The following is a 57,671-nucleotide window of genomic DNA, read 5'->3' on the forward strand; positions in this document are numbered from 1 at the left end:
TGATCTTTTGCTGTGTGAGTTGGTGGACTTATACAATGGACAGACTCCAGCGCCGGTACCCCTGCATTACAAGGATTATGCTTGCTGGGAACAGCTTTTCCATGAAACAGCCGTATTTAGGAAACAGGAGAGATACTGGGTAAGCCAGTTTTCTTCACCCGTTACCCCGGTGTCGCTGCCTCTTGATTATGAGCGCCCTATATCCCCAAGTTATGCTGGCGGCAAGCTTCAAAGTCAGCCTTCTACGGTAATGAGCGGGCAGATAACTGGCCTGGCTGAAGCGTGCGGCGTTACACCGTTTGTCATTGGGCTTAGCGCCTATCTGGTCCTGCTCTACAAATATACGGCATGCGAAGATTTAGTAGTGGGCACTCCCGTATTGGGAAGAGTGGGGACAGGCGCGGACAGAATGCTTGGAATGTTCGCTAATACACTAGCCTTACGCAATCGTATAAATGGTTCCATGACGGTCAGAGATATCATACAGTCTGTTAAATTCAGCAGTTATGCTGCCTTTGCCAACCAAAACTACCCGCTCCATGAGCTGTTGGATCAAATCAGTTGGAAACGTGAGCCCAATCGTCATCCCTTGTTCGATACCTGCTTTGCCTGGATGAATAAAGAGCATAGCATCTATTCTTTTCATGGGGTGGAGTTAAGCTGGATGGATATTCCTCAAAGAAGTACACTCTTCGACCTAAGCTTCAACTTGTACGATAGAGCCGAAGGGCTGGTAATCGAAACGGTGTATGCAGCAGAGCTGTTCAAGGCTGAGACGATGGAGCTTATGCTGAGTCATTATGCAGCCATCGTACAACAGATGGCCGATAAACTTGATACTGCAATGGAACAAGTGATGCTGCCGGTGAATTTCAAGAAGGTTGAACTGCTTGATGAAGAGGGAAGCTTTGAATTTTATTAAGTAGGTGATGTCATGGATCTGAATTCAAGCCTGTGGTTACACGATCCGCGGCTGCGGGAGGAAAGGCAGTATTGGGAGAATTTATGGAGTGAGCTCCCTGAACGCAGTTTACTGCTTTCCGCCAGTGTGAAGAAGTCAGCGGTCGGGCAATGGTCTGAGCGTATCCTGTCTTTACCGGAGCAGGCGACAGCCTGGCTGTTTCGGGTCAGCAACCATTCGGACCGCAGATTATTTGCAGCACTTGCGGCGCTTACGGAAGTCATGCTGGCGAAATTTACAGGGGATTCCCGTTTTCTTTTTGCGGTACCGCTTGAGCGCATGCCCGCTTCGGACGGCCTGTTAAATACATTTATCCTAATGAATATGTCAGCCATGAGTGAACAGACGTATCAGTCGCTCACTCAAGCAGCCCACACCGCCTATCAAGAAGGAATAAAGCATTGCAATTTTCCGTTAGAAGCCTTTTTGGCGCACCAGTATGGTGAAGATGCCCTAGCATTTATCAAGTCTTGCTCCATCGGGATTGCCCTGAATAATATACATGACATTAATAATTTAACATGTAAACCTTTGCTGCAATTCCTGTTCGAACGCTCGGGAGATCGTATACAAGTTAAAGTGATGCATCATGAGAGTCTTGCGTCATCCGTTGTTGAATCCCTGTCACAGTGGCTGATTCAAGCCTCGTTATGGATCTCTGAATGTCCGGGAATGCCGATTGAAGCAGCGCGGCTTATGCAAGAGAACGAGCGCAGGCGCCTGCTGGAGACGGGTCAGGGTACAACACTTGCCTGGGATAACACCCTGACCCTGGATGCAAGTTTCCGCAGGGCGGCTGCCCGGTACGGCCCGCAGACAGCAGCCGTCTGCAGCGGCACCTCCATGACTTATGAACAGCTCGATCATTTGTCAGAGCAATTGGCGCACCAGTTGATCCGTCAGGGTCTTCAGCCTGGCGAAGCGGCGGCGATCGCGGCAGACCGCTCCTGCGAGACTCTTGTAGCGATGCTTGCTGTGCTGAAAGCCGGAGCAGCATACGTTCCGCTGGATCTGGAGCTGCCTGGGGAGCGCCTGCATTATATTTTACAAGACAGTCATGCCCGATTTGTAATTGCAGCCAGCAGAACTCAGGACCTTAATAATCTCGGATTACCGGTTATCCGGGCGGAGCATCCCCCGTTCGATTGTTCCAGCCCCGCCCCTGTGCAGAGTGAGCATGATGGCAGAAGTCTGGCTTATATTCTGTACACTTCAGGCTCCACAGGCCATCCCAAAGGAGTAATGATCGAGCACCGCAATGTGTTGCATTTGGTTCAAGCGTTGCAGACAGATGTCTTTCAAGAAGAGCTCCAGGAGAGAAAATTAGCACTTGTTGCTCCTTTCTTCTTCGATGCCTCTGTACAGCAGATCTATCCTGCACTACTCTCGGGTGCAACGCTGTACATAACACCAGACGAGGTGCGGGTAGATGGCCGCAAGCTCCATGCGTTCTACCGTAAGCATGCTATCGAATATACGGACGGGACTCCCATGCACTTAAAGATGCTGTCGCTGGTTGAGGATGATTATAACGTATTGGCTCTGAAGCAGCTGGTGATTGGAGGGGAAGCGCTGTGTTTCGAGGATGTTCGTGCATTCAGGTCCAAATTCAGCCGCGTTCCTCCGACGGTTACAAATGTGTACGGGCCAACAGAATGCTGCGTCGATTGCTCTTTCTTCCATATCGGTACGGAGGATTCCTCTTCAGGCATCGTCCCCATCGGCCGCCCCCTTGGCGAAGGGAATCTGTACATTCTGCGCAATGAATCGGAACTGGTCCCTTCAGGCTGTACCGGAGAGCTGTGGATATCGGGCCCAGGCGTTGGCAGAGGTTATATGCATCCCGCTGCGAAAGGTGTAGGTTCCTTTCTAGAAGATCCTTTTAGAGCAGGGGCGAGAATGTACCGGTCAGGAGATTTATGCCGCTGGGATGAACATGGAATTCTGCATTTTGTAGAACGTATGGATTATCAGGTCAAAATCAAAGGCTACCGGATCGAACTTGGTGAGATTGAGAAGGCGATGATACAGCTTCGGGGGCTCAAGGAAGCCGTAGCTGTTGTATCGCCGGATGCTTATGGAATCGCGCGCTTAATTGCCTTTTATACGGAGGAGGCTGGTAAGAATCTCAGGAAAGATCCTGAAACAGATCTCTGGAACCAATTGAAGGAACACCTTCCCGGATACATGATCCCCGCTTCCTTCATTCGTTTGGAAGAGCTGCCTTTGCTGTCGAATGGAAAGATTAACCGGAGAAGGTTATCTGAGCCGGAATTCACTGACTTGGTGCAGCAGGGTGATCATAAGCTCCCGCAGACCCCGGTGGAGAAGGGAGTCCATGAGATATGGTGCGAAACTCTGGGAGTCGCACAGGCATCTGTGCGAAGCAACTTTTTCGCTTCAGGCGGCCATTCAATTAATGCGGTTTCTATGGCTTCGGCACTACAGCGGCGCTTTGCCTTGCCTGTGTCGGTAAGCACGATCTTTAATCATCCGTCCATTGAACAATTGGCCGGATATATAGAGAGCTCGCAGGCCACTGTAATCCCTATTGCACGTTATGGCGAAAGGGAGAGCTATCCCTTGTCCTTTCAACAGCGGCCGATCTTCATACAGCAAATGTTATATCCTGCATCATATCAATACAATATGCCAAGCGTGTTCAGTGTAAATGGAAAGCTGGACCGGCAGCGCCTGTACAATGCATTCTCCGGTCTGGTTCAGCGGCATGACCTTCTGCGTGCAAGCTTCCACTATGTACAAGGTGAGCCCAGAATGCTAATTTCCTCCACCCCCGCAGTCCCAGACCTGGAAGATGTAGGCCAAGGCGAAATAAGTGAGCTGCTTGCAAGGTTTGTGCGTCCGTTTGATCTGACCAAGGCGGTACAGATGCGAATGGGCATCGCTTCGGATGAGAACGAAAATGTGCTGCTGCTGCTGGATCTTCATCACTTGGTATGTGACGGTGAGAGTATGGCGTATCTACTACGGGACTTATTCTCATTATATGCAGTGGCAGAGCTTCCTGATCTGCCCGGACACCGGTTTGCCGATTATTGCTTATGGCAGGAAGATTATGAGGAGACGGCTTCATATCAGCAGCATGAGAAACATTGGCGTGAGCAATTCACCGGGATCGGTGGTACGAAGATGAAGTATAGCGGGCTGGACGGGGACAACAATCAGCCTACAGGCGCCAGAGTTGAGACTATGCTTGATGACCATATGTTGGTGCAAATTCAGGACGCTGCACAGACACTAAGGCTGTCTGTTCATGTATTCATGCTGAATGCTTACGCTATTCTGCTTAGCAAGTACCTCAGCATGAGTGATTTCGGGTTAGGCACTGCAGTCAATGCAAGGCCGGCAGAATTAAGTAACGTGGCAGGGATGTTTGTATATACATTGCCATTACGCATCCAGATTCCTTCCGGACAGGATTTCACCGGTTTCTCGGAACAGATGATGAACCAGGTGGCCCGTTCGCTTGAGCATAAGGAATACCGGCTGGAGGAATATACACGCCTCATCCATACCATGTTTGTCTATTCAGAGAACGGATTACCGGAAGATACGACATTGCCGGACCAAGTGACGCTTCATCCGGTGCCTCTTGCAGAGAGGGCGGCTAAGTTTGACTATACGCTTGAATGTCTGGGTGGTACTGACGGGATGTGCATAGGATTGGACTATCAGGCAGACCAGATAGAACAGCCGGAAGCTTCTCTGCTGCTTAAACGGTACATATTTATTCTGGAACAGGTATGTGCCAACCCAGCACTTAGTCTGGACGAGATTCGCATCCGATTCCCGGAGGAGCAGGCTGAACTGAAGCGGACCATTGAACGCCAGTCGATGATCGTCAGCATACCGATTGATTTATAGGACAAGGAGGATGCGCAAGCAACCCGAATGGGTTATTATGGAATAGGAGGACTTATATGGGCTTGAAGCCAAAATACCATGATGAGCCGCTTATGGTGGAAGCGAGAAATTATTGGGCCGGTGAATTACAGGACCACACTTTTCAAATGGCGCTTGGAAAGGGAGGCTCCCGGCCGGTTACAGCCGGAGAGCTGTGTGAGCTTGCGATCAGCCTCGACGGCGGGACGAGAGACTTATTGAAGCGCAAGGTACAGAGTGAGCTGGCGGTCTTTTCTCTGGTGCTATCCGCCGTACAAGCCGTTCTGTACGGTTATGCCGAGGAAGACAGAGTGGTGACGGCTATCCCCGCGATCGATCGCCCGGAGACAGAAACGAATAGTAATCTGTTATATATTGGCAGTACGATCAAGGATTCGAGCGAGTTCAGGCAGGTCGTCTTGCACGTAAAAGAAAAGCTGGAGCTGGCTTTGCAGTATCAATATTATCCGGCTGCTGCACTTCTGGGAGAGCAGGAGCAGCACATGCTGTCAGCTGTTACACTTTGCTCTCCTTCTTTGCATCGTCACTTTGAACCTGCTGGTCATATAAGGGAGAATCCGTCATCCTTAGTTATCGAGTGGAGATGGGAGGAACATACGGCTGCTCTTCATTTATTCTACATAGAGGATTATTACGACAGAGCAATCCTGAACCGTATGCTGAAAAGTATTCTTTCTGTGTTAGGAGTCGGACTTAGCGACCCTTCAAGGCAGATCGGCGGCATCCGCATCCATCCGGATGAGCAAGCTTGGTTAGTGAAGGCGGGCAGTCCCGGCAATGCCGGACAAGAGCAGCGGACTATCTTCGAACTATTTGAAGATGCAGCACGAGTCTACCGAGATCACACAGCAGTTATTTTTGACAATGTGTCCGTTACGTACGGAGAGCTCTACGATGAGGTTCAAGAGATTGCCGGAGGATTGCGCCAACAGGGAATCGGCAAAGGTAGCCTGGTTGCCGTACCCGCTGAACGCTCGCTTCAGTCGATCACGGCAATACTGGGTGTAATGGCTTCAGGCGCCGCCTTTCTTCCGCTGGATGCTGAGATTCCTTCCCAGAGATTCTTGTACATTGTTGAGGAATGCAAGCCGGATATGCTGATTGCCGCCAATCTATGGTACCAGAAGCGCGAAGATCTGGTATCGGCCTGGACAATCGGCCTGGAATCAGTCAGCAGATGGGGATTACGGCTTGCAGCCTTCAATGTCAAGGACGAAGCCCCGGACCGGCTGGAGCATCTGGCGTACATTATTTATACCTCTGGAACTACAGGGAAGCCCAAAGGCGTCATGATTACGCAGGAAGCCTTCGCTGACCGGATCATTTGGAGGTCTGAGGAATACGGCTTGTCAGAGACAGACTGCATCCTGCAATGGTTTCCCTTATATTTTGACGGATTCCTGACCAGTTTCTTTACTCCCCTGATCACCGGCGCAGCCATTGTACAATGCGGGGACGCCGAAGCAAGGAATCCGCAAGCGATTGTCCGGCTGCTCCAAAAGCATCAGGTGACCCATTTCATCTGCATTCCATCGATGTTCATTCACCTTCTTGAACAAGCACAAGGGCATTTGGCCAATTCGCTTCGTATGGTTACCTTAGCCGGTGAACGGATGACCCAATCCATTCTGGACCAGTGCTCGCAGCTCTCCTTTGAGCTGGTTAACGAATACGGTCCGACCGAATGCACAGTGGTTGCTACCTGTCTGCGTTCGGTTAGCAGCCATACTTCGATAGGCAAGCCGGTGCGGAATACGGATATTTATATCTTGGGGAAGGATGGAAAGCCCGTCCCGGCAGGAGTCACCGGAGAGATATGCATCGGCGGCATCGGTGTATCACCGGGATATGTAAATAATGAACAGCTGACGCAGGAACGCTTCATTCCGAACCCCTGCCATCCGGCAACCCGGTTATATTGTACCGGAGACTTAGGATGCTGGACCGAAGCGGGTGAGATTGAATATTGGGGCAGAAGAGACAGGCAGGTCAAAATAAACGGCTACCGGATTGAGCTGGACGAAATTGAGCGAAGCCTTTCCGGGTCCTCCAGAGTCGCCAATGCAGCCGTGGTCGTCTCTGGAGGACCCGAGGGTGCGGGGCAAAGATTAATTGCTTATGTTGAAGGCGATTGTAAGGGAAAAGAGCAGGAACTACAGGAATTCTTAAAGAGGCTGCTCCCGGAATATATGATTCCCGAGCGCATCATTGTTCTGGAGCAGCTTCCCGTTACCGTTCAGGGCAAGGTAGATTATAAAATTCTGGAATCATATCCCCCAGAAGAGAAAGAGCATCAGGCAGATTCCCCTCTGACTCCGCTGCAACAGAGACTGGCAAATCTGTATTCTGTGGTGCTGAAGCTCCCGCGGGTGGATCCCTCCATTTCTTTTTTTGAGCATGGGGGTAATTCCATTACAGCTTCGATCCTGCTCCAGCAGCTGCAGGACCAGGGCTTTGCGGTGCCTGCCTTCCGGGAGTTCTATTCAAATTCCACTGTCTTCAAGCTGTCTGCACTTCTCGAATCTGCGGGACAAACAGTTCTGGAACCCATTCCGCACCTTGGGTTTCAGGAATATTACGAGACCTCATCTACACAAAAGCAAATGTTTTTGCTGGAGAATTTTATGAATGTGCAGACTGCCTATAATATGCCTGGAGCTGTAGAAATCACAGGAACACTGGATGTGGGCCGTTTGCAGCACGCTCTGCAGAAGGTTACTGACGCGAATGAAATACTCCGCACCTCTTTTCATTTAATTGAGGGTCTACCGGTGCAGAAGGTGCATAGTGCCGTCAATCCTGACTTTATTTTTGAGGAGGACCCTTATTCTGAACTTGACGGGTCGTTCCGCCAGTTCATCCGGCCGTTCCGGCTCAACCAGCCCTCTCAGCTTCGCTTGAAGCTGATCCGCAGAGATGCAGAACTTCATTGGCTGTTTATTGATATGCACCATATGATCGGCGATGCAGTAACGATTGAACGGCTGCTTCAGCAGATCGTGGCTGCATACGGGGAGGAGAGCGGGGAACCTGCTTGTGCACCATTACAATATAAAGATTATGCCGCCTGGTCCAATGAGCAATTGCGCATAGGAAGGTATGATAACCAGTTAGAATACTGGAAATCCCTGTTTGACGATGAAGTTCCCGTGCTTGAATATCCGTGCGCCGATCCTTTGCAGCCGGTCTTCAGCAATAAGGGACGGAGAATGATATGGCACCTGGAAGACAGGCTATTTGCACAAGTGTCGGATTATGCAGCGAAGTCAGAGGTTACATTGTTTATGCTGCTTGCTGCTGTCTATCATCTAACTCTTGCAAAAATGACCGGCCACACTGACATTGTTACAGGGACACCTGTAAGCCTGCGCAGTAAGAAAGCTCTACAGGACGTTATGGGGGTGTTCGTAAATACGCTGCCTCTGCGTTCCCGGCCTGCCTATCATAAAACCATTCAAGAGTACCTGGAAGAAATCAGGGAGCTGTCGCTTCAGATGTATGAGAATATGGATGTTCCGCTGGAGGATATTACATCCCATGTATTAAGAGAAGCTTCACCTGGGAATGGTGCATCCCGCTCTCTTTTCCAGACAGTGTTTGCATTTCAGGATTATTCTCTACAGCCGTCTGCTCTTGGAGCTTTGTCCCTGACGCCGCTCTCACCTGATTATGCCGCTACGAAATTCGATTTCATGATGGAGGCTTTTTATACCGGCAGCGGCTTACGTTTACAGCTGGATTACAACCCGTCAAGAATGGACGAACGCTACGCTGAGGAACTGGCTGCACGATACCGGATGCTGCTGGAGTATATCGTGAAGCATTCGGGGGACGGGCTTATCCAGGACTTGCCCAATCTGCTTGAAGAAGAATACAGACAATATGTTATAACGTACAATGAGACCTCCAAAGACTATCCGCTGGGCCTTTCGGTACACCAATTGTTTGAACGGCAGGTACACCTTACGCCAGACCGGATTGCATTGACACATCGCGGAACACATCTTACTTATAAGGAATTGAACGGGCAGGCCAATCAAATCGCAGTCTTTTTACGTAAACAGGGCATTCAGCCGAATGAACTTGTTGGCATATGCGCAGATCATGGCTTTGAGCTCCTGATTGCCATATTAGGAGTGTTGAAATCAGGCGCAGCCTTTCTCCCCATCGACCCAGACCAAACACAACGGGCGGAATATATGCTTGCCGATAGCGGGGCACGTATTCTGCTGACGGATCATGCGGAACATTTTGCGGCTTTTGCGGAGCAGCTCAAGATCGTGAAATTAAGCGGGGCCGGGTATGAGCAGGAATGCACTGATAATCTTCCGTCTCTTCAGCGTCCAGACGACTTGGCTTATGTAATCTATACTTCAGGAACGTCCGGGCAGCCTAAAGGCACCATGATCCATCACCGGGGACTGACCAACTATATATGCTGGGCGAATGAAGTTTACGCCGGAGAAGAGCCTGTTGATTTTGCATGCTATTCCTCCATTGCTTTTGACTTAACCATCACCTCCTTATTTACACCCTTAATCGCAGGCAACCGGATATGGCTATACAGCGGAGCGAATAAATCCTTGCTGATCCGCGATATTATTCAGGATAATCAGCACTGCATCGTTAAGCTGACACCCAGTCACCTGAAGCTGATCGAGGAGATGGACCTGAGTCATACGAGAATACAGAAGCTGATCGTGGGTGGAGAGGATCTTAAGAATGCGCTCGCAGCAAGCATTGTTCGTCAATCGGGCGGAAAGATCCGCATCTTTAACGAGTACGGCCCTACCGAGACGGTTGTCGGATGTATGATTTATGAATATGTGCAGGGAGAAGAGGAAGGGTCCGTTCCAATCGGCGTACCGGCAGGGAACATGCAGATTTATGTACTGGATGCAGGCCTGCAACCCGTACCGCCGCGCACAGCCGGTGAAATCTATATCGCTGGGGTCGGAGTTGCCAAGGGATATCTTCACCAAGAAGCAATGACTCAAGAGAAATTCATACCGAATCCATTCGATCCCGGCAAGAGGATGTACAAGACCGGCGATCTCGCCCGCCGCAATGCATCGGGAGAACTGGTATATCTCGGCCGTGCTGATGATCAGATCAAAATCCGCGGACACCGCATCGAGCCTGGGGAAATCGAACAAGTGCTGATGCAGCTTCCAGAGGTCGGTCAGGTCGTCATAGTTGACGGTAAGCATTCTAACGGGGAACGGTTCCTGGCAGCTTATTACACTTCGGCTCAGACGGAGCTTGCCGCAGAGCTCCACACTCTCGCAAAGAGGAATCTGCCGGAATATATGGTACCCAGATTTTTTTCGCGTATGGAGAGGCTTCCCGTTACGGCTAACGGCAAGCTGGACCGCAGCCTATTGCGGAATCTTCCTTTGCAGCAGGAGGAAGCCCGGGCGCAGCCTGTATTTGCCACCGAAACCGAAAGCATGGTTGCTTCGATATGGAAGGAAGTGCTTCACACGGGCAGTGTCGGACCGCAGGATAACTTCTTTGATGCCGGAGGCAGTTCGATTCTGGCGATGAAGCTGTTTGACCGGCTGGATAAGCAGCTTCCCGGTGAAATAGAAATGACTGATATCTTTGCTTACCCGACGATCAGACTCCAGGCTGAGCTCCTTGATAAGAAGGCTCATGCCAAAATGGATAAACCGGTCCTTGCTCCTTCTTTTGAGCTTCCCGAAGCCTATTATACCGGCAGATTGCTCGGATGGATGGAGAAAACATGGATAATGAAGCTCTCAAGCAAAGATTGGATGGAGTTCCACGCTTGCTGTACCAGATACGGAGTAACAGCCGGTAAACTTTTAGCCGGGGTGTATATTTATTCCTTGGCCGAAATATCCGGGAAGACCCGGATTCCTCTGGTGGTAAGTATTGGACGCCAATTACAGCTTATTGAGCTAAGCATGGCCGGAATTTCTGATTTTCCGCAGTTACTGGGCGCGCTAAACAAGGAGCTAGAGCTTCATAAAAACCAACCCGGATTACAAGATACCCTGTTCTCTGAATCAGCAATCGGCCATATTTATCCATTAATAGAGATGGAATCTGGAGGGCTGCCGGCAGCTTCACTGAAGGAGCGTTATGATCTGAGGCTCTCTTACCGGCAACACCCCGATTCAATGACCATTGAGCTGCAATACAACGCAATGAAGTTATCGAACCGCACAGCGGATTTATTTCAGGGGTTCGCGCATTATTTGGGGGCTGTCATCCATCTGAAATGATGTAGCACACAGGAGGTATGCAAGTGCAAACCGGCTTAGTCACTCGTTTGTTATTGGGAAAGTATGTGTGGCTGCTTGGAATCGGCGCAATGGTTGCCTTTATTCTGGTAGGTGTTGAAATGGGGCTGGCTCTGTTGATCCAGCAGTCCATGCAGTTTGCTTTCAGAGGGCAGCGGGAGCTGCTCCTGCATTCACTCAGTCTCTTGTTCACGCTCGTCCTGGTGGGTGCATTGCTTAAATATGGGGAGAAGTACCTGCTTGGGCGGTATGGGGCAATGACGATGCACCAGGTGCGGACTTCACTGGCTGAGAAAACCCAGTACATTACTGTTAAGCAGTTGGAGTCACGGCACTCCGGCGACTGGTTATCGCGGTTGTCCAACGACGGTTTTGCGCTGCAGAATTTCATCGTCGGTGATCTGTACAACTATGTTTACCAGCCTCTGATTTTTGTTGCAGCCTTCAGCTACCTGCTTAGCATTGATTGGCAGCTTGTCCTTATCTGCAGCGTAATCATTCCCCTCACGGTACTGCTGTCTATCAACATCAGCAGGCCGCTGCGGGGACTAAACCTAGAGGTGCAGACCAACCTGTCGCAATACAACTCCCTTATTCAGGAGACCATTGACGGCTCAGTAACCGTTAAAAGCAACAATATGCAGCCTTATCTCATGGGAAAGACAGGCAGCATCCTTCAGCAATGGCTCCGCAGCGTAATCCGGATGGAGAAGAGAAGGAGATGGATTATTCCGCTGGATATTATCCTGAGGGTCCTGCCGTTTGTGTTGTGTATACTGGTGGGCGGGTACCGTGCATTAAACCAGCATATCACATCTGACGAGCTATTGATTTTTATCTATTTAATTAATTACATTGTACAGCCAAGTGTCCAGATTCCGTATTTAATTGCGAGATTCAGACAGACCGGAGCCTCGGTTGAGCGGATCAATGAGCTGTTTATGGAGGGCGAGGAGCGCAAGGATGGCGGCGGACTGGAACCCGGTGATCAGCTCCCGCTGGTGCTGAGCCATGTCGGGTTTGCCTATGAAGCGGATACGCCTGTGCTGGAAGAGGTCAGCCAAAGCTTCGAACGCGGTAAAATCTATGCCATTGTGGGAGAGAGCGGCAGCGGGAAGTCTACTCTGTTCAAACTGCTGACCGGTATGTATGAATATGGAAAAGGTGAGATATTGTTGTATGGTCAACCGCTCAGCAGCCTGTCTCTTGCTGACATCCGCAAGCAATACTCCGTTGTCGAGCAGGAGCCGTATCTGTTTCCGCTGAGCATCGAGGATAATATTCTTCTGGCCCGGGCCGACACTGAAGCGATCGATGTCCGGCGGGCCGCACATCAGGCCAATGCGCATGATTTCATTATGCAGCTCCCCGAAGGTTATCAGACGATGCTTAGCGATGGTGGAACCACACTATCCGGCGGGCAGCGGCAACGGATTGCCCTGGCCCGAGCCATACTGAAGAATGCGCCAGTGCTTCTCTTGGATGAGGCTGGATCAGCTCTCGATGCAGAATCTGAGCAGAAACTATACGAAGCCTTGCTAACATTAGCCTCCGGGGGCACAACCATTCTTATTATTGCACATCGTCTCAAGGTCTGCGAAATCGCGGATGAGGTCATCGTCATGAAAGAAGGCAAGAAGCTGGCCGGCGGGGCTCATTCAGATTTGCTGGTCTCTTGCAGCGAATATGCCCGCATGTACCGTTTACAGGAGAGTGGAGCCGGTCCGGTCCGCTCAGCTTCAGGGGAGGGAGAAGCATGAGCGGGCGCAGACATAGTAAAAGGGAGTACAAAAATCTGTATACCTTGCTGAAAGAGAAGCGGGGCACATACCTGGTAGGCGTACTTGGCAGCAGTCTTGGGAATGCGCTTATGTCAATCGTCATGGCGTTTACGCTGATGGGCATGATTGAAGCCGTCATGAATAATGATTTGCATTCACTCTATGGTGCATTAGGAGGAATAGGTATCCTAGCGCTGCTTGTAAGCGTCTTCTCTCCAATGTTCAGCTACGGATACCAAACCAGTGTCAAAAAGAACATGGAGCGGCTCCGGCGGGAAGGCTACAACAAGCTGCTTCATCTGCCGATGAGCAAGATGGATTCCGTGTCCAAGGGAGATATCAGCTCCACGTTAAACAATGACATTAACCGGGTGGAGCTGGCTTTTACCGAGCATACCACATCGGCTTGCTATACCATATTTCTCGGCCTGGGCTCGGTCCTGTCGATGTTCGTACTGAACTGGAGATTTGCTGCTGTCCTGTTAATCTTAAGCATTGTCTCCTATGTGGTGAATACCACGCTCTCCAAGCGCATCCGGAAGGATAGCGATGAACTGCAGCAGCAGCTGGGGACGGCAAGCCAGTCCTTCAGTGAATTGCTGTCGGGCGCCTTCGTCTTAAGATTATTTCCGGGAGCAGCCAGATTCCGGCAGAGGTTCGGGCAGGACAGCCTGAAAGTGGCGCGGTTATCAACATCTCTGGCCAAGAAGAGCGGGTGGCTGGAGGCCATCAATTATCTGGTGAACTTCTTAAGCTTTGGCGGTGTTATTGCCATTGGAGCGATGCTTGTCCTGGAGAAAAGTGTAACCATCGAGAAGGTTGTAGCTATCGTTCAATTGCAGACCAATATTAACTTCGCCTTTAATCAGTGGAGCCGATTCATTGCCGGACTACAGGGAGCCTTGTCCAGCCAAGCCAGAATCAGCGGACTCATGACCAGTGAAACAGAGATTCTGTCCGGGGATTCTCTGAAGCTGGAGATGAAGCCGGAGATTCAGCTTACCAATCTTAGCTTTTCATATAACCGGCAGAATAGGGCGCTAAATGAGCTGAACCTAACCATACCTGCGGGAAGTACGGTTGCTTTTGTCGGCTTAAGCGGGTCAGGGAAAAGCACTCTGGCCAAGTTGATTATGGGTCTGTACATGGATTATTCAGGTAGTCTCACCATTGGCGGAATGGAAGTAAAAGATTGGCCGGTACATCAGTTAAGAGAGCATGTCGCATTTGTTCCGCAGCATTCTTATATCTTTGAAGGAACTGTTGAGGATAATATAAGGGCGGGTAATGAATCGGCATCCATTGACGATGTAGTTCAGACAGCCAAGAAAGCGCAAATCCATGACTATATCATGCAGCTGCCTGAAGGATATCAGACTAGGTTGAACGAGAACGGCCAACTGCTGTCTGGAGGACAAAAGCAGCGGATTGCGCTTGCCCGCATGTTTCTGAAGGATGCTCCGGTCATTGTGCTCGATGAACCAACCTCCGCGCTGGATAACAACACAGAGGGCTTGCTGCAGGAGGCTATTCAGGCCATGCCCGAGGGCAAGACAATTATTGTAATTGCTCACCGGCTGACTACCATCCAGCATGCGGACCAGATCTTTGTCATGAATCAAGGAGCTATAGCCGAATGTGGGACACACGCTGAACTGCTTCGATTAGAAGGATATTATAACAGGCTCTATACCGGGGGAATACAGAAGGGAGTGTCGTGAATCTATGGTTACACCACAAGCGGTGAAGCTTCCATTAGGAGAAGCTCCGATTAACGGATACCAGCACCTGGCGTACAGGTTGTCCGTTATGGCCCTGCATCCGGATTTCTATAATTGGTTCTACTGCAACTATATTCAGTTAGCACTTGTAAGGGGATCTTTACCTATCCCCAGACTGGACTTCTATGAATTCCAAAAAATTAGCCCGTTAATGAGAGAAATATATGTTCCCAAATCCATAATCACAGGTTATACCTCCTTGATTCCATTTCTTCAGGACCGGATGGAGGAAGAGAAATATATCATTACCTTTGTGAATGAATATTATATCCCGGATCGGGTGTGTTATGAGAAGCGCCATAATGCACATGATCTATTCCTGTACGGCTATGATGCGCAGCAGGATAAATTCTACACTGCAGGTTACAACGAGCGATTTGCTTACAGCACCGGCGAAGTTAGCGGGGGCTTGCTGGAACAGGCACTTCTCCAATTCGGCCAGTCCAGGGGCAGCTTAACACAATGGGTAGATGGAATGCATTTGCTGGATGTAAGAGCTTCGGCTGAATTTGAATTTGACCTAAACATTGTGATAGAGCAATTAGAAGAGTATGTATACTGCCGGGATTCGTCCAAGCGCTTCCGGATGTTCGACAACCCCAAGCAGTATTATTCATTCGGGCTGGCCGTTTACGACGGGATTGTTGAATACTTACGCAATATACGCAAGCATGGGATAGACGTGAGAATATTCCACATCCTGTATGAGCATAAAAAAGTTATGCATGACCGGTTGCTCTTCCTGGTCGAGAAACAGGGCATTCCACTATCCAAATATGATATTGCAGATTACGAGCAGTTGGTCCAGCAGTCCTTGTCGCTGCGGAATCTCTGTCTGCGGCTGGAAATGGAGAACGAACAGGAAATCTTGAATCGCATGATCATGATGGTCGAGACCCTCAAGGAGAAAGAGAAGCCGCTGCTCCAAGGGATTCTGAACGATTTGCATGTAGTACAACATAATTAAAAAAATTCTCTACAACCCCTCCACCAAAAGCCGGTGTTATCCTTAACTAAAACTACAAGAAGGTGTGTGTTAAAGATCACAACGGAAAATCAAAGGATAGAATCTGGCAGAATGGAGTTACTTGTAGAGAACTTAGAAAAAAGCTTCGGCGATAAGCAGGTATTGACGGGTGCGGATTTGGTATTTGAGCAGGGGAAGATTTACGGACTGCTTGGCCGCAACGGAGCCGGAAAAACGACATTGTTCAATTGCTTAAGCGGGGAAATACAAGCGGATCGCGGAGGGTTCAAGCTGGTACAGGGCAATACCTGCCGCGAATTGCAGCCGGAGGATGTGGGTTATGTGTATTCACTGCCCATTTTGCCGGAATTTCTGACCGGATATGAATTTATCCGTTTTTATATTGATGTGAATCAGGCGGCGGTGGCAGACCGGGGCGGAGATATAGACGCACTATTCGACTTGATGTCTATTGAACAGAGTGACCGCCACAAGCTGATTAAGCACTATTCACATGGAATGAAAAACAAACTGCAAATGCTGCTCGTTCTGCTCATGCGGCCTCCTGTCATTCTCCTGGATGAACCGCTGACTTCGCTTGATGTTGTCGTTGCCTTAGAGATGAAGCAGCTATTACGGAAAATGAAAGAGGATCATGTGCTGATTTTCTCCACGCATATCCTGCAACTGGCCGCCGATTTATGCGATGAGCTGGCCCTGCTTCATCGAGGCAAGCTGACGCGCGTATCAGCCGGGTTGCTGAAACAGCCGGATTTTGAGCAGCAGGTGATTGAGTTATTGAGTGAAGATGACGCCAATGAACCCGGAAAAGGGGAGGTGGATGCCCATGACGGAGATGCTTAATACCATTGTCCGCATGTGGCAGCTGCAGCTGGCGATCTTGGTGAACAAGCTGATCTTTTATACCCTGCGGTTGCCTGTAATCGGGGGGATGGTTCCAGAGCAGGCGTATGGGGCTGTGCGGGCCAAGCGGCGGGCTGGCGGAATCGCCATCATTCTGATCCTGTTGGGCGGTTTAGCTGAGAGCTTGCTCTATTTCGGAGTGCTGCTTGCATTGCCAATAGCTCTGTGGGCAGACGATTGGACAGCGGAGGAACGGCAAGCTTTGTTTATTCATATGTATTTCTGCATGAGCGTCGTACTGGCAGGAGTATCAAGTGCAAAGGTGCTGGAATCGAGTAAAATGAAATACACGGCTGTCCGGCTGATGCGGATTGCGCCTACAAGGTATATGCGGGCCGTCCTGGCTAACCGCTATGTGACTTTTCTGGTGTATCAAGGGATAGCCATGATGGTGATTGCCGGCAGCTTAGGCATTTCGGTGGGGCAGACTCTTATGCTGGTTGGCGCTGTGACCCTGTGGAGGGTATTATGTGAACTGCTGCATTTGCAGCTCTTCCGGAATTCCCAGATCATACTGGTGAAAAAGACAGGGCTCATCTCACTGGTCATGCTGATCACTCTTGCTGCGGCTTATCTGCCACTCACAGGATTGGATATCCCATTGTTTGGTGCCGCTGTCCTCAGTCAACCGCTGCTTCTGGCAGTGCTGCTGCTCAGCGGCATGACCGCCGGGTATGTACTGCTGCAAAGAACGAATTATACGGATGCGGTAAGAGCGGTGACAAGCTATGATGATCCGCTGTTAAACATGGAACGGTTGATGATGGAGATTCAGCACAAAAGTGCCCAGGTTCAGGCGGATCACACCAGCGATAGTAATGGGCCTCTTCCTGTTGCGGGTAAGAGGGGTTACGCTTACCTGCACTCCGTATTTGTTAAACGACATAAGGGACTTGTAACCACGCCTTTCCATAAAAGGTTAGTGATTATTAGTGTGATCGGTGTCCTTTTAGCGCTTTCCGCACTGATCTTTGCCGATCACCTGAATGTTACACAGCTTGAACGGTATGTAGCTTGTATCATTCTGGCGATGTTTCAATTGACGATGGGCAATCAGCTGTGCCGGATGCTGTTTCATCACTGTGATCTGCCGCTGCTGCGCTATTCCTTCTACCGGAGGGATGCAGTGCAGCATTTCCGCTTGCGCCTGCGGTGGCTGCTGGGGCGGAATATGCTGATCGGCGCAGGCCTGGCGGCTGTACTAAGTGTGTTTATCCTGAACATCACAGACGGGAAGTTCCATTCAATCCTTCTTCCGGTATGGCTGCTAACGCTGGCGTTGTCGGTGTTTTTCTCGGTGTATCATTTACTGCTGTATTATCTGCTCCAGCCTTACACCTCAGACATGACGACGGGTAACCCCTGGTTCACTCTGCTGAATAGCCTCGGATCAATAGGATTCCTTATAGCCTTCCTGCTGCGCCCGGACCCATGGAGTTTAGCGGTTACCATTGCACTGCTCGCTGTCATTTATTTCATTAGCGCATTTCCGCTGATCGCAAGGCATGGAGCAGGGCGGTTTAGCCTGAAATAATATACGATCCCACCCAAGCAAGATGCGAAGTAACTACATATGTTATTTTGAATTTATTTGCAGAGGAGGGTTAATTTATGAGTGAAAATGTTGGGGGTGTCGGCCATCACCCTGTTGGGTTTACATCTACAGCTGCGATTCTAGTTCTTTATATCTTACTGGTTATTATTCTTAGTGCATGCTTTGTCTAAATTCATATCATTTGGGCCAATGAAAAGCCCGTCAACCTGAACAGGTCGGCGGGCTCTTTTTGTATTAATAACGAACATCGTTCTTGACGAACACTGTTCGTTATGTTATAAATGTATCAACTTTACTAATTCATACGCTTATTTAGGGAAAGGAGGAGAGCGTGTATGTCAGATACAAATAATAGCCACAGTATGCAGGCAGCCTTTTCCTTAAAGCAGATATTGCCCATCCTTCTCGCAGTGGCATCAGGGATGTTCCTGGTGATCTTAGACAGCACCATCATGAATGTGGCTGTACCGAAATTAGTGAATGCCTTCGATACCAATCTTAGTACGATTCAGTGGGTCATAACGGCGTATACCTTGTCTTTATCGGCAGTCATTCCGCTCGCTGGCTGGTTCTCTGACCGTTTCTCGCCCAAACGGATGTTTATGATCAGCATTGTGTTATTTGTGCTCGCTTCTGTGTTGTGTGCAATGGCAACCACTCCTGGTCAGCTTATCGTTTTCCGCATTATTCAAGGTTTGGGCGGGGGCATGGTGGCTCCCATCGGAATTGCTACGGTATTCATGGTCGCTCCACCTGACAAAAGAGGATCTGTGATGGGCATTCTCGGTATCCCGATGCTGCTTGCTCCCATTCTGGGACCTTTATTGTCGGGCTGGCTGATCGAGTACATCAATTGGCACTGGATTTTTTTCATCAACGTGCCGGTTGGCATTTTGGCTTTACTGATGGCTTGGAGGTACTTACCTGCATCGGGTGCAAAAGCCAACAACAAGCTGGATGTAATCGGGGCACTTTTGGCTCCGGTTGCCTTTACTTCCATTGTGTTTGCTGTACATCAAGCAGGAGAGAAGGGGTGGTCTAATCTATGGACGTTAGCTCCTCTGGCAGGGGGCCTGGTTATACTGGCCATCTTTATCTGGAATGAGCTTAGGCAAAAGCATCCACTGCTGGAGCTGCGGGTATTCCGCTCGCCTACCTTTGTACATGGTATTTCTGTCGCCTGGCTGAATCAGATCGCTTTATTCGGAAGTATTCTTTTATTCCCCCTGTATCTCCAGCAAGTGAGGGGGCTAACGCCTCTTGAGGCTGGATTATATGTGATCCCGCAAGCCCTGTTATCCACAGTCGGGATTAATGCCGGCGGCCGGTTGTTTGACCGTTTCGGTGTCCGCCCGGTCGCCGTCATGGGTATTCTGTCACTTTGCGGGTCCTTACTTGCTCTGACGCAGATTGATGCCCATACCAGTACGTTATACATCATTTGCAGCTTTGCTTTTGCTGGGCTTGGGCAAGGATTAACGATGATGCAGATCAATACCCATGTCCTCAGATCAGCTCCCAAGGAATTAATCAGCCGTGTCACACCCATAACGACTTCAGCCCAGCAAATCATGTCCTCCTTCGGCGTTACTATCACGATGGCTTTTCTGACCAAGCAAATCAGGGGACTTCCCGCACAGCATTCATTCGATCAATTAGGTCATGCCTTCGGCTCCACATTCTGGATTACTTTAGGCTTTGCAGTTAGCGCATTGATTTTATCTTTGTTTTTTGCAGGCAAGAAGCAGGTTTCTTAAGAAAAAAACTATCTATACAAAAGGAGATGTCTACACATGACAACTGTTCATTCTACCGGACAACGCAAGATCGCCATTATTGGAGGGGGACCAGGGGGGCTAACGCTTGCCCTGATTCTGCAGCAGCATGGTATTTCTTCGATCGTTTACGAGCGTGAGCATGAGGATCTTAGCCATGAACGCGGAGGCTCGTTAGATATCCATGAAGAATCCGGGCAGCTCGCTTTGAAGGAGGCGGGATTATATGAGGCTTTTCTGCAAGCCGCACGGTTTGAAGGCGAAGACTTCCGGCTCATGGATAAGACGGGGACCCTATACCTGGATGAAGTGGCCGATGAAGAGAGTCCGGAAGGGCAGAGACGCCCGGAGATTGACCGTGGTGTGCTGTGTGACTTGCTTTTAAGCAAATTAGATCCGGCTACTATACAATATGGCTATAAACTGGAGAAGGCTATACCTCTGGGAGAAGGCAAGACGGAGCTTCATTTTGAGAATGGACATACCGCTGTGGCTGATCTTGTCATTGGTGCGGACGGTGCCTTTTCCCGTGTTCGTCCTCTGCTCTCGGATACAGATGTGGAATATTCAGGTCTGACGATGCTGGAGCTTAATGTGATTGCCGCCGATCACCCGGACTTAGCAGCATTCAATGCTCGTGGCAAGATGTTCGCGCTGGATGATCACAAAGGGATTCTGGGCCAGTTGAACGGCAATGGGAGGATCAAAGTATATGCGAGCTTCAAGGTCGGCCGGGACTGGTTAGATGACATTCGAAATGATAAGCCACAGGAGATAAAGGCAAAGCTGCTTGAGCTGTTTCACGATTGGAGTGAGCCGCTTAAGAATTATATCCGGTATGCGGAAGATGCGGTGGTACCCAGACGGATCTACATGCTGCCAGTCGGGTTTCGCTGGGAACGCAGCGCTGGTGTCACGTTGATTGGAGATGCAGCACATGTCATGTCTCCTTTTGCCGGAGAAGGAGTGAATCTTGCAATGCTGGATGCGCTGGAGCTGGCGCTGGCCATAGTAAGGAACGAGCAGACCTCTGTGGCGATTGAAGAATATGAGGAGAAAATGTTCCAGTATGCCTCAGAGAAAGCGTATGTGTCTAACGAAAATCTCATCCTCAGCTTCTCAGAGAATGCGGCTCCAAAATTTGCTGCACTCATGCAATCTTATCAAGATCAGTATGACCAGCAAGACTGAGGTTATCTTCCGCGGTATATTTACTATTGGCTTCCGGCATGTTATAAGAAAAGTATGATGAAACCTAAACGTGAAATTGTGAGCCGCCGTAACCGGCCAGCCAAAGAACCCCTTAGTCATGAAATCATTGTCAAGACGGCGTATGAGCTGCTGAAGCAGGAAGGAACCTCCGGCATGAGCATGAGGAAGGTAGCCAAGCAACTGGACACTGGACCTTCCTCCCTGTATGTTTACGTTAAAAATCTGCAGGAATTGAGCTCCTATGTGCTTGACCTGGGTCTCGGTGAGTTGAACCTGCCTGAGCTTACGGAAGAGAACTGGAAGGAGCAGTTATTTCAAGCACTCCATGCTTATGCAGAGCTGCTTATCGGACAACCCGGATTAGCCGAGCTGTCTTTGCAGACGATTCCTATTGGGAATAATGCCTTTCGTCTGAATGAGTATTTACTTAACGTCCTGCAAAAGGGCGGAATCAACTCTACGTCTGCTGCCTGGGGAACAGATCTGCTGCTCCTGTATGTGTCTTCTATTGCATTAGAGAAGGCTAAGAGAGCAAACGGACTGATGGCCACTGCCCAGAGTTACTATAATGATGCAGATCCGGTACGTTTTCCGTTGATGAACAGTCTGAAGACCGATTTATTCTCGGGGGATACCGCCTCCAAGGAAAGATTCTTCTGGGCAATCGAAGTGATACTCCAGGGGATATTGCACAAACAGCAGGATGGATAAGGCCAACCGCTAGTACTACCGGGAATTTCTTGCATAAGCACCACGAGTTCATGGGAAAACTTCTATAGTGCACATAAACAGCATGACTTGATTTCCCAGGAGGTTAACTATGACAACTCAGGACCCGAAGGAGCTTCTAAGGCATAAACACGAGCAGGACGAGGAGAAAAGACAGTTCACGAACTTTGCCCGGGCGGTATCTGCCGACGGAGAAGTGGAAGCTGGTCAGGAATTCAGCAACGACCGGCTGCCTGATGATCAGAACCGGATGAAATCGGTGGAGAACAGACGTACCTGAGCACCCGGACAAACCTAAGCATCGCGAAGAAAACGCCGGGGAAGATGCCCGGCGTTTTTAAGAATGCATGAATGAGCGCACTATTCAAGATTCGCATGTTTTCCATACATTTTATTAGAGTCCAGATTCTTCTCCTCCATGAAACGCAGGATTATCGCATCATACAATAACAGCATGGCTTGCTCAAATAGCGATCCCATGGGTTGAATCGTCCGGTAATCACCTTCAGACTGGTCTTTGGTGACTCCCGGTAATTTAACAATAATATCGGCTAACTGTCCAATAGTTGACTCAGGAGAAATGGTGATAGCCGCGATTGTGCCGCCTAAGCTTTTAGCTTTTTCGGCAATGGCAACTAAGGTTCTGGTTTCCCCTGATCCTGAACCAAGGATTAATAAATCATCCTTTTCCAAATTAGCGGTTACGGTCTCCCCGACTACATAGGCATCAATCCCCATATGCATCATTCGCATCACAAAAGCTTTACCCATGAGTCCGGATCGGCCGGCACCCGCCACAAAAATCTTCTTGGATGCTAAAATTTGCTGTACCAGCTTCTCAGCCTCTGAATCATTAATGAGATGAACGGTCTGATGTAATTCTTGAACGATTTCCGCTATATATTGAGTAGTCTTCATGGCAGTGGATTAACCTTGTTTGATTAGAGCTTGCATTTCGCGTGCCGCAGCTTTCTTATCCTCTTTATTCGTAATCCCGCCGCCTACAATAACCAGATCCGGGTGTTGTTTGATAACTTCAGGAAGAGTTTCTAATTTGATACCGCCTGCAACAGCGGTTTTCGCATGTTTTACAACGCTTTTGATGGTTGAAAGGTCCTCGAAGGAATTCTTTCCAACGGCCTGAAGATCGTAACCGGTGTGAACGCAGATATAATCAACACCAAGTTCATCGAGTTGCTTAGCGCGGGCGGCAATATCCTTCACGGCGATCATATCCGCAAGGATTTGCTTTCCCTGTTTTTTAGCTTCCGCTACAGCACCTTTAATGGATTCGTCTTCGGCCGCACCAAGAATGGTGATGATATCCGCGCCTGCAGCTGCGGCCTGGCTTACTTCATATCCGGCTGCATCCATAATTTTCAGGTCTGCCAATACGGTTAAGTTAGGGAAGGCAGCTTTAAGCTCTTTTACTGCTCTAAGACCTTCATTGATAACTACTGGAGTACCAATCTCTACAACGTCTACATGCTCTTCTACCTCTTTCACTAATGCAATGGCACCCTGAATATCGACAAGATCTAACGCTAATTGTAATTTCATTATTTTTCGCTCCTAATCAAGTTTTATTTACCCTCAAGCATGTTTTTTAGTATACTGAGTATGTTATTGAATTAAAAGTACGCACTTTAATCGCATATAGTGCTAAAAAGTATACTATGGAGCAAATAAGGGAGGCGCGCATCAAATGCCAAATTTGAGAGAGAAAACATTTAACTGCGAGAAGGAGCTGACGCTTTCCGTCATTGGCGGTAAGTGGAAAATGCTGATTTTATGGCATTTGGGCAAAGAGGGAACCAAACGGTTTGGTGAATTAAAATCCCTCATTCCGGATATCACCCAGCGAATGCTTGTGAATCAGTTACGCGAGCTTGAAGATCATCTCATCGTTCACCGGGAAGTGTATCCTGTCGTTCCACCTAAAGTTGAATACTCATTGACTGAATATGGAGAGAGTCTTATTCCGATTTTGGATGCTATGTACCAATGGGGAAAAGATTACATCAGAGATGTGCTGGATCAGGAAACACCGTATAAATCAGGTACTTAGCAGAAGTCCGCCTTCTGGTCTTCGCCTAGGAATCCTGTATGACAGGCTCGTAGCGCAAACTGTTCTTCCACGGTTTGGGCTATTTGTTTTGGACAAGAAGGAGATTAAGGTTGATTAAAGAAGCAGAGCACATTATACTGTTTACATCGTAAATATTACGATTTAATGTTGACAAAGGGGCCTAACTGAATGAGTAAAAATAGCACCAATTTCCGCCTTCCCAAGTCCAAAGGTATAGATGTGGCGACGTCATATACACCTAAAGAATGCGCAAAAAAAGTGAAGCGGATCGTATTTGCGCCTGCTAACCGGCTGATCGTGGAAGAGTTCATCACGATTATCGGAATGAAAGAGCGGTTCGAAACCTATGATGTGCCGGTACCCAATAAAATTGTCATGTTCGGTCCGCCGGGTACAGGAAAAACACTAACCGCGTTTTATCTTGCCGCGCGCCTGGAGCTGCCGCTGATTCTAGTCCGGCTGGACGCGATCATTCATAGTCATTTGGGAGAGACGGGGAGCAACATCCGCAAAGTTTTTGATTACGCCAAAACAACGCCGTGTGTCCTGTTCCTTGACGAATTCGACGCGATCGGCAGAACGCGCGACAGCAATGATGAAGTCAAGGAAATGGCCAGAGCCGTCAATACATTGCTGCAATGCCTGGATGAATTTGAGGGGAGCAGCGTGTTCATTGCCGCTACCAATCTGGAGGAGGAATTGGACCAGGCAATCTGGCGCAGATTTGATACGAAAATGACTTACGGGATGCCGGATGATAACGGAAGAAGCGAATTCATTCGTTTACTTATAGACGATTTTGAGCAAGCCGAACCGCTTCAAGGGATAACCTCAGCTTTGCTTGCAGGCTGCAGCTTTGCCGATATGGAACAAATCATTCTCAAGGCGAAGCGAAAGGCCATTATCGATGACAGCCCCCTCAAACCTGTACACCTTAAAGATGCTTATTCGGAATATAAGCCCAGAACCAGCGGATAAAAAATGAAAAAAAGAGCCTAAGTCGTAGAGTATGGCTTAGGCTCAGCTCATGCCGGGCTCTCCGTTAGGTCATTCCAAAATAATCTCTGCTACGCAGCAGGCAGGAAGGGCAAGCTCCAGTGAATTATCCTGTATCTTCATGTCCGGCAAAGCTTGGATTTCTACCTCAGGCGGCTGGCCGAATTGATTATGGCTGTTCATATCACCGCTGATGTAGCGGATGGAGGCATTGGAGAACATTTTACCGTCCAGCTTCCATTGGGTATGCTGAGCTTCATCCATGGACAGGTTAGCCAGAGTGACATGAATCCTGCCGTCTGTCCGTTCAGAGGCACTGACATGCAGAGTAGGGACCAGAGCATCTTCCGGACCGGTCTGCTGTTGCTGCTGCACATAGCTTTCGATTAACGTGGCATCCTGATGACCTTTAAAAAGGTCAAATACATGGTACGTAGGAGTCAGGAGCAGCTTATCTCCTTCGGTCAGAATCACGGACTGGAGCACATTGACCATCTGCGCGAGATTGGCCATGTGCACCCGGTCGCTGTGGCTGTTGAAAATATTCAGCGAAACAGCAGCGACAATCGCGTCACGCATCGTATTCTGCTGGAATAAGAACGCCGGATTCATGCCTGGCTCCACCTGGTGCCAGGTGCCCCATTCATCCATAATAATGCTCACACGCCCCTGCGGATCGTACTGATCCATAACACTTTTATGTCTGCGGATCAGCTCATCGGTATACAGCGCCCGGCGTAACGTGCGGTAATAGCTTCCGGCATCAAATCCGACGGCGGGGCCTTTCTGCTCCCAGGGGTATTCTTCAGTATCATAAAAACCGGGCATCGTATAATAATGCAGTGAAAGTCCGTCCATCTGCTTACCGGCTTGCTTCATCAAAACCTCGGTCCATTCATAATCGCCGCCATTCGCTCCACAGGCAATCCGGTACAGCTTGGATTCACCATAATTCCGTACATAGGTCTCAAAGCGTCTGTACACATCTGCATAATATTCAGGGCGCATATTTCCGCCGCAAGCCCAGTTCTCATTGCCGATTCCTACGAATTCCACCTTCCAGGGCTTGTCCCGGCCATTCTGCCGCCGCCAATCCGCCATAGGGGAGTCACCGCTGAAGGTCATATATTCAATCCATTCGCTAACCTCCCGGGGAGTACCGGAGCCGACATTGGCGGCAATATAAGGCGAGCATCCGACCTGCTCACAGAGATCAAGAAATTCATGCGTGCCGAAGGAGTTATCCTCCACAACCGCACCCCAGCCTGCATTTACAATACGTTTGCGGTCCGGTCCGACTCCATCCTTCCAGTTATAGTATTCGGCAAAACAGCCGCCGGGCCAGCGCAGCACGGGAACCTGGATCTTACGGAGGGCTTCCACAACATCGCTCCGTATTCCCCGGACATTGGGGATTATGCTGTCCTCTCCGACATAAATACCATTATAAATTCCGTTACCCAGATGCTCCGCAAAATGCCCGTAGATGTTTTTATTAATCGTCGAGAGCTTCCGTCCTGCATTAATGAACAATAAGGCCATAATCATCGGCTCCAATCAGCAGCAGTATAGTGTTCAAAGAAGCAATAGGCTGGCAATATTTTATTATAGCGCTTTCATTTGGGTGCTGCAATTGAAATACCTTTTATTATTCATGATTAACGCATGCTTTCAACATAAATTCCACACACTTAAACTTTAAGATAGAAATATAAATTAAAGTAACTTTTACAGGAGGATTTCAAATGGAATGGTCTACGTTACTCGTACTGGTATGTCCTGTCATGATGGTTGTTATGATGTTTACAATGAAAGGCGGGCACTCTCACGGCTTTCATAATCACCGTGTTGCAGCTGAAAGCCTGCAAGACCAGCTGGTTGATCTGAAAGCTGAAAATGAACGAATCAGCAAAGAACTGCAAAGCTTAAAAAAATAATATAATAGATGTAGAGAATATGCCGTAAGCGAGTGCCGCTTACGGCATTCTATATAAGATGAACTTAAGAATGATGGACCGCAGATGAACAAAACCCCTTGATAGCAAGGATTTCGTCCATGCGGCAAGTTAGATTCTTAAGTTCACTCTATATAACATTAAAAAAACAGATAAATTTGAGGTGGATATTCAGTGTCTAAACTTCAGGTATTGATTGTAGATGATGAATGGAATATGAGAAATTTGCTGCGGATTTATTTGATGAAAGAAGGTTTTGAGATTAAAGAAGCAGCAACGGGACAAGAAGCTTTAGCGTTGGTACAAGCCCATTCCTTCGATGTCATTATTCTCGATGTAATGCTGCCTGATATGGATGGTTGGCAAATCTGTAAGCGTATCAGAGAACTTGTAACAACACCAATTTTATTCCTGTCTGCACGAACAGAGACCAAAGATAAGATTAAGGGCTTAGATATCGGAGCGGATGATTACTTGACCAAGCCCTTCGATCCTGACGAATTACTGGCCCGAATGTTCTCGTTGATTCGCAGATCTGTGATGAACCAAGAGGTAGTTCCTCAACCGTCGCGTATGCTTCATTATCCAGACCTCGTTATTATTCCTGAAGCCCGTGAAGTACGAATTTGTGATGAATATGTAGAATTTACCCAAAAAGAATTCGATTTATTGGTGGCTTTTACGCAGAATATCCAAAAAGCATTTACAAGAGAAGAATTGGTGGAACGGCTATGGGGCTACGATTTCGAAGGTGAGTACAGAGTCGTCGATACGCATATCAAAAACATCAGGGAAAAGATGCATTTAGCAGGTTTAAAATACAACCCGATCCAAACAGTATGGGGGGTTGGTTATAAATTTTATGTTCCTGGAGACGCCAATGAAAAATAACCGTATCGCTTTAAAATTAGGATTTATTATTATCATGGTGTTTCTTATCGTACTGGTGTTTCTTGGCTTGAGCATAGACCGTTTATTCACAAGTTTTTATTTCGAGCGGATGCGAACGGAGAATGAGGAATTGGGTTCCCATTTTGCGGTCATGGCCCAATCGGATAGTACCTCCGGTGAGATGATGAAGACATTTGCCGAATTCTCGAACGTCAGTATACTTAACGTCAACGCCAATAGTGAAGTAATTCTACACTCAGGAACACACGATTCTTCCGACCGGAATATGATTCGAAGCTCGGATCTGGACAGAATCTTAGCAGGAGAGACAGTCAATTTCTTATATTCCGAACCTTCCGGAGTTCGTTACTTTGTGTCCGGACAACCGATTTATGAAAAGGATATAGCGACCTCTGCCCTGTATGTCATGTCCTCCACCAAGAAGATGGAACAGTCATTACAAGCGGTCCGTAAACCTTTGATCTTGTCAGGAATTGGCGCTTTTCTTTTGGCTCTCGGTATTACATGGATTATAGCTCAGTATTTATCGCGACCTTTACTCGTAATGCAGCAGGCTACACGGAAGATCGCCGCAGGAGAACTGGAAACGCGTCTTGATATGAAGAGCAATGATGAATTGGGCAGCCTGGCGCAGGCGATTAACGATCTTGCCGCGGATCTTCAGCGATACCGGGATACAAGGCAAGAATTTTTCGCTAATATCTCTCATGAACTCCGGACACCGATTACCTATTTGGAAGGCTATTCTCAGGTTCTCCGGCAGGAACTTTATGATACTGCAGAAGAAAAAAACAAGTACCTTGAAATCATTCATGATGAAGCCTTACGGTTGCAGCACTTGGTTGAGGATCTTTTTGATTTAGCAAAAATGGAAGAAGGAAAGATTGATCTTGAGCTGGACTGGGTGAATATGTCTGAGTTAACGCAACAGGTAGTGCGAAAAGCGGAGCTCAAGTCAATAGAAAAGGGGCTTAGCCTGAAATACACCGAAAACGGTACGATGAAAAAGATTCGCGCAGATAAAAAGCGGATGGAGCAAATAATCCTTAATCTTTTGGAGAATGCCGTCCGTTATACCGAAAAAGGCGAAATTAACGTCTCCCTTACATATACCAGCAGTGCTTTCCTCTTCGTCGTGGAGGATTCAGGGATTGGTATTCCAGAGGACGAAATTCCATACATTTTTGAACGCTTCTATCGGGTGGAAAAGTCAAGATCACGCCAATTCGGAGGAACGGGCTTAGGACTCTCCATAGTGAAAAAACTGGTTGAATTGCAGGGCGGGAAAATTAAAGTGACCAGTCAGGCAGGTCAAGGCACACGGTTTGAAATTGAGTTTATCCGGCAGTCATCACGTTAGGAGGCAGTAAAATGAAGAAAGTGGAATGGCTGTTAGCTGTTCTTTTAATCGCAATGGGTATAAGTTGTATGACGGTATCCGCGGTATCCTTTCGAAGTCCCTTCATACTATCAAGCGGGATTATACAATGGGGAATATGTTTTCTTTTTATCGGACTGTTAAGTTTCGCTTTGATTAGAATTTATAAAGCCCGGAAAAAATATTGAAGGATAAGTCCTTTTTCACAAAAAACACATTAATTCTTCATATTTTCTGGTTAATTGAAGATAGCTTCACCTCATTCAAATATCGAAAGGAGAATTCTAGCTCATGAAAAAAGGTTTGTTCATTCTGGCTGCAACGCTGGTGGTTGTCATCAGTGGCTGCGGAAATACCGTGAATAAGGAAAAGCAGGCGTCCGATACATCCAGTAAGGCTGCATCCAGCATGAATCATTCGGAGATGGAACATGAGAATATGACAAGTGAAGTACCTGCAGGATTACAGGAAGCCGCTAATCCGGAGTACAAGGTCGGCGATCAAGTCATTATTACTGAGGGACATATGGACGGAATGAAGGGTGCTGCCGCAACCATTGTAGGGGCTTACGAGACTAATGTCTATGCGGTATCGTATACACCCACAACGGGAGGAGATCCGGTTACCAATCATAAATGGGTTATTCAGCAGGAGTTACAAGATGCAGGAGACGAGCTCTATGCACCTGGCACTGAAGTGGTGCTTAACGCGGATCATATGCCTGGTATGAAAGGAGCTTCCGCAACTGTAGATACAGGTGAGCGAACAACCGTATACATGGTAGACTATACCCCGACAACAGGCGGAGATCCGGTAAGAAATCACAAATGGGTAACCGGTGATGAGTTACAGGCCAAGTGAGACCGGGGCTTCCGGGGCTTCCGGCGCTTTCTGCTTCGCAGCATAAATAAAGACAGCCAGCCTCAATAGACCAAATAAGCAGGGCATCTATTCTTCCTTTATTGGAGATTAGATGCCCTTCTGCTGACTTATAAGGTCTGACCGCTGTCCACGGTTATGATCTGGCCGGTCATTGCTTCCTGTTCCAGAGCAGCACAGATCAGTTGAGCGATATCTCGGGGCGTTGAAATCTGCTTCAGCAGAAGATGGGGAGCCAATCGCTTCATTTGTTCTTCCCTTCCGTCCCACCATCTTGTCGCAACGGCTCCCGGCACGACGCAGTTAACCCGAATAGCTGGTGCTAAAGCCCGGGCTAAGGACTTCGTAAGTCCATGAACCGCTGATTTGGTTACAGCATACGGAAGGGAGGAGCCTAGGCCTGTCTGCCCGGCAATGCTGCCAACATTTACAATTGCCCCCTGGTTATTCTCCTTCATAAAGGGAGCGGCAGCCCTCGCGCAGTAAAACATGCCCTTCACATTCACCTCGAACAAATTATCCCATACCTCATCTGTTACTGATGCCAAATCATCCATCGGAATATGTCTGGTGATGCTGGCATTGTTTACAAGCAGGTCGATTGTACCGAATTGTTGTACAGCGGTCTGAACCATGGCTTCTACTTCCTTGTCCCGGGCAACATCAGCTTGTATGGCTATAGCCCGCCCGCCTTTATCATTGATCCATTGAACGGTTTCTTCCGCTTCGGATTGAGAACGTGAATAATTCACTATAACAGTTGCCCCCCGTTCGGCCAGCATGAGACTTGTCGCTCTTCCGATTCCCGTACCGCCACCAGTAACAAGGCCTACCTTACTTTTTAATTCCATAATAACTCCACTCCTTCGATGCTTTTTATGTATTTATTGTAAAGGCTGATCTTACATTTGTATAATTGAACTAATTGAAGGTTTGATTCAAAAAAAATGAATTAGTTCAGGGGGATGGACTATGGATCTTAAAACGCTAAAAACGTTCCATTTGATTGTGCAATACGGAAGTTTTAACCGCGCGGCAGAAGAAATGAATTATGCGCAATCAACTGTCACGATGCAAATACAAAAGCTTGAGTCTGAATTGGGCGTTAAGCTAATAGAGCGCGGGAAAGAAATCAGCTTGACGGAAGCCGGCAGGCTGTTTCACGATCAGAGCTTACAAATTACCAAAAACATGGAGTACCTTCAGACCAGTTTATCCAATTTGAAATCAGGTGATGCAGGACATATACGCATAGGGGTAACGGAACCAACAGCTAGCTATCGTTTGCCTGGTTTTCTGAGGGATTTTATGACTGAGCATCCGAATATCCGCATCTCCGTGGAAATATCGAACACCCCGACCCTGAGAGAGCGGGTCCTCAAAGGAGAAATTGATTTTGCGCTTTCTACGGCACCTGACTTGGGATCCGAGCTACATTTCGAGCCCTTATTCCAGGAAGAGTTCGCCGTATTGATGCCCGAGAATCATCCGCTTGCTCAGCGAGAGGTGATTGTGCCTGAGGAATTTCGGGGATATCGTCTGCTTATCACATCAGCAACCTGTCCGTATCGAAGGAAGCTGGAGATGATATTGCAGGAAAGCGGAAATATTATGCTGGATACAATGGAGATCGGGAGCATGACGGCATTAAAACATTATGTGGAGAATGGATTAGGGATCGCGCTGGTTCCTAAAATTATGATTGAACCCGGAATAAACGGGACTACAGTCAGGATGGTCAGTGGAAGCCTTATATCCATGACCTTCGGGATCTTGTGCAAAGCTTCGGCACATCCGTTGCAGCTGGCAAGCGGAAAACTGTATCAACAGCTCAAACTTTATTTAAAAGAGTTAGAATAGAGGCATTTAAATATGACATAAGGTGACATAATTAAGTTCTATAATGATTATAGATTAACGAGAGGAGCGATAAATTATGAATCAGAGAATCATATTAGACTGGGTAGTTGCTGGGAAAATGGAGGCATGCATATGTACGCATATATAGAATTTGAAAATAAAATGATTGATGAATTAGTAGAATTCTTAACATCAGAAACATGGAATTTTCATGGACAGGAGAATCCTACTGAAGAGTCTATAAGACACAATTTTTCCAACGGAAATTATAACCAAAACGGGAATCAAACCTTTTGGATCATGGACGGTCATACAAAAATTGGTTTGATCAGAGTTTTTGATCTAGAGGATCCTACGTGTCTATTCGATTTGCGTTTAAAAGAAAAGGTTAGAGGTAAAGGAATAGCAAAGCATGTGCTTAATTGGTTAAGTACTTATATATTTAATAATTATCCTCATATTATTAGAATTGAAGGCCATACCAGATACGATAATCTCGCTATGAGAAAAACATTCTTTAACAGCGGATTTGTGAAAGAATCTTATACCCGCAGATCCTGGAGACAAGGCGGACAACTATTTGATTCTGTTGGATATGCCATGATAAGAGAAGATTGGGAGAGCAATACCCAAACAATAATAGAAGATAACTTTCCATACTAAGTTATTCATTTCAGGGAGGAATCATAATGGAAGATTTTTCGGATTTTTTAGTCGGGATTGATGACCCTAATCACAGAGAAAAAATAGAGGAAATGTTTAATTGGATTAGACAAAAGTATCCCCAGCTAAATGAAGTGATAAAATGGAAACAACCGATGTTTACGGATCACGGAACATTTATTATTGGATTTAGCGCTTCTAAAAAACATTTAGCAGTATCTCCTGAAAGTTTTACAATAACGCATTTAGAGGATGACATTGTGACGGCTGGACTTGATTACACTAAAGAATTGGTTCGTTTCCCTTGGAAGAGTCCGATTGATTACACGCTAATTGAGAAAATGATTAATTTCAATATAGCATCAAAAGCTAATTGCTCCACTTTTTGGAGAGAATAGTTGTGTTCAAACGTTTCTCAGTTAGTTTTAATATGACATAAGGTGACATGATTAAGCTCTATAATGATTATAGATTAACGAGAGGAGCAATAAATCATGAGCAGAAGAATCATTTTAGACTTGGCAGTAACTTTGGATGGTTACATTGAAGGGAAGAATGGTGAAGTGGACTGGTGCATTATGGACCCTGAGCTGGAGTTCACTCAATTTTTGAATCAAGTAGATACCATATTCTATGGCAGAAAAAGCTATGACCAATTTGGACAATACATTCCGAAGGTTGAAGATTCAGATGATGACAAAGAAATCTGGGCACTGGTCCATAGCAAAGAGAAATATGTGTTCTCCAGGTCGCAGCAGGGGGAGGGGCATGAAGCTATTTTTATCAACGACCATATTCTCGAAGAAGTAAACAAAATCAAACAGAGACCCGGTAAAGACATCTGGTTATATGGCGGTGCAAGTCTGATTACAACGTTTATCCAATTAGGACTTGTGGATGAGTTCAGATTATCCGTACACCCTGTCGTTCTTGGAGAAGGAAAACCGCTGTTTGCGGATATCAAAGATCGGTTGAATCTAAAATTGGCTGACACCAGAACCTTCTCCTCCGGACTTGTACAGCTTATATACCATTGGGATGGTGAGCTTGGTGCACGCTAATGATATCGTCATTAAAGGTGCGAGAGAGAATAACCTGAAAAACGTCAATGTCCGCATTCCGAAACGGAAAATCACGATTTTCACAGGCGTCTCGGGTTCGGGCAAATCATCGCTGGTCTTCGACACTATCAGTGTCGAAGCTCAGCGGCAGCTGGGTGAGACGTTCTCCGCATACATCCGCAACCGGATGCCCCGGTTTAGTCAGCCGGATGCCGATCTCATCGAGAACTTGTCTACGGCCGTTGTCATCGATCAGAAAAGGCTCGGCGGCAACTCCCGTTCAACGGTTGGCACGATCACGGATATTTATGCGATGCTCCGGCTGCTGTTCTCCAGAATCGGCAAACCGCACATTGGTAATTCGCATGTATTCTCCTTTAACGACCCGGCCGGTATGTGCCCGGAGTGCTCCGGAGTGGGGCATGTGGTGCAGTTCGATGTAGAGAAGCTGCTAGACAGGTCCAGGTCGCTGAATGGTGGCGCGATCCTGTTCCCCGCTTTTAAAGTGGGGGGCTGGCTGTGGAATACCTATGCCCATTCCGGGCTGTTCGACAACGATAAGCAGCTCGCTGACTACACACACGAAGAGTGGGATGTCCTCCTGCATGGCAAAAAGAGCAAAATCGTGTACAACACCAAAGGAGGAGCCATTGAATCGGATTACGAAGGTCTGCTGCCCAAGCTCACACGCCTGTATCTGAAGCGGGACAGCAGCGAGCTGTCCGAAGCCAAACGTGAATCCATTGACCGGTTCTTGTCCTACAGCGAATGCAGCCTGTGTAAGGGAAGCCGGCTGAATCAAGCGGCCTTAGGCTGCCGAATTAACGGATACAACATTGCAGAGTGTGCGGCAATGGAGATTGGCGAACTTATTCGTATCATCGAGGCCATTCAGGACCCCGTTGCCGGGCCCATGAAGGAGGGAATCCTGACCCGGTTGAATCATCTGGTCGCCATCGGGCTGGAGTATCTCAGTCTGGACCGGCAGACCTCAACGTTGTCAGGCGGGGAGTCGCAGCGGATTAAGATGGTCCGGCATCTGAGCAGCAGTCTTACCGACATGGTCTATATTTTTGACGAACCAAGCGTCGGGCTGCATCCGCGGGATGTTCATCGTCTGAACGGCATGCTGCGCCAGCTCAGGGACAAAGGGAATACGGTACTTGTTGTTGAGCATGACCGCGAAGTGATGGAAATCGCCGATTATATTATTGATGTAGGACCTCATGCAGGTGATCGCGGCGGTACAATCGTCTATAATGGCGACTTTGCCGGCTTACTCCATGCGGATACGTTAACAGGACGGTACTTGAAGCGAAGCCTGCCCTTGAAGACATCTGTCAGAGTGCCAAAGGGACACATGACCGTAGCCTGCACCAGCCTGCACAATCTGAAGGAGGTGACCGTTGATATACCCGTTGGCGTATTGACTGTGGTAACGGGAGTAGCGGGCTCAGGCAAAAGTACGCTGATTAACGGAGCCTTCCTGTCCTCACATCCGGAAGCCATCGTCATCGATCAGTCGGTCGCAGGCACATCCATCCGCTCTAATCCGGCTACCTACACGGGAATACTGGACGACATCCGCCGGCTGTTCACAGCCGCTAACAAGGTAAGCGCTTCCTTGTTCAGCTTCAATTCCAAGGGAGCCTGTGCCAACTGTCAGGGACTAGGCATGATCTACACAGATCTGGCGTTTCTGGAGCCGATACGGATGACTTGTGAAGCGTGTGGGGGCAGGCGGTTCAGCGATGAAGTATTGGCCTACAAACTGAATGGAAAATCCATCAGCGACGTCCTGGCTATGACCGTGCGGGAGGCTTCGAAGTTCTTCAGCAAGAAGGAGCTGCTCCGCAAGCTGCAGACACTGGAGGATGTGGGACTTGGATACGTAACGCTGGGCCAGCCTTTGAGCACTTTGTCGGGCGGTGAGTGCCAACGCATCAAGCTGGCTGAGGAGCTTCACAAGGAGGGCAGCCTCTACGTTATGGACGAGCCGACAACCGGACTGCATATGTCCGATATCTCTGGTCTGATGGACATTATGAACCGCCTGGTCGACAGCGGCAATTCAGTGGTAGTCATCGAGCATAATCTGGATGTGATCAAGAGTGCTGACTGGATTATTGACATGGGCCCCGAAGGCGGACACCGGGGCGGCCAAATCGTATTCGAGGGCACACCTGCCCAGCTTGCTGATGCTACACATTCATTAACTGGGGCGTATCTGCGCAAGGCTCTCCATTTAGATATATAAAATTCAATTTCAGGAGATGGTGTAATTGGGCTTTTTCCGAGAATGTATTTTCTTTTGTCTTTGAAAAAGATAAAGATATGACCTGGAAAGCAGGGCAGTTGAGCGGGCCGCTCGGTCCATTCTATCTAAAAGACAACCAGCCAACGCTCCTTGTTGCAGGAGAAATGACGGGAGCCATTCCGCTGTCGCAATATCATATCCCAACGAAGACGTTGATTGCCGGCGATGCATTAAATTCAAAAAATGGTAAGCTCCTGTCCTTCGACAACTATTACTCGTTGGATCACCCGACTGCGCTGAAGTCGATAGCCAAACTGCTAGAGCTGGATATTAAAAAAGTGATCACGTATCATGGGGATGGAGACAGGGAATTCACATCTTTGAAACCTGCGCAAGTTGCAGGTTTTTCGGTTGAGAGGAGGAAGCATTGCCTGAATACGTGAAATTTTCATAGCTGGGTGCAAGGGAAGAATTGACCGCCGGGCTGCTAATTATCTGCTTTTATTATGCAATAATCCTGCCCCCTAGAAGCGCTCTATGCTGAAATCCTGCACGAAATGCAACAAAGCCAGCGCTAATTGGCTCTCTGCACCGGAATTTATGCAAATCATGCAACATTGTACCGCAGCCGGTAACAGATACAGAGAAATCCTGCAATTGTGCAACAATGCTGCTCCCTACAAGCGGCCGGTGAGCTAACTGCTTAGTATTACTTACACTCCCCTCTCTCACAAATCTGTGTTCGTGCTAAAATATACCTGTGTATTGAACATGGTGAAGCGATTATTCACAGGTACAGCCAAAAAGGGGAGTATACAATGCAAAATGATACTAAAAACTTCGTAATCAGCATGGAGCGTTTTATGCCCCATACCTTCCAGGCGGAGAAGGGTGAAGGCCTTTTTATGTCGCATTCCCACAATTACGATGAACTGACTCTTATTTTGGAGGGTGAAGGATATTACAGCTCGCTGGACCAGAATATCAAGGTGGCCAAAGGGGATCTTATTCTGATCCCGTCCGGGCTTCACCATGGTTTTGTCTGTACCGAGCCCTGGCAGGGGATCTCTGTACATTTCTATCATGACAAGCTGCCGGCATACTGCCAGTATCTCTTTCATAACGCAGAGCGGGAGCAGGACCGGATTCGCAGTGCTTACCTTAGTGAAGACGATATGCGCTGGGCAGAGATGAGTCTCCTTCAACTGGAGAAGGAATGGAAATTAGACAGTTATAATGCAGATTCCTATGTCTTAATGCGGGTAGCCATGGAGACGATCCTGCTGCTGTTCCAGCGGAACAGGGTGACTACGTTAATGCCCCATGTTTTAGATGACCAGCTCACCATCCAGGAGGTATTGAAGGAGATCCACGCCGGCTATCATACCCAGATTACGGTCAGCGAGCTGGCTGCACGGTATTTTCTGTCCGAGAGCAATCTGCGTAAGAAATTTACAGAGCTGATGGGTGTTTCGCCCAAACAGTATATGATCAATCTCCGCCTGCGTGAAGCGAAGCGCCTGCTGCTGCAGACGGACAAGGCCGTTGAGATCATTTCACATGAGGTCGGATTTACTTCCTCCAGCCGGTTTTATCATTTTTTTGTCAAAGCAGAGGGAACCACGCCACTGGAATGGCGTAAAAAAGCCGGTGAACAGACATTGACCAACAACCACTCATAAGGGTGGTTGTTTTTTTTGACCGTCGAAAACGCTTCTAGTTAAGATTTTTTTGGCTACAAACTAAAGCGGTTTCACAATTGTTCCGGACAGCGTCTCCCCTAATAATTAAAGAGCAGGAAATAAATTAATCGTTAAGGGGTGTCAAATCAAATGAATGCACCGAAAAGAAATTCCGGCAAGGTTCTGCTCTTATCTCTATCCGTGGCACTACTAACCGGCGGCCTGGCCGGGTGTGGTAACAGCAAGAAGGAGGCGGAAGCCGGAAATAACCCTGATGCCGGGGGTCAGGTGAAGATTCAGTTCGCCGGATGGGGCGATCCGTCGGAGAAGGAGGTATTCACCAAGCTGATTCAATCCTTCGAGAAGGCGAACCCCACCATTAAAGTCGATTATCTGCACATACCCTCGGGGGATTATGTAGGGAAGATGAATACGATTCTGGCCGGAGGCAATGCCCCCGATGTGCTGTATGTGCCGGACGGCGACTTTGGCCGCTGGGTGAGCCAGGATCTGCTGCTGCCTATAGGGGATCTGGTGAAGAACAGCAGCATTGATACCGCCGACATGTGGGCCTCAGGCCTTGACCGTTACCGCTATGACGGCTCGGCGAATGGTCAAGGTGAGCTGTATGCGCTGCCCAAGGATATTGGTCCTCATGTGTTGTACTACAACAAGGATATTTTCAGCAAAATGAATGTTCCGTTCCTGTCCGCAGAGAAGCCAATGTCCATGGAGCAGCTGCTGGATACGGCCAAGAAGCTGACGGTCAGCAAGAATGGCAAGACCACCCAATATGGGATGGGACCTGTCTGGTGGGAGGACTTCGTGCTGGCACACGGCGGCAAGTTCCTCAGCGACAACAAACAGGAATTCACCGGCAACAGCCAGGAGACCATCGATGCTCTGCAGTTTGCCGCGGATCTTACCAACAAACATGGTGTCGTTCCAAGCTCGGCTGCGCTCAAGGATCTGAACGACAGTGAGATGTTCAAGACAGGCAAGCTGGCGATGATGGTCAGCGGCCGCTGGATGGTACCGGAATTCCGCAAGCTGGGCTTCGACTGGGATGTAGCGCCGCTGTCCGGCAAGGACTGGGGCGGGATCAGCGGTTCGGTAGGACTGGCCATCTACAGCAAGACGAAGCATGTGGAAGCGGCTTACAAATTAGTGGAGTATCTTGGCGGACCGGAAGGGCAGAGGGAGCAATCCCTGATGGGCTTCTCCATCCCAAGCTTCAAGTCGATGGCGTCAACGGATGTCTTCCTGCAGCCGGGTCAGAAGCCGGAGCATGCCGAGGTGTTCATCCAGGCGGTCGAAAAACAAGTCTCAGGACCATGGACGGCCTTGCCTAACGCCAAATGGTACGATCTGCTCGCCCAAGGGCTGGCTCCGATGTGGGAGGGCAAGAAGTCCGCAGCTGATGTATTAAATGAGTTGAAGCCCAAAATCGATGCAGCCATTAAAGAGGGCAACTCAGGTCTGTTCAAATGAAGCAAAGGGAATATCTATGGGCCTATTCATTCATTGCTGCACCCATCCTGGGATTCTTGCTGTTTGCGTTCATCCCGCTCAGCTATTCAGTTTATGTAAGCTTCACGGATTATAGCGGGTACCAGACGCCCGTTTTCAACGGCGGGGACAATTATGTGAAGCTGGTTCAGGACGAGCTGTTCTGGAAAACCCTGCGCAATACGCTCTATTCGGCGCTTAGCATCCCTATTGGCATGATCTGCTCGCTGGGCTTTGCCACCGCGTTGAATCAGAAAATCCGGGGTATCCGCTTTTTCCGGACGATGTTTTTCCTGCCGACGATCAGCTCGGTCATCGCACTTACACTGCTCTGGAAATGGATATTCAATGATACCTACGGATTGTTGAACCATTTGCTTGAGCTGATTGGCATCCAGGGGCCGGCCTGGCTCAGCAGTGAACGGTGGGCGATGCCGGCCATGATCATTCAAGGGGTATGGTCGGGCCTTGGCATCAATATCGTGCTGTATCTCGCGGCGCTGCAGGGCGTGCCCAGAAGCTTCTATGAAGCGGCAGAGATTGACGGAGCAAACGGCTGGCAACGGTTCCGCCATATCACGGTTCCCTGCATCTCGCCTACCACACTCTATATTCTAATCACCGCCATCATCGGGGCGCTTCAGGACTACCCGCGGTTCCAGATTATGACCGAAGGCGGGCCGAACTATTCTACAACGACGATTGTCTACTATCTGTTCCAGAATGCCTTCCGGTATATGAATATGGGGTTTGCCTCATCTATGGCGTGGATTCTCGGGTTCATCATTCTGGCCGTCACACTGCTGAATTTCTACTTTTCCCGGCGCTGGGTGCACTATGAATAGGAGAGGATACGCGTGAGTACGAGAATACCAACAGCAAGCGGCCCCTGGGTCAGCCACAAACAGGCCAAAGAGCGTACCTTCAAAGGCTTCGCCTATCTGTTCCTGTCGGCCGGAGCGCTGGTTATGGCGGTTCCCTTTCTGTGGATGCTGTCCACCTCGCTGAAGCAGCAGGGAATGGAATTTGAAATGCCGCCGAAATGGATACCTCAGCATTTGGAATGGAGTAACTATCATTTCGTATTGTTTGAATCTGATATTGTTCAAGGGTTTGTGAACACCTTACTCATTATCCTGCTGCCATGTCTGGTAGGCTTGTTTACCAGCGCGCTGGCAGCCTATGCCTTTGCGCGGCTTCAATTTCCGGCCAGGAATCTGCTGTTCGGACTGCTACTGGCTACCATGATGATTCCCGGTGTGGTCACAATGATTCCGACCTTCATGCTGTTCAAAACCATCGGCTGGATTGACAGCTGGATGCCGCTGATCATACCGGGGATGTTCGGGGCGGCAGCAGCCGTATTTCTGCTGAGACAATTCTTCATGACGATCCCGAAGGAGCTGGAGGATGCGGCCAAGGTAGACGGAATGAATCCGTTCCACACCTTCCTGCGGATCATGCTGCCGCTATCTAAGCCGGCTTTGATTACGCAAGGACTCTTGAACTTTATAGCAGGCTATAACGATTATCTTGGGCCGCTGATTTATATCAACTCGCCCGAGAAGTACACCCTGCAGCTGGTGCTTGCGTCCTTTCAGGGGTTCTATACCTCGCAATGGACCTATATTATGGCCGGCTCCGTGCTGGCGCTGATTCCCACGCTGCTGGTGTTCTTTTTCGCACAGAAATATTTCGTTGAGGGCATTGCCTTAACAGGGATGAAGGGCTGAACAATAACACCGATAAGATAAGGAGAAAAAGAACATGGCAGGTACAGAAACCTTTCGCAATCCCATCGTCGCGCGCGCTGCCGACCCTTGGGTACTGAGGCACACCGACGGGAATTATTACTTCATGCACACGCAGGCCGGAGGGCTGGGGCTTACAAGGTCCTCCAGCCTGACCGGGCTTGCCCAAGGCCGGAAGAAGATCATCTGGTCACCGGAGCCTAATGGACGGTACAGCTACAACCTGTGGGCACCGGAAATTCATCATCTGGACGATAAATGGTATATCTATTTCACCGCCAATGACGGCGGAGGCGATGAGTCGCGGCGCATTTGTGTATTGGAGAACGGGGAAGCCGATCCGCTGGAAGGGGAATGGGTGTGGAGGGGCGCGCTGCCGACTCCTGTTCCCGGCCTGGATGGAACGGTGATTACCGTGCATGAGCAGCTTTATTTTTTGTATGCCGGATATGGACATTTCCCTGATTATGGTTCGGCGATCTACATCATGCGCATGAGTAACCCGTGGACCCTGGAAGGGGATCACGTTCTGCTTACAGCTCCAACGCTGGACTGGGAGAAGCAGGGGGGGATGGCCATTAATGAAGGGCCGGTGACGCTGCACCGTCATGGACGCATCTATCTTGTCTATTCGGCCAGCACCACCTGGTCGGAGGATTACGCGCTGGGCATGCTGACTATGGAGGAGTCGGCCGACCCGATGGAACCGTCCTCCTGGACCAAATCTCCAGTCCCTGTATTCCGCAAAAGTGCCGAGAACGGAGTCTATGCCACCGGTCATAACAGCTTTACCGTGTCGCCGGACGGGGAGGAGGACTGGATCGTCTATCACGCCCTTCCCGCTCCGGGTGCGGATGCGGGCCTGCGGGCAACCTGTATTCAAAAGTTCACCTGGAAGGAGGATGGAACCCCGGATTTCGGCATTCCGGTGAGTGCGGCTGAGGATATTGCAGCACCGTCAGGAGAGTAGGCAAGCGGCCATTCATTTCTTGTTATCTAATTTTATAGCGAAGGGATGAGGATCGGTATGAAAAAAGCTATGCTATTGACGCTAATCGCAGCCTTGCTCGTCATGGGCATTTCGGTAGCGCCTGTACAGGCGGCAACGACAGGAACGGTAATCTCCAGCAGTGCGGCGGAGCCGGAGCCGTATTATGCGAGAGCAGTGAAGCTGGAGAACGGGAATCTGCTAAGCACCTTCACCCGGAGATTCCCCGGAACTGCCGATTGGACAGGCATGAAGCCTTTTCCGTTCTACCAGAGCACGGACGGCGGGGCGACCTGGTCTCTGCTCAGTGAGATTGATCCCAATAATTACGGGCTGGACCGGAATCAGCAAGGGATGACCACGTTATATGTGCTGCCGCAGAAGGTCGGAGATTATCCGGCGGGAACGCTGCTGTTCGCGTCGACGGATTGGAACAATTCGGTTCCGTACACGATCCACATCTGGAGAAGCACGGATAATGGGGCTACCTGGCAGTTCCATAGCAATCTGGCTGCACGGGGAACTGCGGGAACCCAGCGCACATGGGAGCCGGAATTCTCAGTTACCAGCGACGGGCGCCTGATTTGTTATTATTCGGATGAACGGCAGCCGGGCTATAATCAGGCCATCGCCCGGGAGATTTCAAGTGATGGAGGCCTGACTTGGGGGAACTACAGTATTATCGTCGGCAATTCGTCGAACTGGGACTGGCGTCCGGGGATGCCGCGGGTCGTGAAGGTGAAGAACGGAACCTATTTCATGTTCTTCGAGATGCTGGGGGCGGCCCCGAATTTCGCCGTTCGCTATAAAACGTCAGCCAACGGAGTGGATTGGGGAAGTGCAACGGATCTGGGGAACGTAGTCGGTACAGGGATCTACCGCGCCTCCCAGACGCCGGAGATTGCTTATATCGATGACGGGACGGCAAACGGCAGATTATATGTGCGCGGCATGACCGATGTGGTCTCCTCCGCCAATAAAATGTTTACAAGCGGTGACTACGGTGCCACCTGGACCCAGGTCGATGCGCCGCTTACGGTAAAAGGCTCCAATCAGAACACACCTGCGGCCTGGAGCGGAACGCTTCTGCCCCTCAGCAATTCAATGCTGCTGGAAGTCAACACGGTGAAGGTCGGGGACCGGAATGAAGTCCGCGCCAATGTGGCTCAGGTGAACGGGGATTCCTCGATTGTATCCGGCGGAATCTACAAGCTGATCAATCAGAATAATAACCTGCTGCTGGATAATGCCGGAGGCGGTTCACCGGCCGGTACCGAAATCATCCAGTGGGGTGAGCTTAACGCGGATACCCAATGGTGGCGACTGGATTACCGGAATAACGGCTTTTTCCGGGGAATGAGTGTAAACAACAATCTGGTCTGGGAGGACCCAAACGGAGTGACGACTCCGGGGACCAAGGTCATCCTCTCGGCGAACAATGACCTGGACATCCAGCGCTGGAAATTCGCCTACAAAGGCAGCAGCTATTACACGGTCATGAACGGGCACAGCGGGTTGATGCTGGATAATGCCGGGGGCGGCTCGCCGGCCGGAACCAAGGTCATACAGTGGGGAGCCAATAATCTGGATACGCAGAACTGGAAGCTGGTCCGGGTAGATACGGAGCTTCCGGTCAATCAGCTGGAGAGCTTCAACATGCACAGCTATGTGCAATATCAGGACGGGAGAGGAAGAATCGACGGAGGACAGTACAGTGCAGAATCCCAGTGGAGACTGGTCAAGGGACTGGCGAATGAATCCTCTGTATCGATCGAATCCGTTACCAAACCGGGCTTCTATCTCCGTCACAGGGACGGGAAGGTCTGGCTGGAGGCGAACGACAATTCTACCCTGTTCAAGAATGATGCCACCTGGCAGCTGCACGCCGGACTGACAGGCTCATGGGCGGCTTCCTTTGAATCCTACAACATTCCGGGAGCTTATATGAGACACCGGAACGGCTTGCTGGAGATATCGACGATATCAACGTCTGTAGATCAACAGGACGCTACATTTTATGTGAAATAAGCGGGAAGGTCCCGTTGAACGGTTAAAGGCCATCGATTACGATGGCCTTTATTATAGTTATGAATAGCCCATCAGATTTCACTCGTGAAAATTACTTTAACCAGTCGCTTGGCGAAGGTTTGTGCACCCCGATTAGAGTGCACAGGGTAGCCTTAATTGCACTCTGTACAACTAAATCGCCCTATGTACTGGCAAATCTATGTTTAGTTGTATTTCGTGCAATTAAAATGTCACTATATCTGGATTTTCGCCCAATCGGGCAAAGTTAATTGTATGGAATACAATTAGAAGCGAAACGCTTTCCCTTTCACTGTTTTTAGTTGCACAGAATACACTTATCTCTGATGGTTCGCTACGAACTGAATGCATTCAGGTGTAACACCCGTATCCCGGGCTGAACCGGGGGCTGATCATTGTCGGCAGCGTTAAAGGGGGGCGGTCAACGGCATTTATTCCAACGAAAAGCTCGCACAGGCCGGGAATTATGACTTCCCGGCACAGTACGAGCAATTACATAAACTACACTTAAGCGGTTGAACCACCGTATACCGAACAGTGGTGCGAGAGGTCGGCTGCTCAGTTCAAGGGCAGCCGACTACTTGATTGTTCCGCAAGCTTACTCCGTATACTCCAGCTTGTACAGTGCAAGCCGCCGGAGCAGGAGCTCTTCCCCGGAAACCGTCAACGCAAGTCCGGATGCCTCCGGCTCGGGATAGATCAGGTCGGTGATCACCGCCGCGCCGTCACCTGCGAACACCTCCACCGAGGAGCGGTCAACCAATATCTGCAGCCGGACCGGGCCGGAATCCTCCGCGAGCTTCACCCTGTGAACCCCGGCGAAGTCCTCATGGAATCCGGACAGGCCGGACTGTGTGCGGTCTACATACACCTCGTGCCGCTCTGCGTTGTAGCCGATCACCGTCTGCCGCGAAGCGGACACCCGGACCTTCACGGCGAAATCCGCTGCCGGAAGTGAGGCCGTCTCCACAATCAGCTCGAAGCTGTCCAGCGCAAGCTCCGCGAGGGACTGCGCGGCTTCCGTTACCGGAACATTACCCAGGTATAGGACCGGTGTCCGCAGGCGCTCCAGCTCACGGACAGGCCGCTGGATCAGCCTGATCCGGCCGGCGCGGGTTTCCAGCGCCAGTGTTCTCGGCACCGTCATGGAGCTTCGCCAGCCTTCCTCCGCCGTTGGCGTAACCGTAGTATACCGGCCGTTGCTCATCCAGCCCAGATAGATCCGCCGTCCGTCCGCCTGCGGGATATCCGACCAGCTCACACCGGCATAATTGTCCCGGCCGTAATCCAGCCTCAGCACAGTGCCGGGCGGATTGTCATTGACAAAGGTGATGCCGTCGAATTCCCCGATGAAATACTGGGTGCAGGAGCCTTCCGGCAGCCCGGCGCTGCCGACGCTGACCAGCATCACCCACTTTGTGCGGGCAGGATCGCCGTCCACGCTCAGCGGGAACAGGTCCGGGCATTCCCAGACCCCGCTGTGCAGTCCCTGGTCCTGCCCGAATTCACTGCCGAATGTCCATTCCTTCAGGTTCGGGGAGTGGTATAGGCAGACGGTCTGACCCGTGGCCAGAATCATGACCCAACGCTTCGTGTCCGGATGCCAGAACACCTTCGGATCGCGGAAATCCACGAACCGGCCGCCCGCCAGCACCGGATTCCCCTCATACTTGATCCAGCTCCGCCCGGAGTCCAGGCTGTAGGCCAGACTTTGCCGCTCTCTAACCGTATCCGTTCCCGGCACCCGGTCATGATGGGTGAAGATTGCCACCAATCCGGGCTTGCCACCGAAGAAGCCGGTGGAATCCTCCCAGTCCACCACCGCGCTCCCTGAGAAGATCACCCCATGCTCATCCGGGTACAAGGCGATGGGAAGATGCTCCCAGCTCACCAGATCGGTACTGACCGCATGGCCCCAGTGCATCGGCCCCGGCAGGGCATTCTCCGGATGATGCTGATAGAACAGATGATATTCCCCGCCGAAGAACACGAGTCCGTTCGGGTCGTTCATCCAATGCTTTTGCGGTGTAAAATGATAGTTCGGTCTAAATGCTTCCATATTTCCACATCCCATCCCATGTCTATTATTGCTGCTGATTTGCCTGATAACGGTCGTAGGCTTCCTGCACATAACCAATGAACTCCGGTAACCCCGCCTTCTCCAGCTCTTTCAGATAGGCATCCCATTCCTTGTCCACGCCGCCGTCTGTGATCCATTTTTTGCGGCTGGTATCGATCAGGCCATAAATCTGCGGAGAGAGAAGGGCCATCCGGTCCGCCGTATCTGCATCATAGAACAGGGTATGCGGGATATACGGGTCACCGAGATGCTTATCCAGATAGCCGACTGTCTTCATATCATTCAGAATATCCTGTGCATCCTGCGGATACTCCACGACGGTATCGTAATACTCCTTCAGGATGGCCACCGGTGAATTGCCTGCAATGGTATTTCTCACCCGCATATCGTTATAGGTGTCGAGGCCGTCCTTGAGCGTATCGAACACCATCACGCCCTTGTCGTTCTTCTTATACTGATAGCCCAGCGGTCCCCAGTTCGTCTGCACGGACCATTCGGGAGCATACATGGAATCCACCCAGGCCAGCACCGCCCGCGGATTCTTCGTTTTCGTTGTTAATACGAAGGCGAGCGGGTTATGCATCTCCACCAGGTTCTCCCGGCCGCCGTACTCGCCTCCGGGACCTTTCAGATAGGGAATAGGCACATAATCATTTGCGACCTTCTCACCCGCCACATCCAACACCGAGAAATGGACCACCGAGCCGACCGTTACCGTCTTGTTGCGCAGCTTGGCCTGAAGCTTGGGCCCGTCCGTAATGGTGAATTCGGGATCAATCAGTCCATCCTTATACATGTCATGAAGGTAGCGGATCCCTGTCTTGTAAGCTTCAGTGGAAGCCGTATTAAAGATCTTGCCGTTCTCATCCAGGAACATGCTGTCCCCGCGGTCCATCTGACCCCATAATCCGAAGAATTGCCCAAAATCAGCGTTGTTGCGCCAGGAGCCAATCCCCGAGTTCGCCCCTTTATTCGCCAGGGCCAGGCCGATCTCGTCCTTTAGCCCATTCCCGTTCATATCATTCTCCACAAATTGCTTCAGCGTATCGCGGTATTCATCAATCGTGGTGGGCACGGGCAGACCGAGCTGATCCAGCCAGGGCTTATAGATGGAGAGAATCCCCTGATTCGTGATCAGGCCGAACATCTCTTCAATATAGGGCAGCCCGTAGATATGGCCGTCCGGCGCCGTAATCAGAGCCCGGTACTCCGGCCGCTGCTCCAGCACTTTGGAGAAATAAGGCATATCATCAATGTAATCCTCAATCGGAAGGAAGATCCCCGACTTGACGTTCTTCATGACCTTGCCGACACTCATCGTGCCCAGGAAAGCCTCCGGCAGGTTGTTGCCGGCCAGCATCAGATTGGTCTTCTCATCCACCGACTCATTCGGGATTTCCTCCCACTTGATGGTCACGTTCTTCGGCGCGATCTCACTGTATTTCTTGTACCAGAGCATCTCCTCCACCGGCAGATTGCGGGGGTCCTTGCCGCGTACAATCGTAATGCTGGTCGGTGCATTGGGATCGGTGGATTCGGGAGCAGCCGCGCCCCCGGCATTGCCTGCGTTGTTCCCGGAGCAGCCTGCGATTAAGCCGGCAGACACGAATGACACCAGTAAACCCTTCGTCCATTGTCTTGAATTCATCTCTTCTGACCTTCCCTTCGGTGCAAGAATGTGAACCGGTATTCCGTGATGCTCTATCCCTTAATCGAACCAATCATGACGCCTTGGGTGAAATATTTCTGAAGGAACGGATAGATGACCAGGAGCGGCAGGCTGGCCACCACAATGACCCCGTATTTGAGCTGCTCTGCAATCCGCTGCTGTGCCGCCAGGGACATCGGATCAACCACCATCCGGGACCCGGCTTCATTCATAATGAGCAGATTGCGCAGAATGACCTGCAGCGGGAACTTCTCCGTACTGCTCAGATACAGCAGCGGCTCGAAGAAGGAATTCCAGTGGGCAATCCCGTAGAACAGCGCCATCACTGCAACGATCACCTTCGACAGCGGCAAGGCGATGGAGAAGAAGAAGCGGAAATCCGAGCACCCGTCCATAACCGAGGCCTCCAGCAGCTCATCGGGGATATTGCTCTGGAAAAAAGTGCGCGTGATAATGATGTTCCACACCGACGCGGCAGTTGGCAAGGTGATGGCCCACAGGGTATCCAGCATCCCCAAATTGGAAATCAGCAGATATGTCGGAACCAGCCCTCCGCTGAAAAACATAGTGAACGCAAACAGCATCATCACCGGCGTTTTGCCCGCAAGCTCTTTGCGGGACAGCGCATAGGCACAGGGCAGCGTCACCGCCAGATTGATCGAGGTACCGATCACGGTATACAGAATGGAATTGAGGTAACCGTCCCACAGCGGCTTGTATTCGAAAATTTTCCTGAAGCCGTCCAGATAGACCGAGGTGGGGAACAGCAGCAGGCCGCCCTGGTTCACCTGATCCGGGTCCGTAAAGGAGGCCAGCAGGACGAAGTAAAGCGGGTAGAGGATGACAATAGCAATGACGCTCATGATCACATAATTGCAAATATGAAACAGCTTGTCGCCGAGAGTTAGGCCTTTCATGGTAACACCACCTTACCAGAGACTGTTTTGCGTCATTTTTTTGGACAGTTGATTGGTCACGATCAGCAGCGAGAAATTGATGACCGAATTGAACAGCCCGATGGCGGTAGCCAGACTGTACTGGGCATTCTGCAGCCCTACCTTATATACATAGGTCGAGATAATCTCAGAGGCCGGCAGATTCATTCCCTGCTGCATCAGGAACGCCTTCTCCCAGCCGACAGCCATCACGCTGCCCACACCGAGAATGAGCATAATGATGATCGTCGGCCGGATGGAGGGCAGGTCGATATGCCAGATTCTCCGTACAGCCGACGCGCCGTCTACTGTTGCCACCTCATGCAGCTCGGGATTAACGCCGCTCAGCGCGGCCAGATAGATGATGGCGCTGAAGCCCATGCTCTGCCAGATGCCCGAGGTGATATAGATTGTGCGGAACCATTCGGCACGGGCCATGAAATTGACCGCCTCACCGCCGGACATCGTAATCAGATTGTTGACAAAGCCGGTGCTCGGCGCCAGGAACACATTCAGCATAGAGACGAGGACGACCGTCGAAATGAAGTACGGCGCGTAAGTCACCGTCTGTATTAAGCGTTTGAAAAACTGCCGGCGGACCTGATTGAGCAGCAGCGCGAACAGAATCGGGACGGGGAAGCCGAGCAGCAGGGAGAAGACGCTCAGCTTCAGCGTATTAACCAGGACATCCGTAAACATATAGGATTGAAAAAAGGTCTCAAAGTGCTTCCACCCCGCCCAGGGGCTGCCCAGTATCCCCTGGACCGGATTGAAATCTTTGAAGGCGATGATGATTCCATACATCGGCGCATATTGAAACAGGAAGAGATAGAGCAAAGCAGGCAGCAGGAGTACATACAATTGCCAGCTCTTGATAACTTGGCGAAGCGCAATTCTATTCCTCATGGTTATGCTCCTCCCGTGTGTCGTTCCGCCGCAGTAAGCACGGAACCTGCTTGAAGCTCGTTAGCATGGCTGGCGCAGATATAACGTATTGCTCTCACCTCTTTCTGAATATTATTGAATACGTATTCGCAAAAGCTTAACTTTTAACGATTTTATATTAACACCCATTTTTATGTGATGTCAACGCTTACAAAAGCGAAAATTCCAGTGATTACACACCATTTTTTCGGTGCATATATAGAAGTAGTTCGTTTTTAACGAGTAAGAATTTTATATTTGAGAGAGGTTTTCTTATTCAAGAGATAATATATATGAATACGAATTCCAATTATTCCTTAGAATATTCAGAATATATTATCGAATTAGCCGCTTTTATGATATAGTAACTCTGAAAGGAGTTTACTCGATGGCCAAACTGACGATGAAGGAAATTGCCAGACGGGCGAAGGTCTCCCAGCCTACAGTATCCCGGGTCATTAACGGGCATAAGGGCGTCAGCGCAGAGATCGTCAATGCCGTGATGCGGGTGATTGAAGAGGCGGGCTATGTCCCCAATAAAGCGGCGCAGACGCTCAAACGGAGCAGCGCCCACATTATCGGCATCAGCGTGAAGGAGATTTACAATCCCTATTTCGTGGAAATTATCGATTCTCTGGAGCTGGAAGCAAGGAAGCACGGCTACAGCGTGCTGTTCCATAACTCCAAGTTCAATCCGGTGACGGAATGGGAGAATATTCAGAATTTCGTATCCCGGCAGGTAGACGGCATGATTATCGTGCCCACAGGCGATTTCAACCTGGAGCGGATCTCCAAGCTGGATATCCCTGCAGTTGTGATCACCCAGAGTCCGGCCATGCTCGACAGTGTGGCGGTCAATCATATTCAGGCCGGCAAGCTGGCGGGTGAAAGCTTCGTCCATGCCGGGCACAAGACCTTCGGATACATCGGGGAGGAGCAGAGCGGGGAGAAGTTTTACGGCTTCGAGACCGTGCTGCAGGAGAACGGCTTTGCCTTTGATTCCAGGCACTTTATCCAGGTCCATGATACGTCCAGCAACAGCTTCATGATCCGCAGGGATATCGAGCAATATCTCGACCAGGCGGGCCGCCCTGAGTTCACCTGCCTGTTCGCGGGCAATGACGTCATGGCGCTGGAATTCATCCGGGCTGCCCAGGAGCGGCAGATCCGCATTCCCGAGGAAGTCAGCGTCATTGGCTTCGACGATACCTACCTGTCCAAGGTCATGGAGATCTCCAGCATCCACCAGCCGATCAGCGACATGGTCAAGACCACCTTGGAGGTGCTGCTCAGCCGGATGGATCAGGAGGTCCCTACCAGCCGTGTGGATATTCTCATGCCGCCCACACTGATTGAACGAAGAAGCTCCAGGATCAGACGCGGATAAGTGCAGGCAGGGGCTGCGATTGTGACAACATGATCGTTTTGCGCGAACAAGCTATCCTTTCGGGGAAGGCTTTTTCGTGTATCTACATTTGGGAAGTGGTGAAATAGGGTGCCGAGTGTTCTAAACTATTCTAAAAACAAGCCGTATCCAGGACTCCGGTCCGATACTCAGAATGTTCTGCGGGAATCTCGTCTGCCCCTTTTCATATGGAGCATTTTTGTATATTTCACAGTATTGTTCGCCCAGATCCCAATGACTGCGAGACCATTAGATTATATCGCTTTTACAGTACTCATGATGATCCATATCCTGCTGCATTGGTATGCCGGATCTGTTGTTCATAGAAAGCACTGGATTTATTTTGTAGTGCAAGGAATCGTGGTCTGGGGCTGCGCAATATTCATGCCTCAGGTTTATTCCGTCATTTTCGTAAGTTTATTAACAGTCGTAGTCGGGCAGAGTATTGGGGTCTATTCGCAGAAGCTCAAGGTATTTTGGATCTTTATGCTTTATAGTGTTTTTTTTGCTTGTTCATTGATTTGGTTCGAGACCAACGAGGATCTAACTTCTACCTTACGGTCACTCTTCTTCACGATGTTTTTCGTAATAAGCTATGCCACTTTGTTCTACAAACAAGTTCATGCTAAATTGCAGACCCAGTCGTTTCTGCGTGAATTGGAGCAGGCGCACAGCAAAGTAGAGGAGCTGACGATCGCCAATGAGCGTCAAAGGATGGCGCGTGATTTACATGATACCTTGGCCCAAGGGTTGGCAGGTCTCATCATGCAGCTTGACGCCGTGGATGCCCACCTAGAGAACGGAAATAAAGAACGTGCTCATGAAATTGTTCAGCTGTCAAAGGCCCAGGCCAAACGCGCGCTTGCGGAGGCGAGAAGTGCGATAGACGACCTAAGGCTGTATTCCGTTGAGGCCATAGATATCACGAAAGCCGTACAGGATGAAGCTGAGCATTTCTCCCATATGACAGGGATTCGAATTACCACAAAATTATCGATACGCCATCCGGTGATCCCCAAGTTGATCTTCGAACATAGCTTACATATCATTCGGGAATGCTTGGCAAATACAGCTAAACACGCTAATGCGACAAATGTTGAAGTTGTGGTTGCCTCAAACGAAGACGTAATCGAGCTAACAATTACAGATGACGGAATAGGGTTCGATACCAGGCTGATCGAGAAACAATCCGGCAGCTACGGATTAGTGGGTCTATACGAACGGGCTAGAATTATTGGCGGGAAGATCAAGATTGAGAGCGGACAGCAAGGAACCAGCGTTTCCATCCGCATTCCATTACAGCAGGAGGCGTCAACATATGAAGGTTAAAATTCTTATTGCAGATGACCATCTGATCGTTCGTGAGGGACTTAAGCTGATTATTGAAACCAACCCCAAGTACGAGATCATCGGAGAAGCAACCAACGGTAAGGAAGCGGTCCAATTCGCTGAAGCCAGCAGACCCGACATTATCTTATTGGATTTGAACATGCCTGAAATGGGCGGATTGGATGCCATGACAGCTCTCCAGGCCAAAGGACTTGACATACCCGTCATTATTTTAACCACCTATACGGAATATGAATTGATGACACGCGGACTGGCGTTAGGCGCTAAGGGTTATTTGCTGAAGGATACGGGAAGGGAGATGATATTCCGCTCCATTGATGCAGCGGTAAGGGGAGAAACGTTGCTGCTTCCTGCAATCACTGAAAAAGTATTCGGTAAAGGGATGCTGGCAGAGGAACACAAAACACTCCCGGCGAAGAATCCTCTTACAGACAAAGAACTGGCTGTTCTGCAAGCCGTTGCCCGTGGCGCCCGAAGTAAAGAGATCGGCCATGAGCTGGGAATATCCGAGCGGACCGTTAAGGCGCATTTAACGAATATTTATAACAAGTTAGGCGTGGACTCTAGAATGCAGGCTGTCACAGCAGCGATGGAGCTGGGAATTTTAGATTTATAGCAGATTTATAATCGAAGCCTCAACAATTTGCCCGATCGTACAATAGGGAGCTGCCCTTTTGTACGATTTTTTTAGGTTCACATCCAATTATAATCAGTTCAGGAATACAAGAAGTCATCACATTCCATAACTTATATTGGAGGATACAAGCATGAGGAAACTACTAACGGCAGTCGCGGCGACTTTTACCCTAACCACCTTATTCTCCGCCATCGATCCCAATAGTATCATTTCGGCCCAAGCGCAGCTCCTGAAACAGGAAAAAAATGTAATTTCTACATTTGACCAATTTCCTAAACCAACCGGAAGTTATACCGTCGGCCGGACACAGATGGACTTCAAGTACAAGGCATCAGACAACTCAGAGCGGGAACTCACGGCGCTCATTTTCTATCCGTCCGACAGCAGTGAAGGCAAGCCAACGGCAGAATATGCATTCAAGGAGTTTCAGTCGATAAGGGATGAGCTTATGGCCAAATTAGGAGCACCAGCCGGGGAAAAGCTGTTTGACCCTAATTTTAAAACTTGGTCCTACAACGATTTGGCCGTGTCCAAAAAAGAGAAGCAATACCCGGTTGTATTCTATTCTCATGGCGCAGGCGCTTACCCGCAGCAAGGCACCGTTTACGCTCAAGACCTGGCAAGCTCCGGCTATATTGTGATAGCCATCGGGCATCCGGGAAGCGGTGCGTTCAAATTTAAGGATGGACGGGTTAAGGGGACAACAACTGAGTTTATGGAGGACGTCACAAAGTACACCACAGAGTATGCCGGCTTGATTGCGCCTCAGATGTCGATTATGACAGAGAAGCTGCCGGAGGAACAAGCCATTGAGGTTTCCCGCCAGTTAACTTCAGCACCTGAAGCCCTCAAATTTGGACAATATGCTGTCCAGCAGAGCGAGGATATTAGATATGTAGCCGATCGTTTATCCGAAATAAATTCAGGTGTCATAGAGTCGATATTTAAGGACAGATTGAAGCTTGATATCGGTATGGGAGTGTTCGGGCATTCCTTCGGAGGAACAACGGCGGCAATCGTTAGCGGCAATGATGACCGGTTCGTCGGGGCTGTTAATCTTGACGGCAATATGGTAGGAGCCCTGAATAGCGACTTTAAGAAGCCTTATATGCAATTAGGCACCGTGCAGTCCTATAATACGAATGCATTCCTTCTTGAAACGAACAGCCGGGAGAGCTTTTTTGCTGTTATCGATAATACAGTTCATAGTGACTTCTCCGACTCCTTATTCACTGGCGGTAATGCCCCAAGAGGAACCCGGGATGCCATGGAACAGCGCAACATCCTGTCCTCTTATACCAAGGAATTTTTTGACCGATATTTGTTGCGAAAAGCAACTAAAATCGAAACCCTCAATTTTAAGAACGTAGAAATGATCAAAAAGCCGCAAAAGTTTGCGGATAGCCAAAGCTTTGGCTGGGCGCAAGAGCCCATTGAAGCTTTGTCCGCCAGCGGTGTCTTTGATAATGTAAAAGAGAACCGCTTTAACCCTTCTGCTGCAATTCATCGGGCGGACTATGTCACGATGCTGGTCAGGGCACTGAACCTTAAAGAATCAGGGAACAGCGGGTCCGCGGATACCAGTATCAGCTTCCCGGATGTCGATCCCAACGCTTACTATGCCGATGCGCTGCGCATTGCGAAGAGCCTGGGAATCGTAAAAGATCAGGATAATCATCAATTCCATCCCGGGTCGGAAATCTCCAGACAAGATATGATGGTGCTGATGGAGCGGGCGCTTAAACATCTCGGCAAGGAATCGGTTCCGGGAAGCCAGGATGTGCTGAAACGCTTTACGGATGGGGCTAACGTCGACCAATATGCACTGGAAAGTATTTCTAAACTAGTTGCTAATGGCATTATTTCCGGAGACGGGACCAAATTAAGACCTCTATCGTCATCAACCCGGGCGGAAGCCGCGATGATGATTTACAGAGCTATACAGTAACCAGTAACTCAATCCAGAGCTTATTATTGTTGATTTACATCATACAGGCCAATGATCCTCAGGATCATTGGCCTGTTATGCTGTTCTTAGTAGACGCCTACCGCATTGTAAGCCTTGGTAACAGCAGTTACTTGAGCCGAGCCTGCGCCAAACAATTCAGTTGCCGATTGAATGATTGCTGTACGTGCAGCAGAGAAGTTGGATGAGGTTGTAAGATAGTTCGTATGCACACCGCCTTCGTCAGCCGAGCCGGTATAACGGTCGCTGTATTTGTCAGGTTGGCCGTACAATGGCGGATTAGCCAGTGAACGGAGGGCGTCACCCGCTATACCCGGTGTATATATTTTATCACCGATCAGCCAGTTTGCGCCTTCAATTGAATTCCCGATGATGTCGGAGAAGGATTCATTGAGTGCCCCTGGTTCTCCGTAGTATTCAAGGTTGGCTGTTTTCTCAGTCACACCGTGCGTCAGCTCATGGCCTACCACGTCCAGATCACCGGACAGCAGTGCAAAGGTAGATCCATCCCCATCACCGAAAACAATCTGCGCACCATTCCAAAATGCGTTGTTATAGTGAAATTGAACATGGACAATGTACTGCTTTTAACGGCACAACGTAGATTAGAGAAACTGGATTAGTCAAATTTTGGCTAAACCGTTGAATGTTCATGAATGGGGTGGTGGACCATGGCAGTCAAGAGCGGCAAAGAATATATCGAGCGTATCAACCGCCAGCAGATCAAGTTATGGTATCAGGGTAAAATCATTCAAGGGCCTTTATCCAGCCATCCCCCCTTCAACGGATTAATGAAGACCCAGGCTGAAATGTATGATATGCAGCATCAGAAGGAAACCATCGAACAAATGACCTTTCAAAGCGGGACGGACGGGGAGCGTTACGGACTTTCCTTCCTGGCCCCGAGAAGCAAGGAAGACCTGGTCCGCAGGAGAGTCATGATGGAATTATGGGCAGAGCAGCACCATGGTTTTTTAGGGAGATCACCCGATTATATGAACACGACGCTGATGTCTCTATATACTGCGGCTCATCTGTTACAAGAATACAATCCGGAATATGAAGATAATCTCAAAAAGTACTATGATCACTGCCGCAGTCAGGACATCACATTATCCCATGCGTTCATTCAGCCGTTTGCCAGCCGGTTGTCCGAGCTCGTGGACGAGGTCGAGGATTCCATTACAGCTAAAGTGATCGAACGCAAGGAGAGCGGAATAGTGGTAACCGGTGCATTTATGATGGCTACACAGGCGGCAACCTGTGATGAAATCCTGGTGTTCCCTTCAGTTCTTCCGTCCATGCTGGAGCAGGATAATCCCTATGCTTTTGCCTTTGCCGTGCCCAATGATCTGGAAGGGATGACCTTCATTTGCCGTGAGAGTTATTCAGGCTCGTCTCATTACGATCATCCGCTGAGCAGCAGATATGAAGAGATGGACGCCATGGTTATCTTCGATCACGTGTTCATCCCGCGCAACCGTATCTTTTTCTTAGGGGATGAAGAGATTGGCGAGCGGCTGTTCAGCGAAGGGAATTTCCACAGCCATGCCGGTCATCAGGTGCTCACACGCTACATTGCCAAGACGGAATTTCTGCTCGGCCTGATTGCTAAGTTGTCGGATGAACAGAATATCGCTCTCGAAACAGTTACGATGGAGCGGATCTCCCGGATTGTGACCATGCTTGAGAATTTGAAATCCCTTCGCCTGGCTGCGGAAATGATGGCAGAACCGGATGCCAAGGGCTATTATGTGCCGGCCCCAAAGCCGCTGATCGCGGCTACAATGCAGTATTCCTCTTTCTATCAGGAGATGCTGGGTATGCTCCAGGACATCAGCTCCAGCAATCTGGTGATGCTTCCTTCCGGGGCAGACCTGGAATCTGACGCCGGCGGCTTTATCCGTCTTTATCTTAAAGGACAGGAGTCATCTGCCAGCGACCGGATTTCGCTTTTCCGGCTGGCCTGGGAGCTTGCTATCGGTCCCTTCGGCGGCAGACAGCAGCAGTTTGAGCGCTTTTTCTTCGGAAACACCCGCACGCTTACTTCCCGGATGTATAACGTATACAATCTGGACAAATACAAAGCCAGGATTGATGAATTTCTGCGGCCCGGGGAAACCTGCTGATTCCAGAGACGTCAGATTGTCGAGAAACCCGGGTCTTTTAAAGACTCTGGGTTTCTTGGCGTTTCTGCTGTTTCCACAACTTTAATTAACATTGGTATGCCAAAAAAATGCATCCAGTGGTACTTAAACCATTCATTCGGTCTCTTAAAAAAGAGTATACTTGTCTCGTTTTCGTTTCATTTTCGTCCTGGCTGCATGAGAGATCTCCTTCTACTGCTTAAGGGTGGTCAACATACTCTGAATATGGCTTTCCATGAGCTGCCGCGCTGTTTCGCTCTGCCGTTCCTCGATGGCAATAGCGATCAGAACATGGTAATTGGAGGCCTTGGTCCGCATATTGGGCAGCGTATTGGTCTGCTTGCGTCCTTCAGCCAGTAACGGAAGAATCGAATGGAGCATCCGGGCCACCACCGGATTGGCTGCCCCTTCGGCGATTAGCTGATGAAAGGCGAGGTCGGTCTCGAAGAAGGAGCCGCCTTCCTCCATTTGCTGCACCATCCGGTCAGCCAGTACCCGCAGCCGTCGGATCTGATCCTCATCGGCCCGCTGCGCGGCTAAAGCGGCAAGCTCAGGCTCAATGAGCAGCCGGGCTTCCAGCAGATCTATGATCGAAATGTTGTCTAATTCCTCTAAGCCAGCCGCCGGATCATCCAGCAGGAGCGGATCGTTACG

The 57,671-nt window shown here is 49.5% G+C and carries 45 protein-coding genes and 1 pseudogene (2 of these 46 only partly in view); 36 read left to right on the forward strand and 10 right to left on the reverse strand.

Annotation, left to right across the window (positions count from 1 at the left end; all coding sequences use genetic code 11):
• The 13 genes from MHI24_RS00700 to MHI24_RS00760 form a co-directional block, all read left to right on the forward strand.
• Nucleotides 1–922, forward strand: partial view of a condensation domain-containing protein gene (locus MHI24_RS00700; protein WP_340023642.1) — the 3' portion only. Its footprint begins 2,678 nt before the window's first position; only the last 922 of its 3,600 coding nucleotides appear in the window; its start codon lies off the left edge, out of view; the stop codon is at nucleotides 920–922.
• Nucleotides 923–934: 12 nt separating this feature from the next.
• The gene (locus MHI24_RS00705) at nucleotides 935–4,846 is read left to right on the forward strand and encodes an amino acid adenylation domain-containing protein (protein WP_340023643.1); all 3,912 of its coding nucleotides are present in this window, start codon (nucleotides 935–937) and stop codon (nucleotides 4,844–4,846) included.
• Nucleotides 4,847–4,902: 56 nt separating this feature from the next.
• Nucleotides 4,903–11,136 (forward strand): amino acid adenylation domain-containing protein, encoded by a 6,234-nt coding sequence (locus MHI24_RS00710; RefSeq protein ID WP_340023644.1) that lies wholly within the window; start codon nucleotides 4,903–4,905, stop codon nucleotides 11,134–11,136.
• 23 nt (nucleotides 11,137–11,159) lie between these two features.
• Nucleotides 11,160–12,914, forward strand: a complete 1,755-nt coding sequence (locus MHI24_RS00715; RefSeq protein WP_340023645.1) for an ABC transporter ATP-binding protein — start codon at nucleotides 11,160–11,162, stop codon at nucleotides 12,912–12,914.
• Nucleotides 12,911–14,656: an ABC transporter ATP-binding protein gene (locus MHI24_RS00720; RefSeq protein ID WP_340023646.1), complete on the forward strand. Its 1,746-nt coding sequence runs from the start codon at nucleotides 12,911–12,913 to the stop codon at nucleotides 14,654–14,656. Before MHI24_RS00715 ends, MHI24_RS00720 begins: the two co-directional genes overlap by 4 nt.
• A 259-nt stretch (nucleotides 14,657–14,915) precedes the next feature.
• Nucleotides 14,916–15,683, forward strand: coding sequence for a hypothetical protein (locus tag MHI24_RS00725; RefSeq protein ID WP_340023647.1), 768 nt, complete (start codon nucleotides 14,916–14,918; stop codon nucleotides 15,681–15,683).
• Nucleotides 15,684–15,794: 111 nt separating this feature from the next.
• Nucleotides 15,795–16,547, forward strand: a complete 753-nt coding sequence (locus MHI24_RS00730) for an ABC transporter ATP-binding protein (RefSeq protein WP_340023648.1) — start codon at nucleotides 15,795–15,797, stop codon at nucleotides 16,545–16,547.
• Entirely contained in the window at nucleotides 16,531–18,141 is a 1,611-nt protein-coding gene (locus tag MHI24_RS00735) for a hypothetical protein (RefSeq protein ID WP_340023649.1), read from the forward strand. The genes MHI24_RS00730 and MHI24_RS00735 overlap by 17 nt, the downstream gene beginning before the upstream one ends.
• Nucleotides 18,142–18,218: 77 nt before the next feature.
• On the forward strand, nucleotides 18,219–18,332 hold the full coding sequence (locus MHI24_RS00740; protein WP_340023650.1) for a YjcZ family sporulation protein: 114 nt from the start codon (nucleotides 18,219–18,221) through the stop codon (nucleotides 18,330–18,332).
• A 165-nt stretch (nucleotides 18,333–18,497) separates the two neighbouring features.
• Complete coding sequence (locus MHI24_RS00745; protein WP_340023651.1) at nucleotides 18,498–19,919, forward strand: MDR family MFS transporter; 1,422 nt, start codon at nucleotides 18,498–18,500, stop codon at nucleotides 19,917–19,919.
• 36 nt (nucleotides 19,920–19,955) lie between these two features.
• Nucleotides 19,956–21,128 carry an NAD(P)/FAD-dependent oxidoreductase gene (locus tag MHI24_RS00750; RefSeq protein WP_340023653.1) on the forward strand — a complete coding sequence of 391 codons (1,173 nt, stop codon included), beginning with the start codon at nucleotides 19,956–19,958 and terminating at the stop codon, nucleotides 21,126–21,128.
• A 54-nt stretch (nucleotides 21,129–21,182) separates the two neighbouring features.
• Nucleotides 21,183–21,860 (forward strand): helix-turn-helix domain-containing protein, encoded by a 678-nt coding sequence (locus MHI24_RS00755; protein ID WP_340023654.1) that lies wholly within the window; start codon nucleotides 21,183–21,185, stop codon nucleotides 21,858–21,860.
• 109 nt (nucleotides 21,861–21,969) lie between these two features.
• A complete protein-coding gene (locus tag MHI24_RS00760) occupies nucleotides 21,970–22,158 on the forward strand; it encodes a hypothetical protein (protein WP_340023655.1) in 189 nt (62 codons plus the stop codon).
• An 80-nt stretch (nucleotides 22,159–22,238) separates the two neighbouring features.
• Here MHI24_RS00760 and hxlB read toward each other — a convergent pair whose 3' ends face one another.
• Entirely contained in the window at nucleotides 22,239–22,796 is a 558-nt protein-coding gene (gene hxlB / locus MHI24_RS00765) for a 6-phospho-3-hexuloisomerase (RefSeq protein WP_340023656.1), read from the reverse strand.
• 9 nt (nucleotides 22,797–22,805) lie between these two features.
• Entirely contained in the window at nucleotides 22,806–23,438 is a 633-nt protein-coding gene (hxlA, locus tag MHI24_RS00770) for a 3-hexulose-6-phosphate synthase (protein ID WP_340023657.1), read from the reverse strand.
• Between the two features lie 145 nt (nucleotides 23,439–23,583).
• On the opposite strand from hxlA, the gene MHI24_RS00775 reads away from it, so the two are divergent.
• Nucleotides 23,584–23,946, forward strand: coding sequence for a winged helix-turn-helix transcriptional regulator (locus tag MHI24_RS00775; RefSeq protein WP_340023658.1), 363 nt, complete (start codon nucleotides 23,584–23,586; stop codon nucleotides 23,944–23,946).
• A 189-nt stretch (nucleotides 23,947–24,135) separates the two neighbouring features.
• A complete protein-coding gene (locus MHI24_RS00780; RefSeq protein WP_340023659.1) occupies nucleotides 24,136–24,945 on the forward strand; it encodes an ATP-binding protein in 810 nt (269 codons plus the stop codon).
• 69 nt (nucleotides 24,946–25,014) lie between these two features.
• Here MHI24_RS00780 and MHI24_RS00785 read toward each other — a convergent pair whose 3' ends face one another.
• Nucleotides 25,015–26,505: an alpha-L-arabinofuranosidase C-terminal domain-containing protein gene (locus MHI24_RS00785; protein WP_340023660.1), complete on the reverse strand. Its 1,491-nt coding sequence runs from the start codon at nucleotides 26,503–26,505 to the stop codon at nucleotides 25,015–25,017.
• Between the two features lie 203 nt (nucleotides 26,506–26,708).
• On the opposite strand from MHI24_RS00785, the gene MHI24_RS00790 reads away from it, so the two are divergent.
• The 4 genes from MHI24_RS00790 (at nucleotide 26,709) to MHI24_RS00805 (ending at nucleotide 30,069) form a co-directional block, all read left to right on the forward strand.
• Nucleotides 26,709–26,900, forward strand: a complete 192-nt coding sequence (locus MHI24_RS00790) for a hypothetical protein (protein ID WP_340023661.1) — start codon at nucleotides 26,709–26,711, stop codon at nucleotides 26,898–26,900.
• Between the two features lie 192 nt (nucleotides 26,901–27,092).
• Complete coding sequence (locus tag MHI24_RS00795) at nucleotides 27,093–27,809, forward strand: response regulator transcription factor (protein WP_340023662.1); 717 nt, start codon at nucleotides 27,093–27,095, stop codon at nucleotides 27,807–27,809.
• Nucleotides 27,799–29,190 carry an ATP-binding protein gene (locus MHI24_RS00800; protein WP_340023663.1) on the forward strand — a complete coding sequence of 464 codons (1,392 nt, stop codon included), beginning with the start codon at nucleotides 27,799–27,801 and terminating at the stop codon, nucleotides 29,188–29,190. The genes MHI24_RS00795 and MHI24_RS00800 overlap by 11 nt, the downstream gene beginning before the upstream one ends.
• 309 nt (nucleotides 29,191–29,499) lie before the next feature.
• Nucleotides 29,500–30,069, forward strand: coding sequence for a YdhK family protein (locus MHI24_RS00805; protein ID WP_340023664.1), 570 nt, complete (start codon nucleotides 29,500–29,502; stop codon nucleotides 30,067–30,069).
• 128 nt (nucleotides 30,070–30,197) lie between these two features.
• On the opposite strand, the gene MHI24_RS00810 is transcribed toward MHI24_RS00805, so the two are convergent.
• On the reverse strand, nucleotides 30,198–30,938 hold the full coding sequence (locus MHI24_RS00810; RefSeq protein WP_340023665.1) for an SDR family oxidoreductase: 741 nt from the start codon (nucleotides 30,936–30,938) through the stop codon (nucleotides 30,198–30,200).
• Nucleotides 30,939–31,059: 121 nt separating this feature from the next.
• Here MHI24_RS00810 and MHI24_RS00815 point away from each other — a divergent pair, with 121 nt between their 5' ends.
• From MHI24_RS00815 to MHI24_RS00870, 12 genes are all read left to right on the forward strand, one after another.
• Nucleotides 31,060–31,947 (forward strand): LysR family transcriptional regulator, encoded by an 888-nt coding sequence (locus tag MHI24_RS00815; protein ID WP_340023666.1) that lies wholly within the window; start codon nucleotides 31,060–31,062, stop codon nucleotides 31,945–31,947.
• A 132-nt stretch (nucleotides 31,948–32,079) separates the two neighbouring features.
• Nucleotides 32,080–32,610 carry a GNAT family protein gene (locus MHI24_RS00820; RefSeq protein ID WP_340023667.1) on the forward strand — a complete coding sequence of 177 codons (531 nt, stop codon included), beginning with the start codon at nucleotides 32,080–32,082 and terminating at the stop codon, nucleotides 32,608–32,610.
• A 26-nt stretch (nucleotides 32,611–32,636) separates the two neighbouring features.
• Entirely contained in the window at nucleotides 32,637–33,008 is a 372-nt protein-coding gene (locus tag MHI24_RS00825; RefSeq protein WP_340023668.1) for an iron chaperone, read from the forward strand.
• A gap of 96 nt (nucleotides 33,009–33,104) precedes the next feature.
• Complete coding sequence (locus MHI24_RS00830) at nucleotides 33,105–33,671, forward strand: dihydrofolate reductase family protein (RefSeq protein ID WP_340023669.1); 567 nt, start codon at nucleotides 33,105–33,107, stop codon at nucleotides 33,669–33,671.
• Complete coding sequence (locus tag MHI24_RS00835; RefSeq protein WP_340023670.1) at nucleotides 33,649–35,928, forward strand: excinuclease ABC subunit UvrA; 2,280 nt, start codon at nucleotides 33,649–33,651, stop codon at nucleotides 35,926–35,928. Before MHI24_RS00830 ends, MHI24_RS00835 begins: the two co-directional genes overlap by 23 nt.
• Before the next feature lie 77 nt (nucleotides 35,929–36,005).
• Nucleotides 36,006–36,371: a hypothetical protein gene (locus MHI24_RS00840; protein ID WP_340023672.1), complete on the forward strand. Its 366-nt coding sequence runs from the start codon at nucleotides 36,006–36,008 to the stop codon at nucleotides 36,369–36,371.
• 375 nt (nucleotides 36,372–36,746) lie between these two features.
• Nucleotides 36,747–37,610, forward strand: coding sequence for an AraC family transcriptional regulator (locus MHI24_RS00845; protein WP_340023673.1), 864 nt, complete (start codon nucleotides 36,747–36,749; stop codon nucleotides 37,608–37,610).
• 150 nt (nucleotides 37,611–37,760) lie between these two features.
• Nucleotides 37,761–39,101 carry a sugar ABC transporter substrate-binding protein gene (locus tag MHI24_RS00850; RefSeq protein WP_340023674.1) on the forward strand — a complete coding sequence of 447 codons (1,341 nt, stop codon included), beginning with the start codon at nucleotides 37,761–37,763 and terminating at the stop codon, nucleotides 39,099–39,101.
• Nucleotides 39,098–39,964 carry a sugar ABC transporter permease gene (locus MHI24_RS00855; protein ID WP_340023675.1) on the forward strand — a complete coding sequence of 289 codons (867 nt, stop codon included), beginning with the start codon at nucleotides 39,098–39,100 and terminating at the stop codon, nucleotides 39,962–39,964. The genes MHI24_RS00850 and MHI24_RS00855 overlap by 4 nt, the downstream gene beginning before the upstream one ends.
• A gap of 12 nt (nucleotides 39,965–39,976) precedes the next feature.
• Complete coding sequence (locus MHI24_RS00860; protein ID WP_340023676.1) at nucleotides 39,977–40,852, forward strand: carbohydrate ABC transporter permease; 876 nt, start codon at nucleotides 39,977–39,979, stop codon at nucleotides 40,850–40,852.
• A 34-nt stretch (nucleotides 40,853–40,886) separates the two neighbouring features.
• Nucleotides 40,887–41,840, forward strand: coding sequence for a glycoside hydrolase family 43 protein (locus MHI24_RS00865; RefSeq protein ID WP_340023677.1), 954 nt, complete (start codon nucleotides 40,887–40,889; stop codon nucleotides 41,838–41,840).
• A gap of 57 nt (nucleotides 41,841–41,897) precedes the next feature.
• A complete protein-coding gene (locus tag MHI24_RS00870; protein WP_340023678.1) occupies nucleotides 41,898–43,886 on the forward strand; it encodes an AbfB domain-containing protein in 1,989 nt (662 codons plus the stop codon).
• Nucleotides 43,887–44,502: 616 nt separating this feature from the next.
• Here the strand turns inward: MHI24_RS00870 and MHI24_RS00875 are convergent.
• From MHI24_RS00875 to MHI24_RS00890, 4 genes are read right to left on the reverse strand one after another with little or no spacing between them, the layout of a single operon-like run.
• Nucleotides 44,503–45,963: a glycoside hydrolase family 32 protein gene (locus MHI24_RS00875; RefSeq protein WP_340023679.1), complete on the reverse strand. Its 1,461-nt coding sequence runs from the start codon at nucleotides 45,961–45,963 to the stop codon at nucleotides 44,503–44,505.
• Between the two features lie 25 nt (nucleotides 45,964–45,988).
• Nucleotides 45,989–47,632, reverse strand: coding sequence for an extracellular solute-binding protein (locus MHI24_RS00880; protein WP_340023680.1), 1,644 nt, complete (start codon nucleotides 47,630–47,632; stop codon nucleotides 45,989–45,991).
• Between the two features lie 53 nt (nucleotides 47,633–47,685).
• Nucleotides 47,686–48,570: a carbohydrate ABC transporter permease gene (locus MHI24_RS00885; RefSeq protein ID WP_340023681.1), complete on the reverse strand. Its 885-nt coding sequence runs from the start codon at nucleotides 48,568–48,570 to the stop codon at nucleotides 47,686–47,688.
• Between the two features lie 12 nt (nucleotides 48,571–48,582).
• Nucleotides 48,583–49,494 carry an ABC transporter permease subunit gene (locus MHI24_RS00890; protein WP_340023682.1) on the reverse strand — a complete coding sequence of 304 codons (912 nt, stop codon included), beginning with the start codon at nucleotides 49,492–49,494 and terminating at the stop codon, nucleotides 48,583–48,585.
• Between the two features lie 406 nt (nucleotides 49,495–49,900).
• Between MHI24_RS00890 and MHI24_RS00895 the strand changes: the two genes are divergently transcribed.
• The 4 genes from MHI24_RS00895 to MHI24_RS00910 all read left to right on the forward strand — a co-directional run bounded on the left by MHI24_RS00895 (nucleotide 49,901) and on the right by MHI24_RS00910 (nucleotide 54,852).
• On the forward strand, nucleotides 49,901–50,899 hold the full coding sequence (locus MHI24_RS00895) for a LacI family DNA-binding transcriptional regulator (RefSeq protein ID WP_340023683.1): 999 nt from the start codon (nucleotides 49,901–49,903) through the stop codon (nucleotides 50,897–50,899).
• A 108-nt stretch (nucleotides 50,900–51,007) separates the two neighbouring features.
• Nucleotides 51,008–52,246, forward strand: coding sequence for a sensor histidine kinase (locus MHI24_RS00900; RefSeq protein ID WP_340023684.1), 1,239 nt, complete (start codon nucleotides 51,008–51,010; stop codon nucleotides 52,244–52,246).
• Nucleotides 52,236–52,883 (forward strand): response regulator transcription factor, encoded by a 648-nt coding sequence (locus tag MHI24_RS00905; protein ID WP_340023685.1) that lies wholly within the window; start codon nucleotides 52,236–52,238, stop codon nucleotides 52,881–52,883. Before MHI24_RS00900 ends, MHI24_RS00905 begins: the two co-directional genes overlap by 11 nt.
• 151 nt (nucleotides 52,884–53,034) lie before the next feature.
• Entirely contained in the window at nucleotides 53,035–54,852 is a 1,818-nt protein-coding gene (locus MHI24_RS00910) for an S-layer homology domain-containing protein (protein ID WP_340023686.1), read from the forward strand.
• 86 nt (nucleotides 54,853–54,938) lie between these two features.
• On the opposite strand, the pseudogene MHI24_RS00915 reads toward MHI24_RS00910, so the two are convergent.
• Nucleotides 54,939–55,427 (reverse strand): annotated as a pseudogene (locus tag MHI24_RS00915) (M4 family metallopeptidase); the annotation flags it as partial.
• Between the two features lie 114 nt (nucleotides 55,428–55,541).
• Here MHI24_RS00915 and MHI24_RS00920 point away from each other — a divergent pair.
• The gene (locus MHI24_RS00920) at nucleotides 55,542–56,999 is read left to right on the forward strand and encodes a 4-hydroxyphenylacetate 3-hydroxylase N-terminal domain-containing protein (protein ID WP_340023687.1); all 1,458 of its coding nucleotides are present in this window, start codon (nucleotides 55,542–55,544) and stop codon (nucleotides 56,997–56,999) included.
• 210 nt (nucleotides 57,000–57,209) lie between these two features.
• Here MHI24_RS00920 and MHI24_RS00925 read toward each other — a convergent pair whose 3' ends face one another.
• Nucleotides 57,210–57,671 carry the 3' portion of a FadR/GntR family transcriptional regulator gene (locus tag MHI24_RS00925; protein ID WP_340023688.1) on the reverse strand. The gene runs 213 nt beyond the window's last position, so the window shows 462 of its 675 coding nt (coding positions 214–675); its start codon lies beyond the right edge, outside the window; the stop codon is at nucleotides 57,210–57,212.

Origin of the sequence: Paenibacillus sp. FSL K6-1096 (assembly GCF_037977055.1) — a bacterium.
Lineage (GTDB): Bacteria > Bacillota > Bacilli > Paenibacillales > Paenibacillaceae > Paenibacillus_AQ.

What these genes read in the sequence shown, in the direction of transcription:
- MHI24_RS00855 (WP_340023675.1), top strand. Translation starts at nt 39,098, where the DNA reads ATGAAGCAAAGGGAATATCTATGGGCCTATTCATTCATTGCTGCACCC.
- MHI24_RS00870 (WP_340023678.1), top strand. Translation starts at nt 41,898, where the DNA reads ATGAAAAAAGCTATGCTATTGACGCTAATCGCAGCCTTGCTCGTCATG.
- MHI24_RS00875 (WP_340023679.1), bottom strand. Translation starts at nt 45,963, where the DNA reads ATGGAAGCATTTAGACCGAACTATCATTTTACACCGCAAAAGCATTGG.
- MHI24_RS00850 (WP_340023674.1), top strand. Translation starts at nt 37,761, where the DNA reads ATGAATGCACCGAAAAGAAATTCCGGCAAGGTTCTGCTCTTATCTCTA.
- MHI24_RS00800 (WP_340023663.1), top strand. Translation starts at nt 27,799, where the DNA reads ATGAAAAATAACCGTATCGCTTTAAAATTAGGATTTATTATTATCATG.
- MHI24_RS00905 (WP_340023685.1), top strand. Translation starts at nt 52,236, where the DNA reads ATGAAGGTTAAAATTCTTATTGCAGATGACCATCTGATCGTTCGTGAG.
- MHI24_RS00720 (WP_340023646.1), top strand. Translation starts at nt 12,911, where the DNA reads ATGAGCGGGCGCAGACATAGTAAAAGGGAGTACAAAAATCTGTATACC.
- MHI24_RS00745 (WP_340023651.1), top strand. Translation starts at nt 18,498, where the DNA reads ATGTCAGATACAAATAATAGCCACAGTATGCAGGCAGCCTTTTCCTTA.
- MHI24_RS00775 (WP_340023658.1), top strand. Translation starts at nt 23,584, where the DNA reads ATGCCAAATTTGAGAGAGAAAACATTTAACTGCGAGAAGGAGCTGACG.
- MHI24_RS00895 (WP_340023683.1), top strand. Translation starts at nt 49,901, where the DNA reads ATGGCCAAACTGACGATGAAGGAAATTGCCAGACGGGCGAAGGTCTCC.
- MHI24_RS00710 (WP_340023644.1), top strand. Translation starts at nt 4,903, where the DNA reads ATGGGCTTGAAGCCAAAATACCATGATGAGCCGCTTATGGTGGAAGCG.
- MHI24_RS00760 (WP_340023655.1), top strand. Translation starts at nt 21,970, where the DNA reads ATGACAACTCAGGACCCGAAGGAGCTTCTAAGGCATAAACACGAGCAG.
- MHI24_RS00815 (WP_340023666.1), top strand. Translation starts at nt 31,060, where the DNA reads ATGGATCTTAAAACGCTAAAAACGTTCCATTTGATTGTGCAATACGGA.
- MHI24_RS00865 (WP_340023677.1), top strand. Translation starts at nt 40,887, where the DNA reads ATGGCAGGTACAGAAACCTTTCGCAATCCCATCGTCGCGCGCGCTGCC.
- MHI24_RS00840 (WP_340023672.1), top strand. Translation starts at nt 36,006, where the DNA reads ATGACCTGGAAAGCAGGGCAGTTGAGCGGGCCGCTCGGTCCATTCTAT.
- MHI24_RS00910 (WP_340023686.1), top strand. Translation starts at nt 53,035, where the DNA reads ATGAGGAAACTACTAACGGCAGTCGCGGCGACTTTTACCCTAACCACC.
- MHI24_RS00785 (WP_340023660.1), bottom strand. Translation starts at nt 26,505, where the DNA reads ATGGCCTTATTGTTCATTAATGCAGGACGGAAGCTCTCGACGATTAAT.
- MHI24_RS00750 (WP_340023653.1), top strand. Translation starts at nt 19,956, where the DNA reads ATGACAACTGTTCATTCTACCGGACAACGCAAGATCGCCATTATTGGA.
- MHI24_RS00790 (WP_340023661.1), top strand. Translation starts at nt 26,709, where the DNA reads ATGGAATGGTCTACGTTACTCGTACTGGTATGTCCTGTCATGATGGTT.
- MHI24_RS00735 (WP_340023649.1), top strand. Translation starts at nt 16,531, where the DNA reads ATGACGGAGATGCTTAATACCATTGTCCGCATGTGGCAGCTGCAGCTG.
- MHI24_RS00805 (WP_340023664.1), top strand. Translation starts at nt 29,500, where the DNA reads ATGAAAAAAGGTTTGTTCATTCTGGCTGCAACGCTGGTGGTTGTCATC.
- MHI24_RS00830 (WP_340023669.1), top strand. Translation starts at nt 33,105, where the DNA reads ATGAGCAGAAGAATCATTTTAGACTTGGCAGTAACTTTGGATGGTTAC.
- MHI24_RS00835 (WP_340023670.1), top strand. Translation starts at nt 33,649, where the DNA reads ATGGTGAGCTTGGTGCACGCTAATGATATCGTCATTAAAGGTGCGAGA.
- MHI24_RS00920 (WP_340023687.1), top strand. Translation starts at nt 55,542, where the DNA reads ATGGCAGTCAAGAGCGGCAAAGAATATATCGAGCGTATCAACCGCCAG.
- hxlA (WP_340023657.1), bottom strand. Translation starts at nt 23,438, where the DNA reads ATGAAATTACAATTAGCGTTAGATCTTGTCGATATTCAGGGTGCCATT.
- MHI24_RS00885 (WP_340023681.1), bottom strand. Translation starts at nt 48,570, where the DNA reads ATGAAAGGCCTAACTCTCGGCGACAAGCTGTTTCATATTTGCAATTAT.
- MHI24_RS00780 (WP_340023659.1), top strand. Translation starts at nt 24,136, where the DNA reads ATGAGTAAAAATAGCACCAATTTCCGCCTTCCCAAGTCCAAAGGTATA.
- MHI24_RS00880 (WP_340023680.1), bottom strand. Translation starts at nt 47,632, where the DNA reads ATGAATTCAAGACAATGGACGAAGGGTTTACTGGTGTCATTCGTGTCT.
- MHI24_RS00890 (WP_340023682.1), bottom strand. Translation starts at nt 49,494, where the DNA reads ATGAGGAATAGAATTGCGCTTCGCCAAGTTATCAAGAGCTGGCAATTG.
- MHI24_RS00755 (WP_340023654.1), top strand. Translation starts at nt 21,183, where the DNA reads ATGATGAAACCTAAACGTGAAATTGTGAGCCGCCGTAACCGGCCAGCC.
- MHI24_RS00740 (WP_340023650.1), top strand. Translation starts at nt 18,219, where the DNA reads ATGAGTGAAAATGTTGGGGGTGTCGGCCATCACCCTGTTGGGTTTACA.
- MHI24_RS00810 (WP_340023665.1), bottom strand. Translation starts at nt 30,938, where the DNA reads ATGGAATTAAAAAGTAAGGTAGGCCTTGTTACTGGTGGCGGTACGGGA.
- MHI24_RS00730 (WP_340023648.1), top strand. Translation starts at nt 15,795, where the DNA reads ATGGAGTTACTTGTAGAGAACTTAGAAAAAAGCTTCGGCGATAAGCAG.
- MHI24_RS00845 (WP_340023673.1), top strand. Translation starts at nt 36,747, where the DNA reads ATGCAAAATGATACTAAAAACTTCGTAATCAGCATGGAGCGTTTTATG.
- hxlB (WP_340023656.1), bottom strand. Translation starts at nt 22,796, where the DNA reads ATGAAGACTACTCAATATATAGCGGAAATCGTTCAAGAATTACATCAG.
- MHI24_RS00825 (WP_340023668.1), top strand. Translation starts at nt 32,637, where the DNA reads ATGGAAGATTTTTCGGATTTTTTAGTCGGGATTGATGACCCTAATCAC.
- MHI24_RS00820 (WP_340023667.1), top strand. Translation starts at nt 32,080, where the DNA reads ATGTACGCATATATAGAATTTGAAAATAAAATGATTGATGAATTAGTA.
- MHI24_RS00705 (WP_340023643.1), top strand. Translation starts at nt 935, where the DNA reads ATGGATCTGAATTCAAGCCTGTGGTTACACGATCCGCGGCTGCGGGAG.